Origin of the sequence: Dactylosporangium salmoneum (assembly GCF_039532525.1) — a bacterium.
Taxonomy (GTDB): domain Bacteria; phylum Actinomycetota; class Actinomycetes; order Mycobacteriales; family Micromonosporaceae; genus Dactylosporangium; species Dactylosporangium salmoneum.
This window is the reverse complement of sequence record NZ_BAAARV010000094.1, coordinates 1-56602: the sequence shown is the minus strand read 5'-3', so window position 1 is coordinate 56602 and position 56602 is coordinate 1. Positions and strand designations below refer to the sequence as shown.

Below are 56602 nucleotides of genomic sequence, written 5' to 3'. Positions count from 1 at the left end.
TCCCGATCCCATTTCGTACGGTCCTGCTCCTCCAGCAGCACCAGCCGCCCGTCGGGGTCGAGCCGGGTGGCGCGGCGGGCGTCGTGCAGCAGCAGCTGGGCCAGCAGGCCCTGGGCCTCGCGCTCGTCGGGCATCAGCGCGCACAGGGTGCGGGCCAGGTCCAGGGCGCGCCCCACGAGGTCCGGCCGGACCAGGTCATCCCCGGAGTAGCCGGCGTGACCGGCGGTGAAGACGAGGTGGACGACGGTCAGCACCGCGTCCAGGCGGTCCGGCAGTTCCTCGGGGGACGGGACGCGGTACGGAATGCGGGCCGCGGCGATCTTCTTCTTGGCCCTCGTGACCCTCGCGGCCATCGTGGGCTCGCTGACCAGGAAGGCGTGGGCGATCTCGGCCGTGGTGAGGCCGCAGACCAGGCGGAGGGTGAGGGCGAGCTGGGCCTCCCGGGCCAGCGCCGGATGGCAGCAGGTGAAGACCAGCCGCAGGCGGTCGTCCGGGAACCCATCGGGCGTTTCCGGAGCGTCGGGAACGATCAGCATGGGCAGCTTGGAGCGCAGGATGGCCGCGCGGCGGTGGGCGTTCAGGGCGCGGCGCTGCGCCGCCGTCGTCAGCCAGGCGCCGGGATTGGCGGGCACGCCCTGACGCAGCCACGCGTCCAGCGCCGATACGTACGCGTCCTGCACGCACTCCTCGGCCAGGTCGAGGTCGCGCGCGACGCGCACCGTCGCGGCGAGCACCCGGGCCCACTCGCGACGGTGCGCGTCGGCGATCGCCGCGCGGACGGGATCGGACAACCTACTCGAAGGCCCAGATCGGGCGGACCTCGACGCCGCCGAACATCGCCGGGCACAGCTTGGCGATCTCCAGGGCGTGGTCCAGGTCCTTGGCCTCGATCAGGTAGTAGCCGCCGAGCACCTCCTTGGTCTCCACGAACGGGCCGTCGGTGACCACGTCGCCGCGGATCGAGGTGGCGGTCGGGGTCGGCTGCAGGGCGTTGCCGCCCAGGAGCGTGCCGCCGAGCTCGCCGACCTGCTGGGCGAAGCGGTTGTGCGCCTCCATCACCTGCTGGGACACGGTCGGGTCGACGTTCTCGTAGGAGGTCTCGTCCTCGTAGATCAGGATCAGGTACTGGGCCATCGTGGGCTCCTCAGGACTGCGTCGGTGTCAACTGACACTCCTACGTCAATCGGGCCGGGACCGGATCGACAGTCCGGCCGAAGAATTTCTCCGAAAGCAGCGCGCCGGCCGCGATGACCACGGTGCCGAGCACGTACCAGCCGGTGACGACCAGCAGGGCCACGGCGGAGGCGAACGCCACGACGGCGCAGCGGCGGGCCCAGGTGCCCCGGGGCAACAGGCGGACGGCGGCGGCGGAGCCCACGAGGTACACCAGGACGAAGCAACCGCTGGTGAGCAGCACGAGCGCGCGGGTGCCGGTCCCGGTCGCGGCGACCACGACGAGCGATGCGGCGCCGAGGCAGGCCACGACGAGGAGGCTGCGGCGGGGCACCGCGCCGGGGGCGGACCCGCGGGCGAACCAGGCCGGCAGGGCGCCGTCGCGGCCGAGCGCGGCGCCGAGCTTGGCCGCGCCCGCGTAGTAGGCGTTCATGGTGCCCAGGGTGAGCAGCAGGGCGGCGCCGGCCGCGATCGGGCGCACCCGGCCGCCGGTGCCGACGGCGAGCAGCTCGGCCAGCGGCGCGTCGGACATCGCCGGGCCGAGGACGAGGACGCTGGCGGCGGCGATGGCCAGGTACAGCACCGCCACCACGACCAGCGCGATCGCCGTGGCCCGGGGCAGGTCGCGCCGCGGGCGGCGGAAGTCGGCGGCCAGCGACGTGACGGCCTCCCAGCCGGCGAAGCCCCAGACCAGCACGGCCGCGGCCGGCCCGATCGCCCACCAGCCGTGCGGGGCGAACGGGTGCAGGTTGGCCGTCCGGGCGTGCGGCAGCGCGGTCAGCGTCGCGGTGAGCAGCAGCGCGATGAGCAGCGCGGCCAGCCCGAGCTGCAGCCGGCCCGACACCCGCACGCCCCCGAGGTTGCCCACCGTCACGGCGAGCATCAGCCCGGCCGCGGTGAGCAACGCCGTGCGGGTGCCCCCACCGAGGGCCGCGGCCACGTACGCGCCGCCGAAGAGCGCGGCGGCCGGCGCCCCGACCGGCACCGCGAAGTAGAACGACCAGCCGACCACGGCCGCGGCCCGCCGCCCGAACGCGGTGCGCGCGTAGGTGGCGACCCCGCCCGCGTCCGGGTAGCGGGCGCCGAGCGCGGCGAAGGTCGCGGCCAGGGGCACGGACAGGGCGACCAGCGCGGCCCAGGCGATCAGCGAGGCGGGCCCGGCGGTCTGCGCGGCCAGCGCCGGCAGCGCGATCACGCCGGTGCCCAGCACGGCGCCGATGGACAGGGCGGCGCCCTGCGGAACAGTTATCACGAACAAGATCCTGCAGCGGTACGGCATGAGCTCGCGAGTGGCAGGAATGCCGTTCTGCGATAGATTTCTGCCATGGGCAGCCCACACGTCGTCGGCATCGCGGTCACCGGGCACCTGCCCGTGTTCGAGCTGGCCGTGCCGTGCGAGGTCTTCGGCATCGACCGGCCCGACCTGGCCGACCCCTGGTACGAGCTGCGCTTCGCGGCGGCCGAGCCCGGCCGGCACCCGGCCCGCTCGGGGCTGAGCGTCGAGGCGCCGCACCCGCTCGAGTCCCTCGTCGAGGCCGACACGGTGCTGCTGCCGGCGTTCCCGCGGGCCAAGCAGGTCGAGCCGCCGGACGAGCTCGTCGCCGTGGTGCGGGAGGCGCACGCGCGGGGCAAGCGGATCGTGGCCATCTGCACGGGCGCGTACGTGCTCGCCGCGGCCGGCCTGCTCGACGGGCGCCGGGCGACCACGCACTGGATGAACGCCTTCGACTTCGCGCAGCGGTACCCCCGCGTCACCTTCGACCCCGACGTGCTCTACACCGAGGACGGCAACCTGTTCACCTCGGCCGGCACCGGGGCCGCCATCGACCTGTGCCTGCACCTGGTCCGCCTCGACCACGGCGCCGCGGTCGCCAACGAGGTGGCCCGCCGGATGGTCGTGCCACCCCACCGCGACGGCGGCCAGTCCCAGTTCGCCACGCCGCCGCCCCGGCCGCGCCCGGCGGACACCTTCGGCGGCGCGCTGGACTGGGCCCGGCAGCGCCTCGACCAGCCGCTCACCGTCGCCGACCTGGCCCGGGAGGCCCGCCTGAGCCAGCGCACGTTCGCCCGGCGCTTCCGCGAGCACGTCGGCACCAGCCCCCTGCAGTGGCTGGTCGGGCAGCGGGTGCGGCTGGCCCAGGAGCTGCTGGAGACGACCGACGACTCGATCGAGCGGATCGCGCACCGCACGGGCTTCGGCACTCCGGCCAACCTGCGCGTGCACTTCGCCCGGCAGACCAGCGTGACCCCGACGACGTACCGCCAGGTCTTCCATCGTTGATTTTTTGAGATCCGAATTAAGTACTGCTTAGAGGCCTGTCTCTTTGCATTGCTCGCCCCTACGATTCCGTAATCGTGCGTCGACTTGGGCTTCTGTTGTGTTCCGCGCTCGTGGTCCTGGCCGGGTGCGGTGGTGGTGGGGACATCTCGCGCGTTGCCGCCAGCCCGGACATTTCGGACAAATCTGATAAAACTGACCCTTCGACCTCGGCGGGACTGGCCGGCGTCGCGGCCTCACCTTCCGCCGCCTCCTCGCCGAAGGCGGTCGCCGCCGCGGGCGGGTGGGTGCCGGTGGACAAGGCGGCGTGGAAGGCGCAGGCCGACGCGTACAAGGCGCTGGCCGCCGACCCGGTGCCGGCCGGCGTCGGGAACCTGGCCGAGTTCCGGGCCGACTGCCAGTACAGCCACTCCGCCGCCGACGACCCGATCGTCTTCCCCGGCCTCCCGGGCGCCTCGCACATGCACTCGTTCATCGGCAACAACGCCACCAAGGCGGATACGACGGCCGCGGACCTCACGAAGTACACCGCGACCACCTGCAAGCCCACCCAGGACCACTCCGCCTACTGGGTGCCGACGCTGTACGACAACGCGACCGGCAAGCCGGTGGAGACGACGGGCTTCCGGGTGTACTACCGCTCGCTCATGAACTCCTCGACCGGCCAGATGCCGATGCCCAACGGCCTGCGCATGATCGCCGGCGACGCCAAGAAGCAGCAGCCGACCCCGCGCGGCGCCCAGGGCCAGTTCTACTGCGCCTTCTACGGCCCCGGCGACCTCGACGGCGTCGCCCGCAGCACCAACGGCAACTGGCCCATCTGCGGCGGCACCGCCACGCTGCACTTCATCCTGCAGTTCCCGGACTGCTGGGACGGCGAGCACCTGGACAGCCCCAACCACAAGGACCACGTGGCCTTCGGCTCCGGCAACGCCTGCCCCGCGAGCCATCCGGTGAAGATCCCGGCCATCACCTTCGACATCCAGTACGGCGTGAAGGGCACCCCGGAGGGCTACTACCTCTCGTCGGACAAGGAGGGCAAGAGCGCCTCCTCGATGCACGGCGACGCCTTCGTCATGTGGGACCAGCCGACCATGAACCAGCGCACCAGGAACTGCATCGCCCAGCGGCGCACCTGCGACGACTTCGGCTATCAGAAGTAGCCCGGCGCCGGCCGGGCTCAGTGCTCCAGGGCGAGGGCGACCTCGCGGTACCGGGACACGGGCACCAGGTGCACGCCGGTGAAGGCGCCGCTCTCGCGGAGGGCGTCGACCTGGGCGCAGGCGGCGGCCACTCCCGCGCGCGGGTCGGCGGCGACCCGGTCGATCAGGTCGGCCGGGATGTCGATGTCCGGGATGGTGGCCGAGAGACGGCGGGCCATGCCGGCGCTGGCCAGGACGAGCACCCCGGCGTACACCGGCTGCTCCAGCGCTGTCTCGTCGCGCCAGCGCAGCAGGGCGTCCACGTCGAAGCTCATCTGGGCGAACACGAAGTCCGCCTCGCGCTTCCAGGCCGGCACGCGGCGCAGGGCGGCGGCCACGCCGATGCGCGGGCGGGTGAAGCCGGGGCGCTCGGCCATCGCGTGCGCCTCGGCGATCATCGTGCGGACGGTCAGCTCGCCGGTGCGGTCGCCGACGGTCGGCTTGTCGCCGTGGACGAAGAGAAACTCGCTCACGCCGTAGGCGGCGGCGGTCAGCATGTCACGCTGGAAGCCCAGCAGGTTGCGGTCGCGAGAGTTCAGGCAGGCGATGCTGCGCCCGCCCATGGCCGCCACCTCGTGCGCCACGGCGATGCTGGACACCGTGGCCCGGCCGATGTGGTTGTCCGGGATGAGGAACGCGTGCGCGACCGGGGCCAGGACCCCGATCTGGTGCCGCACGTGACGGATGTCGGGCCGCGTCGGCGGCTCGATCTCACAGACGATTTCGAAGGCGCTCCCCATCCCAGCCACCCTAGGACGGTATGAGTTGCGACCGGCGCACCCGCACGCGGGTCCCGTCGGTGAGCGTCACCTCGACCCGGCCCACCGAGTCGGTGTCGCCGAAGGCGTAGATCTCCTTGCCGTCGTGCTCGGCCAGCTCGTCGCGGCCGGTACGCAGAACCCACTTCAATTCGCGTGATTTGCCCAATTTGCCCACCCCCGCGAACCAAGGTACGGAATGCACCCCGGTTCGCGGGGAAGGCGCGCGGAAGGTCACTCCTCGCGGGCTCGCGCGGGCCCTTTCGTGGTGCCGCGGGGCCCTCGGACGGTCAGTCCTCGCGGGTCAGCTGCTCGCGCGGGCCCTTTCGTGGTGCTGCGGGGCCCTCGGACGGTCAGTCCTCGCGGGTCAGCTGCTCGCGCGGGCCCTTTCGTGGTGCTGCGGGGCCCTCGGACGGTCAGTCCTCGCGGGTCAGCTGCTCGCGCAGGGCGCGCAGGGCGCCGGCCAGCAGCCGGGACACGTGCATCTGGGAGATGCCCAGCTCAGCGGCGATCTGCGACTGGGTCAGGTTGCCGTGGAAGCGCATCGCGATGATCTTCTGCTCCCGCTCCGGCAGCTTGGCCAGCAGCGGCCGCAGCGCCTCGCGGTTCTCGACGTTGCACATGTCCGGGTCGTCGCCGCCCAGCAGGTCGCCGAGGCCGTTGGCCGTGCCGTCGCCGCCGTCGCCGACGGGGGCGTCCAGCGACAGCGCCCGGTACGCCTGCCCGCAGTCCAGGCCCTCGATGACCTCCTCCTCGCTCACCGCGAGACGGGTGGCGAGGTCCGCCACGGTCGGCGAGCGGCCAAGGTCCTGGGCGAGGTCGCCGGAGACCTTGCTGATCTCCAGCCGCAGCTCCTGCAGGCGGCGGGGCACCCGCACGTCCCAGCCCTTGTCCCGGAAGTGGCGCTTGAGCTCGCCGACGATCATCGGGATCGCGTAGCTGGTGAACGCGGCGCCGCGCGACGGGTCGAAGCCGTCGACGGACTTGATCAGGCCGAGGTTGGCCACCTGGACGAGGTCCTCGAACTGCTCGCCGCGGTTGCGGAAGCGGCGGGCGAGGTACTCGGCGAGCGGGATGTACAGCTCGATCAGCCGGGCCCGGACCCGCTCCCGGTCGGTGCCGGTGGGGAGGTCGGCCAGCAGCGACAGCAGCGCCTTAGCCTGCGCGTCGGTCTCGCGGGTGCCGCGCCCGTGCGGGGCCTGGGTGCTCTGCTGGTGCGTCTGGGTGTTCTGCACGTCGATGCTCATGGCAGGGTTCAGCCTTTCCATTTGGTACCGCGTGACCGGCGCCACAACGTGTCCCGGCCCGATTGGGGCGCGGGGTTTCGGTGGTTGGCGAGCGGGAAACCCTGCAGTTGGGCAGGGTCGTAGCAGTGCTCGCGGTCCGGTCGAATGACGCCGCGACGCCCGTGTCTTGAGCGCCGGCGCAGACCTCCGGTGTCGCCACGCTCCGGGTGAGCCGCCACTGTCTGGACAGGCCCGGCCGCACAGGGATACACGTCACCCGTGCGGGGTGGGACGCCTTCACCTTACAAGAACTTGCCGCAGGGCAACAGTCAGGGGCCGCGTTCGCACCTCGGCGAGCCGTAGGGTGACCACCATGACGATCGATGCCTCGGTCCCGAACGTCGCAAGGATGTACGACTACTACCTCGGCGGCTACCACAACTTCGCCGCCGACCGGGAGGCCGCGGAGAAGATCCTGGCCATCTTCCCCGACACGCCGGCCGCGGCCCGCACCAACCGGCGGTTCATGCAGCGGGCGGTGCGCCACCTGGGCCGGGAGGCGGGCATCCGGCAGTTCCTGGACATCGGCGCCGGCCTGCCGACGCAGGGCAACGTGCACGAGCACACCCGGGGCCGGGTGGCGTACGTCGACAACGACCCCGTCGCCGTGGCCCAGGCCCGCACGCTGGTCGACGGCGACGAGCGGGTCGCGGTGGCCCTGGCCGACCTGCGCGACCCGGAGGCCCTGCTGGCCGACCCGCACGTGGGCGGCCACCTCGACCTGACCGAGCCGATCGCGATCCTGCTGGTGTCGATGCTGCACTTCCTGCCCGACGACGCCGACCCGTGGGCCCTGGTCGCCCGCCTGCGCGACGCCACCGCTCCCGGCAGCTGCCTGGTCGTCTCACACCTGACCCTCGACGGCGTCGAGCAAGCACCCGCACACCAGGGCCAGCAGGTGTACCGCACCTCGAACGCCCCCATCGTCCCGCGCACCCGCGCCGACGTGCTGCGCTTCTTCGACGGCTACGAACTGCTCGACCCCGGCCTGAGCTGGATCGGCAAGTGGCGCCCGGAGCCCGGCGAGGACCAGGTGTCGCACGGCTACGGCGGCGTGGCCGTGCGCCGCTGACCGCACGGTTTGGGGCAAGCGGCGGACGGGGATGGGGCGGTACTCTGTCCTCGGGCAGCGCGCCTGCCCGAGCCTGACCCGGCCGCCCACGCCGACCGGGACCGAGGCCAAGAGGCTCCGACTCAGCGCACCGATCCGGGCTGCCCAGCCACGCCCGGCGGAGGTAGGTCTTGTCCGATCGGTGCGAGCGTGGGTCGACGCCGGAGGACTCTTATGGCCGAGGTACCGCAGCACCCCGCAACCCCATCCGATCGCCCGTTGCCGCCCGAGCGCGACGGTGCCGTACCGGATGATCGCGACTCCCAGCCCCACGGCTGCCCTGGGGAAGACCACGACGCGCCCTGCCACCGCGGCACTGCGGACGAGGGTGACGCCCCGCCCCACCGCGATCCCGGGGACACCCACAGCTCACCGGAGGACCGCGACTCCCCGCGCCTCCACGATCCCGGGGACGAGCACAGCTCACCGGAGGACCGCGACCCCCCGCGCCTCCACGATCCCGGGGACGAGCACAGCTCGCCGGAGCGCCTCCGCGACCGTCCGACCGACCGCGCCCACAGGGATGCGGCGGGTTCATCGATGGGCGACGCCACCGGCTCGACCCCGACCCGAGCGGCTGGGACACCACCCACGGCATCGCCACCCCAGCCGACGGACTCAATGCACGCGGGCCCGGCCTCGGCGCCCCCAACTGCCCCAGGCTCCCCCACGGCCACGCCCGGCCCGCGGGCGCGCTCCCGATCCACCCGCGACCGCGCCCGCCGGCGAGCCGTACGGGCCCACGCCGCCGAAACCGGCGTCGCCTACTCGGTCGCCGCCCGCCAACTGGCCGCCGCGGGCCTTGCCCCGGGCGAGTCGCTGGCCAACGCGGGCCGCACGGTGTACCCGGTCGCGTTGGCCCGCGGCCGCTGGACCATCGTCGCCCGCGAGGAGCGTCCCGCCGAGGAGAAGCTGACCACCACCCGCACGGCCGCCCGCCTCCCAGCCGGCCGGGCCCGTCACCTGGCCGACCGCTTCCCACCCGCCGACGCCAACGGCGTCCCCTTCTACGCCGGCTCGCTTCGCGCCGAACTCCTGGCCATGGTGTACCTGGTCGCGGCCCACGAGGCCCCCGGCCTGGTCCCGCCCCCGCTGGACCTGGCCTGGACCGCCGAACTGGGCGAGGAAACCGCCCTCGACACCGCCTGCGCCGACCTGGACCGAGCCGCCCGGCTCTTCCTGAACGACCGCCCCGCCGAGCGCTGGCACCGCATCGACGCCGCTCTGGCCGCCGCCCAGCACCACCCGGAGCCGGCCACCCGCTACGCCGCCGACCTCCTGACCCTCGCCCACCGCCGCCTCTGTACCCCGACCGAGGACGCCGCGGGCGAGCCCCAGGTCCCGCCGCCGGCCCCCTGGCAGGGCGTACGCCAGACCCTGGACGCCCTCCTCGTCGTGGCCGACGACGGCCACGCCCCGGGCACCCGAATCCGCCTGCCCGGCAAGGGCGCCCGCCGCGAGGGCACCATCCAGGGCGCCCGTTGGACCGCGTCGGGCTCCCCCACCGCGTACGACATCACCCTCGACGACGACCCGTCACCCCGCACCGTCCTCCCGCCCGAGCTGGTAGTCCTCCCAGCCCAGGAGTCCGACGCCCCCGTCCTGACCTACTGACCCAACCAGCCACCCACCCGAGAAGCAGACCAGCCGGCGCGGGAACAGGCCAGCCGGCGCGGGAACAGGCCAGGCGTAGCGAAGCCGCGCGGGTGGCCCGGCCGCCTGGGGTGGGCGGCCGGGGGGAGGGTGAAGGCGACGGCGCAGGGCTGGGTCGGCGCCGCGGCCACCGCGACAGTAGCGAGGGCGGGGCCGCGGCGGCGGAGGTGCGGCTGTTAGGCGGGTACCGGGCTGGGGAGCTGCGGAGGCGGGGTCGGTGTGGTGCTGGTTTGGGCGAAGGTCAGCCGGTCGTCCTCCGCATCGACCGTCAGGGTGGTGCCCACGGGGAGGGAGTCGGTCAGGAGGCGGGTGGAGAGTTCGGTCTCCAGCTCGCGTTGGATGGCTCGGCGCAGGGGCCGGGCGCCCAGCTTCGGGTCGGTGCCGGTCGTGGCCAAGTGGTGGCGGGCGGCCGCGGTCAGGGTCAGGGTGATGCCGCGGGCCGCGAGGGTGGTGGTCAGGCGTTGCAGGTGGTGGTCGACGATGATCAGCAGGTCCGGCTCGGTCAGCGGGTGGAAGACCACGATCTCGTCGATGCGGTTGAGGAACTCGGGGCGGAAGTGGCGGGACAGGTCCCTTGTGTACGCGGCTGCTGCCGCTCCGTCGGGCCGATAGGTGGGCGCGGACATCGGTGACGCCGAGGTTCCGGGCCCGCCCGGCACGTCCGAGCCAGGCACACCCGGCATGGGAACAGCAGGCACGCCCGGACCAGGAACACCCGGCACGCCGGGGCCGGGAACAGCAGGCACGCCCGGACCAGGAACACCCGGCACGCCGGGGCCGGGGACAGCAGGCGCGCCCCGACCGGGAACAGCAGGCACGCCCGGGGCGGGGACAGGCGGCACGCCCGGAGCGGGGGTGGCCGGATCGAGGGCTGCCGGCGGGCGCGGGGTGGGTGGAGGGGACGAGGGCAGGGTGAAGCCGGCCGCCGTGGTGGCGGTGCCCAGGTTGGTGGTCAGGATCAGGATGGTGTGGCGGAAGTCGGTGCGGCGGCCCTGGGCGTCGGTCAGGTGGCCGTCCTCCATGACCTGCAGCAACGCGTTGAAGACGTCCGGGTGGGCCTTCTCGATCTCGTCGAAGAGGATGACCGAGAAGGGGCGGCGGCGGACCTGCTCGGTCAGCTGGCCGCCGTCGTCGTGGCCCACGTAGCCGGGCGGGGCGCCGACCAGGCGGGCGACCGTGTGGTGGTCGTGGTACTCGGACATGTCGAGCTGGATCAGGGCCTCCTCCGTGCCGAAGAGGTGCTCGGCCAGGGCCTTGGCCAGGGAGGACTTTCCGACGCCGGACGGGCCGGCGAAGATGAACGAGGCGGTGGGGCGCCTCGGGTCGGACAGGCCGGCGCGGGCCCTGCGGATGGACTGGGCGACGGCGGCGACCGCGTGGTGCTGGGCGACGACCCGGCGGTGCAGGGCCTGCTCCATCGTGAGCAGGCGGGTGGTCTCCGATGTGGACACGGCGCCCACCGGGATGCCCGTCCAGGCGGCCAGCACCTCCGCGATCCGCGCGGCGTCGACCACCACCGGCGGGCCCAGGATGCTCGTGCGGGCGCCGGACTCGTCCAGCAGGTCGATGGCCTTGTCCGGAAGGTGGCGGTCGGGGATGTAGCGGTCGGCCAGGGTGACGGCGGCGGTCAGGGCCTCGTCCGTGTAGGTCACGCCGTGGTGGGACTCGTAGCCGGCGCGCAGGCCTCGCAGGATCGCGAGCGACTCGTCGGGGGTGGGGGCCGCCACCGGGACGGGCTGGAAGCGGCGGTCGAGGGCGCCGTCGCGGCTGATGTAGCGGCGGTACTCGTCCGTGGTCGTGGCGCCGATGGTCCGCAGCTCGCCGCGGGCCAGCAGGGGCTTCAGGAGGGACGCGGCGTCGATGGCGCCCTCGGCGGCGCCGGCGCCGACCAGGGTGTGCATCTCGTCGATGAAGAGGATGACGTCGCCGCGGGTGCGGATCTCCTTGATGACCTTGCGCAGGCGCTCCTCGAAGTCGCCGCGGTAGCGGGAGCCGGCGACGAGGGCGCCCAGGTCCAGGGCGTACAGCTGCCGGCCGAGCAGGGACCGGGGCACCTCACCGGCGGCGATGCGCTGGGCCAGGGCCTCCACCACGGCGGTCTTGCCGACGCCCGGGTCGCCGGTCAGGATCGGGTTGTTCTTGCGGCGGCAGGTGAGGATCTGCACGACCCGCTCCAGCTCCCGGTCGCGGCCGATGACGGGGTCCAGGGCGCCCTCGCGGGCCGCGGCCGTCAGGTTGTGGGCGAACTGGTCAAGGGTCGGGGACGCGGGTGGCGGGTCGACGAGGGGGACGTCGGCGAGCTGGGCGCGCACGGCCGTCGGGCTGACGCCCAGGCGGGTCAGGATCTGCACGGCGACGCCCTCGCCCTCGCGGAGCAGGGCCAGCAGGATGTGCTCGGTGCCGATGCACGAGTCGCCCAGGCGCAGCGACTCGCGCAGGGACAGCTCCAGGACCTTCTTGGCCCGCGGGGTGAAGGGGACGTGGCCGGTGGCGGCCTGGGCCCCGAGGCCGACGATCTCCTCGACCTGGCGCTGGACCGCCTCGAGCGTGACGCCCAGGGCGCGCAGGACGCTGGCCGCCAGGCCCTCGCCCTCGTGCAGCAGGCCGAGCAGCAGGTGCTCGGTGCCGATGTAGTGGTGGTTGAGGGTGCGGGCGGCCTCCTGGGCCAGCACGACAACCCTGCGGGAGCGGTCGGTGAAACGCTCGAACATCGCCATCAACGCCCTTCTCATACGCGGAACGGAGAAGGCGCTGAGTCGAAGCCTCTTGGCCGGCAGGAGCGGCTCGGGCGGGCGCGGCCGCCACGAGGTTGAAGATAACGCGCGATGAGGAGAATGCCATTCCGCCGAGAGCGAAGTGCGACCGGGGCGAAGTGAGGTGGTACAAGGGTTTCGTGACGGCAACGACGCTGTTCCAACGCACCACGGGCCCGCTCGGCGCGCCCTTCCTGCTGCTCGGCGGGTCGCTGGGCAGCAACCTGGACATGTGGCGGCCCCAGCTGCCGCGCTTCGGCGACCGCCTCCGGGTGGTGCGTTTCGACCACCGCGGGCACGGCGGGTCGCCGGTGCCGGCCGGGCCGTACCGCATCGAGGACCTCGGCCGCGACGTGATTGCCCTGCTCGACCGCCTGGGCATCGAGCGGACGTCGTACTGCGGCCTCTCCCTCGGCGGCATGGTCGGCATGTGGCTGGCCGCCCACGCCCCCGAGCGCATCGACCGGCTGGTGCTCATCTGCACCGCGGCCCACCTGCCGCCGGCCGACGGGTGGCTGGCCCGGGCCGAGCAGGTGCGGGCCGTCGGCATGGCGCCGGTGGCCGACGCGGTGCTCGGGCGCTGGTTCACGCCGCGCTTCCGGGCCGCGCTACCGGCCCGGGTGGCCCCCTACCGGGCGATGATCGCCGCCTGCCCGGCCGAGGGGTACGCGGGCGGGTGCGAGGCGATCGCCGCCATGGACCTGCGCGAGGACCTGCACCGCATCGGCGCCCCGACGCTCGTCATCGCCGGGGCGGACGACCCCGCCAGCCCGCCGGAGCACGGCGAACGCATCCACGAGGGCATTCGCGACAGCCGTCTGGTGGTGGTACCGAATGCGGCTCATCTTGCCAACGTCGAGCAGCCGGACACGATCGCCCAGCTGATCAGCGATCACGTCACCGACTGATAGACCGCCAGGGTCCGGTCGGCGATCGCCGCCCACGAGAAGTGGTCCACCGCCCGCTGCCGCCCGGCCCGCCCGAAGGCCGCCGCCCGGGCGGGATCCTCCAGCACGGCGATCATGGCGTCGGCGAGGTCGGCCACGAACCGCGACTCGTCCAGCGGCGTGCCGGAACCGTCGGACACCTGCTCGATCGGCACCAGCAGCCCGGTCTCCCGGTCGGCGACCACCTCGGGGATGCCGCCGGTCGCGGTGGCCACCACCGCGGTCTGGCAGGCCATCGCCTCGAGGTTGACGATGCCCATCGGCTCGTAGATCGACGGGCAGACGAAGAGCGTGGCGTGGGTGAGGACCTGGATGACCTCGCGCTTGGGCAGCATCTCCTGGACCCACACGACCCCGGATCGGGTCGCCTTGAGCTCGTCGGCCAGCGCGGTCACCTCGGCCGCGATCTCCGGCGTGTCGGGGGCGCCGGCCAGCAGGACGAGCTGCGTGTCGGGGGGCAGGCGGCGGGCCGCCCGCAGCAGGTACGGCAACCCCTTCTGCCGCGTGATCCGCCCGACGTAGACCACGCTGGGCCGGTCCGCGTCGATGCCGAGCCGCTCCAGCACGTCGGTGCCCTGGTCCGGCGCGTACTGCTCGGTGTCGATGCCATTGTAGACGACGTGCACCTTGTCGGGGTCGACCGCCGGGTACGCGCGCAGCACGTCGGCCTTCATCCCGGCCGACACGGCGATGACCGCGTCGGCGGCCTCGATGGCGGTCCGCTCGCACCACGAGGAGAGCGCGTAGCCGCCGCCGAGCTGCTCGGCCTTCCACGGCCGCAGCGGCTCCAGGCTGTGCGTGGTCACCACGTGCGGCACCCCGTGCAGCAGCTTGGCGACGTGGCCGGCGAGGTTGGCGTACCACGTGTGGCTGTGCACCACGTCGGTGCCCGCACAGCCCGCGGCCATCTCGAGGTCGACGCCCATCGTGCGCAGCGCCGGGTTGGCCCCGGACAGGCCGGCCGGGTCGGGGTAGCCGGTCACCCCCGCCTCGCTGCGCGGCGCCCCGAAACAGTGCACGCGCACGTCGAGAGCTGCGGATCGCAGGTTGCGCAGCTCGCGGGCAAGATACTCCAGATGGACGCCGGCGCCGCCGTAAACGTCCGGCGGGTACTCTCGAGTGAGCAGGTCTACTCGCACGCCCCAAACACTAATTGCTGTTCGTCTGGCGCAACACGCCGGACACGTTTAGCGTCTGCGCCATGGCTGCCAAGAACGTCCTCGCGATCGTCCTCGCCGGAGGCGAGGGCAAGCGGCTCATGCCCTTGACCACCGACCGGGCCAAGCCCGCGGTGCCGTTCGGCGGCATCTACCGCCTGATCGACTTCGTGCTGTCCAACCTCGCCAACGGCGGCTACCTCAAGATGGTCGTGCTGACGCAGTACAAGTCGCACTCGCTGGACCGGCACGTGACGAAGACCTGGCGGATGTCCACGCTCCTGGGCAACTACGTCACGCCGGTGCCCGCCCAGCAGCGCCTCGGCCCGCGCTGGTTCGCCGGCTCCGCCGACGCCATCTACCAGAGCCTGAACCTGATCAACGACGAGCGGCCGGACTACGTCATCGTCTTCGGCGCCGACCACATCTACCGGATGGACCCGGAGCAGATGGTGCGCCAGCACATCGAGTCCGGGGCCGCCGCGACCGTGGCCGGCATCCGCCAGCCACTGTCGACCGCCGACCAGTTCGGGGTGATCGAGGTGGGCGAGAGCGGGGGTCAGATCAGCGCCTTCCGCGAGAAGCCCAAGGACGCCAGGGGCCTGCCGGACTCCCCCGACGAGATCTACGCGTCGATGGGCAACTACGTGTTCACCACCGACGCGCTCATCGACGCCGTCACCCGCGACGCGAAGGACCCGTCCAGCAAGCACGACATGGGCGGCAACATCATCCCGTTCTTCGTCGACAGGAACGAGGCCGCGGTCTACGACTTCAGCCAGAACATCGTGCCGGGCAGCTCGGACCGCGACCGCGGCTACTGGCGCGACGTAGGGACCCTGGACTCGTACTACGAGGCCAACATGGACCTCATCTCGGTCCAGCCGGTCTTCAACCTGTACAACTTCGACTGGCCCATCTACACCGGCAACAGCCCGTGGCCGCCGGCGAAGTTCGTGCACGGCTGGGGCGAGCGGGTCGGCCGGGCGGTCGGCTCGATGATCTCTCCCGGCGCCGTCATCTCCGGCTCCCTGGTCGAGAACTCGGTGGTGTCGCCGAACGTGAAGGTGCACTCCTGGGCCCACGTCGAGGGATCGGTGCTCATGGAGGGCGTCGACATCGGGCGGCACGCCGTGGTGCGCAACGCCATCCTGGACAAGAACGTGGTCGTGCCCGAGGGCGCCGAGATCGGCGTGGACCTCGAGCGCGACCGCAGGCGCTACACGGTGTCGGAGGGCGGCATCGTGGTCATCGGCAAGGGGCAAAAGGTGGAGCCCTGAGACGGCGTCATCGTGCCCGACGGCTTCCGCTGCGGCCCCTGGGAAGATTCGATACGGTGAGGATCATGGGTGAGACCCCCGAGGCCCTGAAGACCGAGATCGCGACCACGGAAGCGACCGAGACGGAGATCGCGTTGTCCGCGGAACCGGTGCAGCCGCAGGAGACCGCCGAGTCACCTGCGGCGGCCTTCCACGCGCCACCGGTCGGCGTCGGGCAGCGCTTCCCGATCGAGAAGGTCACCCCGCAGATCGAGGGCGGCCGCTTCGCCGCCAAGGCCGTCGTCGGCGAGCTGGTGCCGGTCTCGGCCGTCTCCTACCGCGAGGGTCACGCGATGATGGGCACCAACGTGGTGCTCATCGCGCCGGACGGCACCGAGCGGCCGTTCAACCGGCTGCGCCCCGGCCCGCCCGGCTCCGACTCGTGGCTTGGCGAGATGCGACCCGACGCGGTCGGCGCGTGGACCTTCGCCGTCGAGGCGTTCAGCGATCCGTACCTCACCTGGCACAGCGCCGTCTCCAAGAAGATCGCCGCCGGGCAGGGCCTCGAGGATCTTGCCAACGACCTGGCCGAGGGCGCGGCGCTGCTGCGCGAGGCGGCCCCGGGCGTGCCCGCGGACGAGCGCGGCCGGGTCGAGGGTGCCGCCGGCGCGCTCGACGACGCCGGCATCCCGCTGTTCGCCAGGGTCTCGCCGGCGCTGGGCCTCGGCGACATTCTCTGGCGGCACCCGGTGCGCCAGCAGGTCACCCGCGGGCCGGCACTGCCGCTGTGGTGCGACCGGGAGCGGGCGCTGTTCTCGGCCTGGTACGAGTTCTTCCCGCGCTCCGAGGGCGCGGTCGTCGACGAGCGCGGCAAGCCGGTCAAGCACGGCACCTTCGCCTCGGCCACGCCACGCCTGGCCCAGGTGGCGGACATGGGCTTCGACGTGGTGTACCTGCCGCCGATCCACCCGATCGGCCGGGTCAACCGCAAGGGGCCGAACAACACGCTCGTCGCCGGGCCGGACGACGTCGGCTCGCCGTGGGCGATCGGCGCCGCGGAGGGCGGGCACGACGCCGTCCACCCGGACCTGGGCACCGCCGAGGACTTCCGCGCGTTCGTCGCCGAGGCCCGCCGGGTCGGCGTGGAGATCGCGATGGACCTGGCCCTGCAGTGCGCGCCGGACCACCCGTGGGTCACCACGCACCCGGAGTGGTTCACCACCCGCGCCGACGGCAGCATCGCCTACGCCGAGAATCCGCCGAAGAAGTACCAGGACATCTATCCCCTGAACTTCGACAACGACCCCGAGGGCATCCGCGCCGAGGTCCTGCGCGTGGTCCTGCACTGGGTGGCGCAGGACGTCAAGATCTTCCGGGTGGACAACCCGCACACCAAGCCGGTCGGGTTCTGGCACTGGCTGATCGGCGAGGTGAAGGCGGTCGACCCGGACGTGCTGTTCCTGGCCGAGGCGTTCACCAGGCCGGCCATGATGCACGGGCTGGGCAAGATCGGGTTCTCGCAGTCGTACACCTACTTCACCTGGCGCGTCGAGGGCTGGGAGCTTCGGGAGTACGTCGAGCAGCTGATCGCCGCCGCGGACTACATGCGCCCGAACTTCTGGCCCAACACGCCCGACATCCTGCCGGAGCACCTGCAGCACGGCGGCCCGCCGATGTTCAAGATCCGCGCGGTGCTGGCCTCGCTGCTCAGCCCGTCCTGGGGCATGTACGCGGGCTTCGAGCTCTTCGAGCACCTGCCCCGGCCGGGCGCCGAGGAGTACCTGGACAACGAGAAGTTCCAGCTGCGCCCGCGCGACTGGGAGATCGCCGAGCGCAACGGCGAGTCCCTGGCGCCGTACCTGCGCAGGCTCAACGCCGTGCGGCGCGAGCACAAGGCGCTGCAGCGGCTGCGCAACGTCGTGTTCCACGGCATCGACAACCAGCAGGTGCTCTGCTTCTCCAAGCGCGACCCGGAGACAGACGACACCGTCCTGGTCGTGGTATCGCTTGATTCGCACAACGTGCAGTGGGGTAACACGACCCTGGACATGCCCGCGCTGGGCTTCGACTGGCATGAGCGCTTCACGGTGCGCGACGAAGTGACCGGCGCGACGTTCGACTGGGGACAGCACAACGCGGTTCGGCTCGACCCCTACTACGAGCCGGCCCACGTGTTCACGGTGCATCGCCACCGCTAGAAAAGAGCAAGGCAGGTGGATACGACATGACCGACGCAGCCGAGCACGCCGCCGTCGAGCACCCGTCGTCCAGCGACTTCAACCAGGCGCGGGTGCTCCCGGCCGACGAGTCGTGGTTCCAGCGGGCCGTGTTCTACGAGGTCCTGGTGCGGGCCTTCGCGGACTCCAACGCGGACGGGTCGGGGGACCTCAAGGGGCTCATCGGCCAGCTCGACTATCTGCAGTGGCTCGGCGTCGACTGCCTATGGCTGCCGCCCTTCTACGACTCCCCGTTGCGCGACGGGGGGTACGACATCCGGGACTTCTACAAGGTCCTGCCGGACTTCGGCACCGTCGAGGACTTCGTCGAGCTGCTCGACGCGGCCCACAAGCGGGGCATCCGGGTGATCACGGACCTGGTCATGAACCACACGTCGGACTCCCACCAGTGGTTCCAGGAGTCCCGGCGCGACCCCCACGGGCCGTACGGCGACTTCTACGTCTGGTCCGACACAGACAAGGCCTACTCCGACGCCCGGGTCATCTTCGTCGACACCGAGGAGTCCAACTGGACGTTCGACCCGGTGCGGCGGCAGTTCTACTGGCACCGGTTCTTCTCCCACCAGCCGGACCTCAACTACGCCAACCCCGAGGTCCAGCGCGAGATGATCGACGTGCTGCGGTTCTGGCTCGACCTGGGCATCGACGGCTTCCGGCTCGACGCGGTGCCGTACCTCTTCGAGTCCGAGGGCACCAACTGCGAGAACCTGCCGGAGACCCACGAGTTCCTGCGCCGCTGCCGCAAGGTCATCGACGACGAGTTCCCGGGCCGGGTCCTGCTCGCCGAGGCCAACCAGTGGCCGGCCGACGTGGTGGAGTACTTCGGCGAGGGCGACGAGTGCCACATGGCCTTCCACTTCCCGCTGATGCCGCGCATCTTCATGGCCGTGCGCCGGGAGTCGCGCTTCCCGATCTCGGAGATCCTGGCCCACACCCCGCAGATCCCGTCCAACTGCCAGTGGGGCATCTTCCTGCGCAACCACGACGAGCTGACCCTGGAGATGGTCACCGACGAGGAGCGCGACTACATGTACGCGGAGTACGCCAAGGACCCGCGGATGCGCGCGAACGTGGGCATCCGCCGGCGGCTCGCCCCGCTGCTGGAGAACGACCGCAACCAGATCGAGCTGTTCACCGCGCTGCTGCTGTCGCTGCCGGGTTCGCCGGTGCTGTACTACGGCGACGAGATCGGCATGGGCGACAACATCTGGCTCGGCGACCGCGACGGCGTGCGCACCCCGATGCAGTGGACGCCGGACCGCAACGCCGGCTTCTCCCAGGCCAACCCGGGCCGGCTCTACCTGCCGGCGATCCAGGACCACGTTTACGGCTACCAGTCCGTCAACGTGGAGGCGCAGAAGGAGAGCTCCACCTCGGTGCTCAACTGGACGCGCACGATGCTGGCGGTCCGCCGCCGCCACGAGGCGTTCGCCGCCGGCGAGTTCCGCGAGCTGGGCGGCTCCAACCCGTCGATCCTGGCGTTCGTGCGGATGCACGGCGACGACGTCGTGCTGTGCGTGAACAACCTGTCCCGCTTCCCCCAGCCGATCGAGCTCAACCTGCAGCCGTGGGCCGGCTACACGCCGATCGAGCTCACCGGGCACGTGCAGTTCCCCAACATCGGCCAGCTGCCATACCTGCTCACCCTGCCCGGGCACGGCTTCTACTGGTTCCAGCTGAGCGCGCCGGCCGAGCAGAGCTAGAGGAGTGCCATGACGTCGTTGCCGTACACCGAGTGGCTGCCGCACCAGCGGTGGTACGCGGGCCGGACCCGCGAGCTGACCGGGGTCGAGCCCGCCGTCGTCACCCATTTGCCCGACAACCTCGACCACGTGCTGCTCGACGCCCACTACGCCGACGGCGGATCGGAGCGCTACCAGCTCGTCGTCGGCTGGGACCTCGACGTCGCCGCCGAGCTGTCCGCGGCCGCGCTGATCGGTGCCGACGGTGAACGGACCGCCTCGGATGCCCTCTACGACGAGCACTCGTCCCAGCGGCTGCTCGCCCTCATCGACACCGGCGCGGTCGTCGACGGCGTGCGCTTCGTCCCCGAGCCCGGGGTGGCGCTGCCGGTCGACGCACCGGCCCGCATCGGCGGGGCCGAGCAGAGCAACACCAGTGTGGTCTTCGACAGCGCCGCCATCCTCAAGGTCTTCCGCCGGATCAGCGCCGGGATCAACCCCGACCTCGAGCTCAACCGGGTCCTCGCCCGGGCCGGCTGCCCCAACGTCGCCCGGCTGCTCGGCGCGATCGAGAGCGACACGCCGGACGGCGAGCACCTGGCGCTGGCCATGGTGACCGAGTACGCCCAGAACTCCGCCGAGGGCTGGGCGATGGCCACCACCAGCGCGCGCGACCTGTTCGCCGAGCACGACCTCAACCCCGACGAGGTGGGCGGCGACTTCGCCAGCGAGTCGGCCCGGCTGGGCGAGGCGGTGGCGCACGTGCACCGTACCCTGGCCGAGCACCTCGGCACGCAGGCCGCGCCGGCGCCCGCGCCGGCGATGCTGCAGCGCCTCGAGGCCAACGTGCGGATCGTGCCCGAGCTGGCCGACATGGCCGACGACATCGCGGCCATGTTCCGCGCCGTCGGCGAGGAGTCGGTCACCACCCAGCGCATCCACGGCGACCTCCACCTCGGCCAGGTGCTGCGCACCCCGGAGTCGTGGCTGCTCATCGACTTCGAGGGCGAGCCCGGGATGCCGGTCGAGGAGCGCCGCAGGCCGGATTCGGTACTGCGGGACGTCGCCGCCATGCTGCGCTCGTACGAGTACGCCGCCCACCAGCTGCTGCTCGGCGCGGAGGACGACGAGGAGCTCGCCCGGCGGGCGCGGCAATGGGTGGACCGTAACCGGGACGCCTTCTGCGACGGCTATGCTGCCGCCGCCGGTTACGACCCGCGCGACGACCGGGCGCTGCTGCGGGCGTACGAGCTGGACAAGGCGGTCTACGAGGCCGCCTACGAGGCCCGTTACCGGCCGGGCTGGCTGCGGATCCCCCTGCAGTCGATCGAGCGCATGGTGAACGGCTCCGACCTCACGACAAGGTGATCACCCCTATGAATCTCGACGACCTCATCGCCGGGCGCGCCCACGATCCGCACGGCATCCTCGGCGCCCACGCCGGCACCGACACGACCACCGTGCGTGCCCTGCGCCGCGGCGCCTCCGACGTGGCCGTGGTCGTCGACGGCGAACGGCACCCGATGACCCAGATCCACGGCGAGGGCGTCTTCCAGGCCGAGATCCCCGGCGTCGTGAGCGACTACCGTATCGACGCCGACGGCCGGCTGACCGACGACCCGTACCGGCACCTGCCCACCCTCGGCGAGCTCGACCTGCACCTCATCCAGGAGGGCCGGCACGAGCGGCTGTGGAACGTCCTCGGCGCCCAGGTCCGCGAGGGCGGCGTCGCCTTCGCCGTGTGGGCGCCCAGCGCCCGCGGGGTGCGGGTCGTCGGCGACTTCACCGGCTGGGGCCCGCACGACGGCTGGCCGATGCGCTCGCTGGGCGGCAGCGGCGTGTGGGAGCTCTACGTGCCCGGGGCCAAGGCCGGGGACAAGTACAAGTTCCGGCTGCTCACCCCGGACAACGACTGGGTGGAGAAGGCCGACCCGCTGGCCCGGCACACCGAGCAGCCCCCGGCCACGGCCAGCGTCGTCTACGAGTCCGGCTACGACTGGAAGGACGCCGACTGGCTGGCCGCCCGGGCCGAGCGCCACCTGCACCAGAACCCGGTCAGCATCTACGAGGTCCACCTCGGCTCGTGGCGGCCCGGACTGTCCTACGTGGAGCTGGCCGACCAGCTCACCGAGTACGTCACCGAGCTCGGGTTCACGCACGTCGAGTTCCTGCCGGTGATGGAGCACCCGTTCGGCGGGTCGTGGGGGTACCAGGTCACCGGCTACTACGCGCCGACGGCCCGCTTCGGCTCCCCCGACGAGTTCCGCTACCTCGTCGACCGGCTGCACCAGGCCGACATCGGCGTGATCCTGGACTGGGTGCCGGCCCACTTCCCGAAGGACGCCTGGGCCCTGGCCCGCTTCGACGGCACCCCGCTCTACGAGCACGGCGACTGGCGCCGCGGCGAGCACCCCGACTGGGGCACCCTCATCTTCGACTTCGGCCGCAAGGAGGTGCGCAACTTCCTGGTGGCCAACGCCCTGTACTGGTGCGACGAGTTCCACGCCGACGCGCTGCGGGTCGACGCGGTCGCCTCGATGCTGTACCTCGACTACTCCCGCGAGCACGGGCAGTGGGCGCCGAACCAGTACGGCGGCCGGGAGAACCTCGACGCGATCTCCTTCCTGCAGGAGGCCAACGCCACCGTCTACAAGCACCACCCCGGCATCATGATGATCGCCGAGGAGTCGACGGCGTGGCTGGGCGTGACCCGCCCGACGGACTCCGGCGGCCTGGGCTTCGGCTTCAAGTGGAACATGGGCTGGATGCACGACACGCTCACCTACGTGGGCAAGGACCCCATCTACCGGCAGTACCACCACAACCAGATGACGTTCGCCACGGTGTACGCCTGGAGCGAGAACTACGTGCTGCCGATCAGCCACGACGAGGTCGTGCACGGCAAGGGCTCCCTGGTCGGCAAGATGCCCGGCGACCTGTGGAAGAAGGTGGCCAACGCCCGGGCGCTGCTGGCCTACATGTGGTCGTTCCCCGGCAAGCAGCTGCTGTTCATGGGCTGCGAGCTCGGCGACGAGCAGGAGTGGAGCGAGGAGCGCGGCCTGGACTGGGGCCTGCTGCAGGACCCGATGCGGGCCGGCCTGCAGCAGCTCGTCCGCGACCTCAACGCCACCTACCGGGCCCACCCGGCGCTGTGGAGCCAGGACATCACCCCGGACGGCTTCCGCTGGATCAACAACGAGGACTCCGGCGGCAACGCCTTCTCCTACCTGCGCTGGGGCGCCGACGGCTCGGTGATCGCGGTCGTGGTGAACTTCGCCGCGCACCCGCACGAGGGCTACCGGATCGGCCTGCCGTTCACCGGCCGCTGGTCGGAGATCCTCAACACCGACGCCGAGGTCTACGGCGGCTCCGGCGTCGGCAACATGGGCTCCGTCGAGGCGACCGGCGACCCGCACAACGGGCTGCCCGCATCGGCCGTCATCCGCATCCCACCGCTGGGTGCCCTCTGGCTGAAGCTGGGGTAGCCGGTCGTACGCTCCCCTTATGAGCGTGGACTTCCGCGACACCATCAACATCGCCGCTCCGGCCGCGGTGGCCGGGGACGTCATGAAAGCGGTCCAGGACTGGCCGTCCTGGACCGCTTCCGTGTCCAAGGTGGACCGCCCGGCCACCGGCCCCCTGGCCGCCGGCGAGACCGTCGTCGTGACCCAGCCCAAGCTGCGCCCGTCGACCTGGACCGTCACCCGCGTCGACGCGCACGGCTTCGAGTGGGCCTCGGCGTCGAGCCCCGGCATCCGCAACGTCGGCGGCCACTGGGCCATCGACAACGGCGACGGCACCTGCACGGCCGAGCTGACCCTGTCGTTCGCCGGGCCCCTCGCCCGGGTCGTGACGCTGCTCTATTCCGGGCTGATCCGGCGGTACATCAGGATGGAGGCCGAGGGTCTGCGCAAGGCCGCCGAGGAGCGCGCCGGCAGGCAGTAGCCGTCACGGCGCCGGGCGGTGCGGCACGGGCAGGTCGCGCAGAAGGTTGTGGTCGTAGACCAGGATCGTCCAGCGGCCCAGGTCCACCCGCTCCTTCGGCGGGCCGAACCGGATCACCGCACCGCTGACCGTGCCGTAGTGCTCCAGCGACGTGTCGATGATGACGAACCTGGCGTCATGGCGGGCCGCGTCGAACCACTCCGCCCGCGACTCCCAGTGGAAGGCCCGCGGGACCGGGTCGGTCACCGGCGCCACCCGCACCCTGCCGTGGGTGGCCAAGGTGACCGTGTTCGAGGCCCAGTAGGCGCCCACGCCGTAGCGCAGGTCGTGCGCCTCCAGCCAGGCCGCCGCCTCGGCCGCCTCGATCGGGGCCGGCCTGGCCACCGCCGCCTGCGCCCCGAACGCGGCCACCAGCACCGCGGCCAGCGCGCCCGCGGCGATCCGGCCGCGCACCCGGATCCTGGCCAGCCGGTCGCCGAAGACCCGGGCCGCCAGTACCGCGCCGAAGGGCAGCACCGCGACCACCTGGCGGGCGCTGGCCATGTCCCCGGCCTGGGTCGAGGCGACGTACGCGGCCAGGTTCACCGCGATGGCCACGGCCAGCCACTGGGCGACCCGGTCGCCGTGCCCGCGCCGGCTCAGCAGCCGCGCGACCGACACCACCGTGGCGAGCAGCGCGGCCGCCATGAGCAGCAGCTTCACGACGCCGGCGGTCTGGTACAGCAGGGTCAGCGCCGGATGGTGGCCGGTCAGGTGCGGGAAGTACGCCCCGTAGTCCAGGGCCGTCGTGCGGACCATCAGCATGACGTGGTCCGGCACCGCGTCCCAGGTGGTGAACTCGGCGATCGGCGTGTGCACGCGGTAGCCGCCGGCCAGGCCGATGAGGCGCACGGCGGCGTGGGACAGGGCCACCGAGGCGGCCGCGGCGACGAGGAGACGGGCGTCGGGGCCCTTCTCCGCGCGGGTCCAGATGGCCCGCAGCAGCCGCAGGGCGCTCACGGTGGCCAGCGGGAGGGCCCCGATGTACATGGCCAGGGGGTCGCCGACCTGGGCCAGCGTCAGCACGACGGTGACCGCCACCGGCCACCAGCGCCCCAGCCGCACCCGGTGCCCGAACAGCAGGGCCGCGAGCAGCAGGGGCACCGCAGTGCCGGTGTGGTCGGGCACGTTGAGCACGGTCGCGAAGCCCGACCCGGGCGAGGGCACGAGCAGTACCGCCACCACCACCCCGACCCGGGCCCACGCCGCGCGGCCGGTGGCCCCTTCGCGGGCGACCAGCGCGGCGAAGACGATGAGCAGCACGTAGGTGATGGCCGCGGCCACGTGGACCACGTTCTGGTCGAGCCCGTAGACCAGCTCGATCAGCGCGTACTGCACCAGCTCCGTCGGGTAGAACGAGACGTCGCTGAGCGTCCAGCCGGCCAGCCCGAGGTTGCCGTGCAGCAGGTCCCAGGCCTGCAGCGCGTTGGCCGCCCCGTCGGCGTTGGTGCCGTTGGTGCGGGCCATGCGCAGGTACCCCACCAGCAGTACCGCGATGCCGCAGATCAGCAGGCCGGCGGCCGCGAACCGGCGGCGGGCGGGCAGCCGCTCGCCGGCGGCCCGCTGCCTGGGTATGACCGGGGCGACGGTGGGCCCGGCGCTCGTCGTCGTGGGCGTGGGACTCACCCGCGCCATTCTGGGGCACGAAGGCTGTCGGCCATCAGTCAGGTCTGATCACTGACACTCGACCCGGCCCGACAACCTTGCCGAGGCATTACACTCCGTAGTGACATGATTGCCTTGCGTCTTGCCGGGGTGGTCGCCGCCGGAGCGGTCGGCGTCTCGGCGCTGCTGATGTCTTCGGGGGCCCGGGTGCTGCCCGCGGCCGCCCCGTCGCCCTCGATGGCGCCGCCGCCCGCCTATCCGTCCCCGGTGGTCACCGGCCCGGGCTCGCAGGCAGTCAACTGCGCCGCCATCCCCAACGCCACCACCGGCCAGCCGCTCAGCGACTCCCCCGGCGACCTGGTCCCGGCCGGCGTGGTCGCCGTCACGCGCTGCGACACCCCGCTCACCACGCCCCCGCCGACCGTGGCCCCGCCGGAGGTGCTCACGGAGCACGTGGACAGCTTCGTGCGGCTGCTCAACACCTTGCCGGCCGTCCCCGCCGGCCAGGCGTGCTTCCACATCGCCTTCCCGACCCAGCTGAGCTTCGTGTTCTCCTTCGACCCGTCGCTGCGGCGCCCGCCCCAGGTGCTGGTCGTCGACCGCGGATGCGCCGCCCTGGTCACCACGACCGCGGACGGCATCACCACCCGGGCCCGCTCCTACGCCCAGCTGGACCCCATGCCGATCTTCGACAAGCTCTGGGCGGCTCAGCCCCCGCCCTGACCGTCCTCGAGGTTCATCGCCTCCGGGATGTACTCCCCCGCCGCCTCGCTGTGCTCCGGCGCCGGCCGGTCCGCCCCGGGGGCGTGCGAGTGCACGCGGCCGCCCGACGGCCCGCGGCGCGAGATGACCGGGAACGCGACCAGCCGCACCGGTTCCGGCGGCGGGCTCATCCGGCCCGCGCCCCAGCGCACCCACAGCGCCACCCGCCCGGCCGCCGCCTCCGCGACGAGCTTGTCCAGCGTCCGCCGCCGGTCGGCGTGGTCCACCTCGACCACCACCGGGGCGGCGCCGGGCCGGGCGATGCCGACGTCGACGACCGAGAACTGCCGGTCGTACGGCGGCGGCAGCGGCACGACACTGGCCGCCCGTCGATAGGCCCGCCACCCCTGCTCCCGCGCCCACCCGGCGACCGCCTCGATCAGCAGCTCGGTGACCTCGTCCGTGCCCCGGTCGGCGAACGACAGCCGGTCGAGGTGCGCGCCCAACGCCGCCGCGAGGTCCATGCGAAGACCCTAGACTGCGCGAAATGAGCGTCATGCGCCTGCGCCGGGCCTACGAGCGGCAGCGCGCCCTGGCCGGCGGGGACTGGCACGCCCGGGTGTCGGTCGGGGGCAGCGTCGTGGTCGAGGACGACGACGAGCGGGTCATCAAGGGGTACAGCGTCCAGAAGCTCGCCGTCGCGGTGGCCCTGCTCGACAAGTCCGACCGCGGCGGGCTCGACCTGGCCGACCGGGTCCGCCTCGGCCCGGGCGACGTGCTGGGCGGCAGCGGCCTGTACCACCTCCAGCCCGTCTGGGGCGACGAGCTCACCGTGGCCGGCGTCCTCACCGCCCTGCTGCTCGTCTCGGACAACACCGCGGTACGCCTGTGCGGCCGCCTGGTCCCGCCGGCCGAGATCAACGAGATCCTGGCCGCCAAGGGCTTCGTCCACACCCGGGTCGAGCCGGTCGGCCCCTCGCGGTTCTTCCTCGGCGACACGACCGCCCGCGAGACCCACGACCTCCTCGCCCGCCTGGTCACCGGCGCCCTGCTCGCCCCGGCCAGCACCTCCTTCCTCCTGGGCGTGCTGCGCGGCGCCGCCGGCTACCACGACGGCGTGCGCCATAACATGTCCTCGGCCGAACGCGCCCGCGTGGCCACCAAGCACGGCGCCGACCGGGACGACCGCGGCGCGGCCCGCCACGAGGCCGGCATCGTGTTCACTCCCGGCGGCCACCCCGGCGCCGTCTATGCCCTCTTCGCCGACGGTCTGAGCGACGAGGACGACTACGGCCCCACTCACCCCGCCGCGGCCGCCCATGCCAGGCTTGGGCAGATCATGCTGGAATGTTGTTAGGTTCGATGCATGATGCAGCGGTACCGCGAGCAGACGCGCTTCAGCGACCCCGGCGAGTTCGGTGATCTCCTGGACGACCTGCCCGAGGACCTGCCGGCCCTGATGGCGGCCGTGCGCAACCTCGTCGTGCACTACCGCTGCGCCGGCCTCACCTTCACCGGGGACCGCCTGGCCGAGATCGACTCCCGCTGGGTGACCCGCATCCTGCAGCTCGACCAGTCCCGCTTCCCCGGCCCGCTGACGGCCCCCCGCCCCCAGGCCGAGCGCGTGGTCGGCTGCTGCCGCGACTACGCCATCCTGACCGTGTCGACCCTGCGCCGCCGCGGGGTGCCGGCCCGCACGAGGGTCGGCTTCGCCCCCTACTTCGCCGAGGACTGGAACTACGACCACGTCGTGGCCGAGTACTGGAACGGCACCCGCTGGGTGATGGCCGACGCCGAACTGGACCCCGCCGACGTCCCCTTTGACCCGGCCGACGTCCCCCAGTTCATCACCGCCGCCCAGGCCTGGACCGCCCACCGCCGCGGCCTCATCGACGCCGACCGCTACGGCGTGGACCCGCACCTGCCGTTCCGGGGGCACCAGTACCTCCTGGACGCCGTACTCCTGGAGGTCGCCCACCGCAACGGCGACGAGGTCCTGCTGTGGGACCAGTGGGGCGCCATCACCGACCGCACCGCCGACAGCCTGGCCGAACTCCTCTTGTCCGCCGACCGCGGCGACGCCGGCGCCGAGCGCGCCCTGACCGAGCGCTACCGCACCGACCCCAACCTGCAGCTGGACGGCCGGGTGCACTGCATGTCCCCGAGCGGCTTCGACGGCTGGGTCAAGGTCTGACCCCTTCCCGCGCCGACGCTCGCGGCCGATGTCATGCGGGCCACTCGGGATCACAAGGCCAGGGCAGCCGGCAGGGCCGCGGATCGGCTGCGAGCTTGGCGTGCGCCCTTGTCCGCGGCCGTGCCTCCCGTGCTGTCACGCCCAACGGCAGCCGGGGGTCCGCCACCGGCAGGCGTTGCCGGACCAGGGTCCGGGTGCCTTACCCGGCGCGGCCCGCAGTGCGACCGCCGGCTCGGCGGCGCTGGCCGCGGCGGGGGTGGCCGTTGCTGCCGCCATACAAGCGACGGCCACGATCCCGCCGAGAACGACTCGTCCTAGCTTGTTCATGCGTCTCCCTTCAACGTGCGTGTGGCGATGATGATCCACTCGAACCGGGAGCGGGCACGGTGCGGACGCTGTGCATTTCGGTGGTACGGCTCGGTTCACGTGTCCGAGGTTGCGACTCCGACGGTGATGGGCCGGATCTGCGGGTCGGTGATGCGTACTCGTCCGGCGGCCCCGGCGCCGCCGCCAGCACGCGATCTTGCGGTAGTCATTGACCCGAGGGCGGCATGGCCATGGTCACCGTCCGGTCGAAAGGTTGCTGATCCGGGATGCGGCCGAGTGCCCGCGCGGGCGTCCCGGCAGACTATGGGGGACGTTTCGCGGCTAAGGGGTGCGTGTTGACGACGGAACCGCTCGGCGAACCGGATCCGCAGCAGCGGTTCACCTGCGTGGTCGATCCGGTCGACTCCACCGACATGGTCGCGGTGGCGAAGGGGTTCTCCTGGACGGATCTGCCGGTCAACGGGCTGCGGCATCCGCGCACGGCGGCGCTGTCGGGCTGGTATGTGTGGTCGTCGGAGACGTTCCCGGAGGCCGATGACGCGTTCGAGGTCCACCACGTCTGGCATCTCACGCGGCAGCGCCCGGAGATCATGGCCTACCTCGCGCTGCCCGCCGGATGGCGTTTCCTGCTTGCTCCCGGCTATGCGGATGTGTGGCCGGACGACGGGTTACTCGACGTGTGACCAAGCCCGTGCAACCGGGGTTCGTCGAAGGCAGGTGTCATTCGGGCGCCGCGGCGGGCAGCGGCAGTGGCCGGACGGGTACGGGTGCGGAGACCACGATGGAGGTCGTGGTCTGCCCAAAGAGTAGGAACTGGTCGAGGACGGCTTGCCATTCACGGTCCGCGCTGCACTTTGGAACATACTCGGGTGAAGGAATCGGCAGGTCCGTCCGGCTCGGTGGCCCGGCTGGCGGCTCCGGCATGCATCGCGGTGGGCGCCCTCTTCCATTACCTCGGCCCGGCGTTCGCCGTGCTGCTGTTCGCGCGGATGCTGAGCATCCTGCCGGCCTCCGCCACCGTCATCGGCCTGGTCGTCCTCGCCCAGCTGCCGACGGTCCACGACCTGTTCGGCGTGGCGCTCGTGGCCGTCGCGGTCGCGATCCACCAGCAGCCGTCGTTGCACACCGATCGAGAGGAACCAAAATGCAGTACGTCCGGCTCGGCTCGTCCGGTCTGAAGGTGTCCCGGATCGGCCTGGGCATGATGAGCTACGGCGATCCCGCCGCGGAGGCCTGGTTTCTGTCCGAGGACGAGGCCGAGCCGATCGTCCGGCAGGCCGTGGACGGTGGTGTGACCTTCTTCGACACCGCCGACATGTACTCCGGCGGCGTGAGCGAGGAGGTCACCGGGCGGTTGCTCGGCAAGCTCTTCGCCCGGCGCGGTGACTACGTGCTCGCGACCAAGCTCTTCTACCCGATGGGGCCGGGCCCGAACGACCGCGGCCTGTCCCGCAAGCACATCATGGACTCCGTCGACGCCTCGCTGCGGCGGCTGGGCACCGACTACATCGACCTGTACCAGATCCACCGGTGGGACCCCGAGACACCGATCGAGGAGACCATGGCGGCGCTGCACGACGTCGTCCGGGCCGGCAAGGTGCGCTACCTCGGCGCATCGCTGATGCACGCGTGGCAGTTCGCGAAGGCCCAGTACACCGCAGAGGCGGGCCGATGGACCCGGTTCGTGTCGATGCAGACCCGCTACAACCTCGCCTACCGCGAGGAGGAGCGGGAGATGCTCCCGTGCTACACGGATCAGGGCGTCGGCGTCCTGCCGTACAGTCCGCTGGCCCGGGGGCTGCTCGCCGGCGGCCGACGCGACTCACCTCGCGCGATCGCCGAGCGGGCCGACGGGTCGCAGCGCACCGACGACAACGACGCCGACGTCGTCGACGCGCTGCGCGTGGTCGCCGCCGAGCACAACCGGCCACCCGCCCAGATCGCACTGGCCTGGCTGCTGGGCAAGGCACCGGTGAGCGCGCCCATCGTCGGCGTGACCAAGCCCCAGCAGCTCGACGACGCCCTCGCCGCCGTGGATCTGGCCCTCGGCGACGGGGACGTGGCCAAGCTGGAAGCCCCGTACCGCCCCCGCGCGCCCTACGGCTACCGCTGACGCCGAGCGCTCCAACGTCCGCACCCGCCGATGACCAGGTGCAGGAGCTTGGCTTGGGCCGGTTCACGTGTCCGGCGTTGCGACCGCGATGGTGATGGGCCGGATCTGCGGGTCGGTGATGCGGAGGTAGTCCTCGGTCCGCAGGGCCATCGAACGGTCCAGCCGGGCCGCGTTGAAGAAGATCTCGGCGTTGCGCAGCAGTCCCGGGTCGACCACGAGTTCGAGGTCGGGATGGAAGCTGAACGGCAGGATCGTGCCGCTGACGCTGCCGGCCAGGGCTTCGGCCTTCGGTGTGGAGGCGAACGACACGTACGTGCCCTGGACCGCGCTCTTCAATGCCTCGAGGTCGATCCGGGCGTCGCCGGGGACCACGGCCAGGAAGTATCTGCTCGTGCGCTTGCCGATCTTGACCATGACCACCATGCACTTGGCGGCGGACGCGACCGGGTGCCCGCGGTAGCCGCTGACGATCTCGGTGCGTCCCTCGGGGGCGTGGTCGATCATCCGATACTGCGCGCCCGCGGTGTCGAGCATCGACACCAGCCGCGCATAGGCGTCCTGCTGTTCCATCTGGCTCACCAATCTTCCGAGAGCATCTGTTTGACCTCGGCGATGCGCTGTTCGTCGCGGCGGTAGAAGGTCCACTGCTTGATGCGCCTGGCGCTGAGCAACCCGGTCGCGGTGAGGATTTTGAGGTGGTCGCTGGCCGTGGGCTGGCTGACGCCGAGCTTGTCGGCGATGAAGACCGAGCAGACGCCGTCGGTCACCAGGTCGCCGTCGCGCTGCGGCGGGAAGTGGCGGACCGGGTCGGCCAGCCAGGTGAGAATGGCGACCCGCTTGTCGTTGCTCAGGGCCTTGAGGACCTCGACATCAAGCACTTAGGGAGTTTGCCAACTCCCTAAGTGCCGTGTCAACGGCCGCCCGCCCGTGTCGGGTTGTCGGCAAACTCAGCCTGTGTCCCCACTTTTCCGCCAACCTGTCACGAGTATCCGAGAGAGGGGTGGGCGTGGGTCGCGTGTCCGGTGCGGCGGTCCTGACGGCTGGGGTCCGGGTCGCGGCGGTCGTCTTCGCGGTGTCGTGGCTGGTCTTTCCCGGCTTCGGCCTGATCGACCTGTCGGTGACGTGGGACCCCGAGTGGCTGGTGGCGCTGGAGGCCGGCTGGGGGCTGATGTTCACCGTGTTCGTCGCGGCGGCCTTCGTCCGGGTCGCCGTGCGGCCCCGGCGGTCGGCGCCCGCCGTCGCGCAGCTGTTGTGCGTCGCGGTGACCCTCGCGGTCTCCGCCGCCGCCTCGCTGGAATGGCCTCTGGTGCTCGTCGCGCTGGCCGTGGCCGCGGAGGCGCTCGCCGTCGCGTTCGCGCCCGGGCGGGAGCCGCTCAGGGCGGGCGGCTTCCGGGTGGACCGGCCGCTGGCGGTGCTGGCCGGGCTCGGGGCCCTGCCCTGGCTGGCGTACGCCAATGCGATGTACGCGGCGAACCGGGTGACCCTGCAGCCCTCGGACATCAGCATCGGGATCGACCACTACGCCGTGCAGGGCGCGGTGGGCCTCGCCCTCGTGGCGCTGAGCGCCATGGCGGCCTGCTGGGTGCGGGGCCGGCGGTTCGTCGGGATCGGGGTCGGGCTGGTGGCCGCCTATCTCGGTCTCGTCAGCCTCGCCTGGCCCGGCACGCCCGGCGGGTTCGGGCCGGTCTGGTCGGCGCTGAGCATGGCGTGGGGCGTCGCCTTCGGCGCGCTCGCCGCCCTGCGAGGAGCGGGTCCTGGCACCACCCGGGAAGCCGGCGCGGACGCCGCGCACACCGAGTCAATCAGTTCAGCGGTTGCTCCGCGGCCAGGCGGCTGAGCAGGGCGAGGGTGAACGCCGCTGCCGCGCCGGCGGCGTCCGCCCGCAGCACCGGGTCGGCGCCGGCATCGAGCGCGCCGAGCACGACGAGCGAGTAGCCGTCGGCCGGTTCGTCCGTGGCCCCGATCGCCTTCGATGACGTCGTCCGTCCCTCGATCCGGTCCAGCATGGGCCCGAGGTGCACGGCCGGGCTGTGGGCGAAGTGGTCCGGAATCCAGTCGTCGGGCTGCGTCCCCCGGGCCAGGGCGAACAGCCGGGCGTCGGGCCGGTACGCCGGCCGCCCGATGACGCCGGAGGGGACCAGGACGTCGCCGGGGCGCACCGGTGGGAAGCCGCGGGCCACGCCGGCGAACAGCCGGTGGCGCGCGTGCAGGACGCCGCCGGGCGGGGCCGGCGGCTCGATCGCGACGAGCAGCGGGCCGATGCGCACGACGACGGCGGTGCCGCCCGGGTGATGGACTGTCTCGCGCTCGGCCGGCAGCACTGCCAGGAGGGCGGGCGCCGCGCTCACCACCGCGACGTCGACGGCACGCACGGGATCACTCTGCCACGCCACCGCCGATCGCTACGTCTCGAACACGTGCACGAGCGCCGAGGCGACGAGGGCCACGGGCCGGTCATCGTCGTGGGCGAGCTGCCGCAGTACCGGCAGCGCAAGGGTTCCCGGCATCTCCGCGAGCGCCTGGGCCAGTCGCATCCGCACTGCCGAGTCCGCGGCGTGCGCGGCGAGCGCGTCGACCAGCGCGCCCATGATCCGGTCGGCCCATTCCGGGTCCCGCGCCAGCGTGCCCAGGAGCTCGGCGGCCTCGACGTCGTTCGAGCCCTCGACCACCATGCCGAGCAGCGTCGGCACGGCCCGGGTCACGCCGCGCGCGCCCAGCGCGAGCGCGGCGTGCCGGCGGATCGTCGGGTCCGTGTCGTCGAGCGCGTCGGTGAGTAGTGCGGTCGCCTCGGAGGAGGGCAGCTCGGCGAGCGCCAGGACCGCGCGCCGCCGGACGTCGGCGTCGCCGGAAGTGAGCCCGGATGCCAGGCCCGCCACGGCGTCACCGCCGGACCGCGCGAGGGCCCACCGCAGGGCCCCGGCAACGTTCGGATCGGCCTCGGTGAGGATGGCCCTGGCCAGCAGCTCTGCGGGGACCGACGCGGGCTCGGCCGGGGCCAGGACGGCCTGCTGCCGGCGCGCGGCGCTCGGCGAACCGAGGCCGTGCAGGAGCTCGACGGTGCGCGCGACGTCCTGCCAGCCGACGACCTCGGCCGCCTCGACCGTGCGGAGCCGCTCCAGGAGCTCGCGCTCCCGGTTCAGTCGCTCTTCGGTCTTGCGGATGAGGTCGCCGACCAGCGCGGACGGGGTGAACCCCGGATCGTCGAGCGTGCGGGCGATCTGGCGCAGCGACAGCCCCAGGGACCGCAGCCCCTCCACGTAGAAGATCCGCCGGACGTCGTCGGGGGTGTACTCCCGGTAACCGCCCACGGTGCGGCCCGTCGGCCGTACCAGCCCGAGCGAGTCGTAGTGCCTGAGCATCCGGGCGCTCACCCCCGAGCGCCGCGCCACCTCACCGATCAGCACGCGATCCATCCTGCCGGTCCTGGTCGGCCGCGAAGACGGGAAGGTCGATCCCGGCGTCCGGATCGCGCAGGAGCCGCTCGGTGGCGCTCGCATGCGCACGCACCTCCGGGTCGTGATGGGTCAGCGCCGCTCGCAGGACCGGCTCCACCACGTCGCCGAGCGCGGCGAGGGCCCGGCACAGGCTCAGGCGTACCTCCCGGTCACCACGCCCCAGCTGCGCGCCCAGCTCCGCGGCCAGCGCCTCCCGCTCCCCCTCGGGCACGAGCACGACGGCGGCGCGCCACGCGGCCCGCGCGACCTCGTCGTCGGCGTCGCGCAGCAGCGACCGCGTGATCGCCGGCCACGCGCTGCGGTCCCCGATCTTGGACAGGGAGTGCAGCGCCTGGCTGCGGGCCTGTGCGCGTTCGCAGCGCAGCTCTACGAGGAGCTTCGGCACCGTGACCTGCGACGGGAGACGGGTCAGTGCCCACGTGAGCATGTCGCGCACGAAGAAGTCCGGCTCGACCGCGCACCGTGCCACGAGCGCGTCGACGAAGCCGGGCTCGGGATGCGTGCCGGCCGCCAGGGCCGCCTTCAGCCGGGTCGAAGCGCTCTCGGCGGCCAGTGCGCCAAGGAGTGCCGAGTTCATGGGGACCACCTCCGGCACCCAGTCAAAGCCTTGTCACAGTGACAATGTCAAGCTCACCGGACAAAGGCGAACGAACCTGGAGGCGGAGCCGATGGCGGCGGGTAAAGGGCGCAAGCCGGTCGTGGTCGAAGGGCTGGCCTGCGAGGAGCCGACCGTCATGGCGTGGCAGGACGGGGAGCGGGACCTGTGGTGGTCGCGGGCCGCGGCGCTCGACCACGGGCTGGAACAGCCCGACTGGGTGAAGGCGGCGACCGGCGCGGACCGGCTGTCCAACCTGACCCTGCCGCAGGTCTCCTGGCTGGTCGCGAAGGGGCCGGAGGCGTCGGCGCGGGCGCTGCTCGCGGAGCCGACGACGCTGCGGCACCGGCAGCGCGTCGATGTGGGCCGGGTCGCGGTCGCGCGGTTCGAGCTGGACGCGCTGGCGCTCGCGCTCGGCGAGGCGGGCGTGGACGCCGACCAGTTGGGGCTGCTGATGCTGCCCTTCCAGGGACCGGAGGCGGCCGCACTCGTCGCGGGCTGGCTGCGCCGCCTCGGGTCCGGGCGGCTCTGGGCGCGGCTGTGGCTGCGCCGGCACGCCGAGACCGCGGCGCGGGCATTGATCCCGGCCGCGGTGGGGCGCCCGGGCAAGGCGCGACAGAACGCCGAGGACGCGCTGCGCTACCTGGCCTCGATCGACCACGGCCAGATCGTCGTCAAGACCGCCGACGAGTACGGGCCGGCCGCCCTCGCCGCGATCACCGCCCTGATCGAGCCGGCCCCCGGCGACGCGGTGCAGGAAGCGCGGAAAGGCAAGGCACCGGCGTGGACGCGACCCGAGGCGCTGCCCGCGATCCGGCTGGCCGGGGGCGGGACGATGCCGGAGGACGAGGTCGCCCGGCTGCTCGGCGCGCTGACCCGCGCACGCCTGGCGGAGGCGCCGGAACCGGCGCCCGGGGACCCCGCGCCGCCCGGCGGCGGCATGCCGCTGGTCGTCGAGTCGTCGGCGGCCGCGCAGCCCCTGGTGGCCGCAGCCGATCCGGAGCTGGCGGGGCTGGTCGCGGCCTGCGACGGCCAGAGCCTGGCGGAGTTCGGGCGGGCGCTGCTGGACGGGTGGCTGGCGGCCGACATGCCGGCGTCGGAGGCGTGGGCGCTGCTGGCGCAGGCGCACGTCGGCAACGACGCCACGATGGACAAGCTCGCGCCGCTGGTGCGGTCGTGGCCGGCGAAGAGCCGGTACGCCCGGGCGATCGACGGGCACGCGGTGCTCGCCACGGTGGGCACGGACGTGTCGCTGCGGCACCTGCTGGCCATCGAGGAGGGCATGTCGGGCGGCTCGACGAACGATCGGGTCCTGGTCTACCTCACGCAGGCCGCCACCCGGCGCGGGCTGTCCGTGCCGCAGCTGGCGGACCGCCTGGCGATCACGCACGGGCTGGACGCCGGCGTCACCGTGGACTACGGGCCGCGCGCGTTCGTGGTGGTCACGGACGAGCACCTCACCGCGTACGCCGTGGGCGCGGACGGCCGTCGCCTGGCGAGGCCGCCCAAGCCGGGCGTCAAGGACACCAATCCCGAGGCATACCAGCAGTTCCAGCGGTTCAAGAAGGACCTGCGGGCGACCGCGGCGGCGCACATCGCCCGCCTGGAGCGCGACATGCTCGCGCACCGGCTCCGCCCGGCGCGCGACCTGCGGGAGGTCCTGCTGCCGCACCCGATCCTGGGCCCGGTCGCGCGGCGGCTGCTGTGGGGCGAGTACCAACCCGGCCAGCACGCCCCGGACAACCGCCTGGTCCGGGCGCTGCGGATCGCGGAGGACGGCAGCTTCGCGGACATCCACGACGCGACCGCGACCGTCGGCGGGGACGTGCCGCTGGGCATCGTGCACCCGGCGGAGCTCGGCGGGGACCTCGCCGGCTGGGCGCAGCTCTTCGTCGACTACGAGATCCTGCAGCCGTTCCCGCAGGTGCACCGGCCGGCGGTGGCGCTCACCGAGGCGCAGCGCGCGGCGACGAGCCTGGCGGGATTCGGACCGGTGCCGACGGACCGGGTCCTGGGGCTGCTGAGCGGACGGTGGCAGGGCAACGCGTTCCACGCGTCGAGAGGCCTGCACACCCAGTTGGCGCGCAGGCTGCCCGGCGGGCTGACGTTGCTGGTCGAGCTGGACCCGGGCGTGTCGACGTCGACGTACAACACGGTCGACGAGCAGCGGATCACCGAGATCTGGGCCGACGACGCGTGGTCGGATCACTGGCAGGTCGCGCGGCGCACCCTCATGGGGCGCTGCGACGCGGCCGCCCTGTCGGAGTTGCTGGTCGAGCTCCACGCGCTCGAGAGCTGAGCTACGCGTGGGCGACGCGGCCCTTGCCGCCGGTCTTGGCGGCGTACATGGCCTGGTCCGCGTCGTGCATCAGGGCGTCTATGGGGATCTCGCCGTCCCACAGCGAAACGCCGATGCTCGCCCGCGGGGTCAGCAGGTTGCCGCGGAACTCCGTCGGCTGCTGCAGATCGGCGAGGAGCCGCTCGGCCACGGCGTGGACGTCCTCGGCCGTGTCGACGTCGTCGAGCAGGACGGCGAACTCGTCGCCGCCCAGCCGGGCGACCGTGTCGCCGCCGCGGACACCGGCCTGGAGGCGGGCGGCGACCACGGTCAGGAGGTGGTCGCCGGCGGCGTGGCCGTGGACGTCGTTGACCTGCTTGAAGCCGTCCAGGTCGATGAGCAGCATGGCGACCGGACGGCCACAGGCCGCGTTGGGCCGGGCGGCGCCGATGCGCTCGCGCAGCAGGGCGCGGTTGGCCAGGCCGGTCAGGCCGTCGTGGGAGGCCCGGTGGTGCACCTCCTCGAAGGCCTGGCGAAGCACGCCCAGGGTCTCGTTCAGGGACCGTCCCATCTGGCCGACCTCGTCGCCGCGGTCCAGCTCGACGCGGCGGCTCAGGTCGCCGCGGGCCACGCGGGCCAGCACGTCGACGACCTGGCGCAGCGGGCGGGAGATGGCCCGCGCGGTGACCGCGGACAGCAGCAGCGCGGTCAGGGTGCCGGCGACCAGCAGCCCGGTGGTGAGCTGGGCGTTGCGCTTGGCGTTGGCCTTGGCCCGCTTGGCGCCCTCGGCCACGGCGTCGACCAGCTGGGCCAGGAAGGAGCTGGCGCGGTCCTTCACGGCCCGGGCGATGGACTCCGAGCGGACCAGCACGACGGCGGCGGCCTTCTTCTGGTCCCCGGCCCGGGCCGCCTCGAGCGCGGCGTCGCGGGCGGTGCGCCACATGTCGACGGTGGCGGTGAAGCCGCGAAGGCCGGTGCGCTCGTTCTGCGGCAGGTCGATGGCGCGCAGGGTGGCGATGCGGGCGTCGATGTCGCGGTCGGACTGGGTGATGGCGTCGGCGTAGGTGTCCCGGTAGAAGCCCGGGTCCGAGAGGATGTACGCCAGGACGGCCTCCAGCTGGGAGCCGACGCTGGAGCGCACGTGGGTCATCTCGTCCAGGGCGCGGACGTTGACGTTGTACTCGCGGTCCTGCTCGTGGATCAGCCGGTTGAGGTTGACCAGGCCGAAGATGCCGGAGGCGGTGAAGATGACCGTCACGACGAGGGACACGCTGACGATCTTCGTGGCGATCCGCAGATCGGCCAGTCGTCGTCGCAACCCTCTCACGGGTCGATCATCGGCACGCGGCACGCCGGATCAAGCCGGCCAGCCGGTTTCGATGCGGTGCAGCACGGTAGTGGTGTCGGCGCCCTTGATCCAGTCGGTCATGCCGGTCCAGAACGTGCCGGCGCCGACGGCGGCGGGCATCTGGTCGGAGCCGTCGAAGCGGAAGGTGACGCCGGGGTCGGTGAGCAGCGTCGCCGACAGCTTCTCGATCGGGCTGCTCAGCACGGACTTGTCCAGCTCCTTGTTGGCGCTCACCACGCCGCCGGTGCGGGCCCGGTTGTCGGCGAAGTCGGGGGTGGACAGGTATGCGGAGACCGCCTGCACCTCGGGGCGGCCGGCGAACGCGCCGGCGAACACCCCGGCGCCCAGCACCGGGCGGCCGGCGGCCGGGTCGACCGGCGGCAGGTAGAACGCGTAGATGTCGCCGTCCTCGGCCACGGTGGCGTTGGCCGGCCACCAGTTGGCGTAGAACGATGCCTGCCGATGCATGGCGCAGGTGTTCTGCAGGATCGGCAGGCCGCCCTCCTGGAACGCCGTCGTGGCGATGCTCTCGACGCCGCCGTAGCCGCCGTTGACGTACTTCGGGTTGCGCAGGACCCCGCCGACCCGGTCGAGCGCGGCCACCACCCGCGGGTCGTCGAAGGCGATGCGGTGCCCGACCCAGTCGTCGTAGACGGAGGGCCCGGCGGTGCGCAGCAGCGTGTCCTCCAGCCAGTCGGTGACCGGCCAGCCCGTCGAGCCGCCCGACTCGATGCCGGCGCACCAGGGCTTGGTCCCGGTGGCGGCGATGCGGTCGCTCAGCGCGAGCAGTTCGTCCCAGGTCTGCGGGACGGCGTACCCGTGCGCGGCGAAGAACTTCGGGGAGTACCACACGAAGGACTTCACGTTGGCGTCGATCGGCGCGCCGTACAGCACCCCGTCCACGGTCCCGTAGCGCTTCCAGTCGGCGGAGTAGTACTTGTCGACGTTCTCGGCGGTCCCCTTGCCGGCCGGCTTGAGCTTGCCGGTGCGGGCCATCGCGGCGAGCAGCCCCGGCTGCGGGAAGAACGCCAGGTCCGGCTGCTTCCCGGCGGCCACGTCCTTGGGCAGCTGGGCCTCGAAGTCGGCGCTGCCGGAGTAGTCGATCGTGATGCCGGTGCAGGTCTGGAACGTCTCCCAGGCCTTGACGAGCTTGTCCGCCTCCACGTCGCGGATCGACGACCGGACGGTGACCGTGGTGCCGCGGTGGCCCTGGTACGCCGCGAACCCCGCACACCCCGCATCGGCGGCCGGCCCGTCGGCGTTGGAGCCAGCGCACGCCCCCAGCAACGCGACGGTCGCGGCGAGCGTCGCGATCCGCGGTACCGCTGCAAAAACCATGAAAGCAGCATAAGCACAGAAAATTGCGCGAAACGGACCACCGAAAAAGGCGCAACCAAGACGTCTTAACGGCCGGAAAAGGTTGTCCAGAACGGTCGGACATTTCGGTCGATACCCGCACAGGTGTGGGTGAGATAGGTGGTGAGGAATGTCACGACTCTCCACACAGGCCACGAGTAGCTCGTAGCGTCGCCGACGGCCCCCTGGGGTCGAACCGAGGGAATGTCCGTTTAGCCCGGTACTTCGGGTCAGCGCCGACACCACCGTGGCGCTCCACCCGAGACACGCGCGAGTGCACTGGGCCGATCCGGGAGTCGAACTGAACGCTCGCCAGCCGCTGCACCGCATCGCAGCAGGCACCGCAGCCCTTGCCCTGTACACCGTCTGGCTCGGCCCCTCCGCGGCCGCCGCCAACCCGAAACCCGCGCCGGCCGCGGTAAACGCCGACAGCGGTTCACCCGCACTGACGATCGCCGAGCAGGAGATCGTGCTCACGGCCTACGAGAAGGCCGACCGAGCCCACCGTCTGCGCCTCGAGCCCGTCGCACCCGTCCGGCCCGATGCGCCGGTCCCTCCCCCGGCGCCCGCCCCGCCGAAGCCGCCCACCGCGACGGCGACGAAGAAGACGACGACCTCGACGAGCAAGTCGACGTCGCCCACCAGGTCCGGGAGGTCGACGACCGCGAGCAAGTCGTCGTCGACCGCGGGCATCACTCCCCCGTCCGGGGCAGCCGGAACCGTCGTGTCGTTCGCACTGGCGCAGGTCGGCAAGCGGTACGTGTACGCCACCGCGGGGCCGAACACGTACGACTGCAGCGGCCTCGTGATGGCCGCCTACGCCAAGGTCGGCATCAAGCTGCCGCACCAGAGCGAGCAGATCGCGGCCCGCGGGCGGCAGGTGCCGTCCGGGCAGTGGATGCCCGGCGACGTGATCCACATGCCGGGGCACGTGGCCATCTACATCGGCAACGGCAAGATGGTCGAGGCGGCCAACCCGTCCGCCGGTGTCCGGGTCGCCCCGGTGCGCGGCGGCACGGCGTACCGCTTCCTGTAAACCCATTCCCTGACCGGTCTTCGGGCGGGCACCCTTTTTCTCACCTTGTGCCCGCCCGGACCGATCAGCCCGATATGAGTGGATCTCGCCGGCCCGCGCTGCTCGTGCCGGTCCTGTGGTTGTCCGACCGGGTGCGCACGAGCACGCGGTTGGCGGTGCTGGTGGTGGTACTGCTGGTGCCCGGTCTGGGCACGACGTGGGCGTACACCGGCTCCGTCGGCGGCCGGATCGGCCTCGCCGTCGCCGAGCACGACGGCAGCGAGGTGGTGCTGCCCGCGCTGTCGGCGATGACCGACCTCGCGGCCGGCCGCACCCCCGACCTGGCCACGCTGCGCAGCCTCGTCGCCGAGCACTCGTCGCTGGGGCTGGGCGAGCGGATGGCCGCGGTGCCGACGTCGGGCGGGCCGGCCGCCGCCGTGGCTCTCGGGGCGCTCATCACCGCGGCCGGCGACAACTCCAACCTGATCCTCGACCCCGACCTCGACTCCTTCTACGTGATGGACGCGCTCGTCGTCGAGCTGCCCAAGGCCCTCACCGCCGCCACGGCGGCCGCCTCCGCGGACACCACGGCCGCGCTGGACGACCGGATGGCCGCCCAGGCCGTGCACGCCGGCGTGCTGGACTCGGCGGCCACGGCGATCCGCACCGGGGTGAAGACCGCGACCGGCCACACCTCCGACTCGGGCCTCGGCGGCGACCTGGCCCCGCTGAGCGCGGCCGCCGACGCGCTGTCCACCCTGTCGGGCACGCTCACCGACGGCCTCGCCACGCCCGGCCCGGCCGACGCGAGCGCCGCCGCGACCAAGGTGCGCCAGGCGCTGGAGCCGGCCACAGGGGCGCTGCAGCGGCTGCTCGACACGCGCGTCGCCCACCTCTCCCGGGACCGCAAGGTCAACCTCACCGTCACCGCGGTCACCGCCGTCATGGCGATCTGGTTCGCCGCCTCGGTCTGGTGGCGCACCCGGCACGACGTCCACCTCGCCGTCTCCGCCGTGACCGCGACCGCCGAGGGCGACCTCGCCCCCCGTGAGGTGCCGTCCGGCCGCGACGAGCTCGGCGACATCGGCCGCGCCCTGGAGCGCTCCCGGCTGCGCCTGGTCGACCAGGACGAGCAGCTGCGCGGCGCCCAGCGGGTGCGCGAGGAGCAGCTGCACGCGAGCTTCGAACAGCAGCGGGAGAGCCAGCGGCAGCTGCGCGAGCGGGCCCAGAGCGTGGTCGACGAGTCCGTCGGCGCCATCTCGGGCGAGCTGCAGGACGTCGTGGGCCAGGTCGGCGAGGTGCGCACGGCCGCCCGCACGATCGAGGAGCGGGTCACCGAGGCCGACCGGGCCACCGTCTCGGTCGTCGAGCGGGCCTCGGAGGCTGAGCGGGTCGTCACGGCGCTGGGCGACAGCCTGCGCCAGGTCGACGGGACCACGCAGCTCATCGCCGGCATCGCCGCGCAGACCCGGCTGCTGGCCCTCAACGCCACCATCGAGGCGGCCCGGGCCGGCGAGGCCGGGCGCGGCTTCACCGTCGTGGCCAACGAGGTCAAGGACCTGGCCGGCACCACCGCCGAGTCGACCGAGCGGATCGCGGCCACCATCGCCGAACTGGAGCGCACCGCGGCCCAGATGGCCGGCACGATCCGGGACATGGTCGCCGGGGTCGCCGGCATCGGCGAGGCGACCGGGGTGCTGCACAGCGTGGCCCAGGACCAGTACGCCACCGTGGAGCGGCTCACCGGCCGGGTCGGCCAGACGATGGAGCGCATCAACGGCATGTCGGCGCTGGCCGAACGGCTGGAGCGGCGCCACGCCGAGCGGATCGCCGCCTCCGGCCCGGTCCGCTTCGGCGTCGACGGCGGCGCCGAGTTCGTCGCGGCCCGGCTGATGGACCTGAGCACCGGCGGCCTGCGCTGCCAGGCCGACGCCGACGTGCCGGTGCGCACCGGTGACGCGGTCTCGGTCGAGCTGGCCCTGGAGGGCAACCCGGTGCGGCTGCACGCCCAGGTCGTGCACTGCGTCAGGCAGGGCGCGCAGACCGAGCTCGGCCTGCAGTTCCTGGCCCCGGAGGCCACCACCGTGGACCGGATCCGGCGGTTCGTCAACGCCACCAGCTGAACCGTCGCCGCAACCGGGGCCGGCTCTTCGCCTCCGGCGACGCCCGGGCGGTCGATACCCCCAGCGGCTCCGTGCTCGCCGCCTACGGGTTCACCACCGGCACGACCTTCGCATCGCCGCCACGCCCGACGGGCCGCGCCCTCATCGCGACTTGCCTGTCGCGGTCGGTGGTCACCGCACGCTGTTCCGCGCAAGGTTCGGGGGCTGGCAGGACGGGCCGGCGGAGCCGGCGCTTCCTCGCGGGCAACCAGGTATTGCTGGTCAGGACGTTTCTGACGGCGCATAGTGGCGGGCAAGGTCGGTGGCGAGGGCGCGGAGGTGAGCCCTGGCTTCGGTGGGGCCGTGCACCGTGATGGCGCTCCCGAACGGCAGCAATGCTCGTACGTCCTCAAGATGCATGAAGCGAATCGTCACCTTGTGGCCGGTGGCGGATTCTTCATGGTTGTCCCGGACGAGTCGTAGGCCGAAAATCCGTTGCGCTCGCTCGATCTGGGTCTGGTCGATGGTGGCGCTGACCTCTATCGCGTGGTTGTGTTCCCACTGATCAATGAGCGCAGCAGCGACGGTGGCCAGGGTCTGGTTCTCGCGGATCCGTCGTGGCTGGTCGACTTCTTTCCACGTCGTGATCCGTTCGAGTCGGTACATCCGTGGCACTCGGGCACAGTCGGCGACGAGATACCAGATGCCGGCCTTGGCGAGCAGCCCGTAGGGATCCACGACCACGTCACGTGGGCATGGCTCGCGTGGACTGTCGTACACGATCCGTAGCCGGCGACCTCGTCGCACCGATCCGATCAGCGAAGCCGGAGTCGTACCGGAAGCTCGCGACTGGAGCCAGGGACGGCTGTCCACGTGCACGACATCGGTGAGCGGCAGGAGCTCATGAACTCGACGTGACTGTGTAGCAGCGATCTTGGCGAGCGCGCGCCGGCTCTCGACCGATGCGTTGAGCTCCGTGCGCTGCTTCTCATCCAGCCCGATGAGCGAGAGATGATCACGCTCGCCAGGCGTGAGACGCGCGAGGTCGAGCCCGGACCCGGGCAGCATGGCCACGCCACCGAGTCGGCCCCGGTGCGCGGTCACCGGCAGACCGGCGTCACGGAGCCAGTTCAGGTCCCGGGTGATGGTTCGGAGGGAAACCCCGAGCGCCGAGGCAAGTTCCTGTGTGGTCGCGCCATCCCTCGATTCGAGGAGCAGCATCAGGGCGAAGAAACGGTCCGGGGTCACCCACCAAGTTTCTCAAGGAATTGCGACATGATGCGGCGTATATTCCGGCCAGGCTGGTGGATGCGTACCTACGACCTGTGAGAAGGAACAACCATGACCACATCCGTCGTGTCCATCGTCTACGTGAACGACGCTCCCGCCGCAGCTCGTTTCTACGGCGACCTCCTCGGCATCAGCCCCTCGTTCGAGACTTCGGGATACATCACCTTCGACCTCGGGCCAGGCGCTGACCTCGCTCTGTGGTCCGGCCAGTTCGAGGATCTGTCGCCCGACGTCCCGCGTACCAGTGAGGTTTGCCTGGCCATCGAAGGTGGACGACCCGACGAGATCAACGCGATCTTCAAGCAGTGGCAGTCCAAGGGCGTCACGATCCTGCAGGAGCCGCACGATGCGGGGTTCGGGCTGACCTTCCTCGCAGCCGATCCTGACGGGAACCGTATCCGGGTCGCACCGAAGGACTGAAAGGCCACAATGCGGCAGGCGCGCACGTCAGGTGTCGCGCCTGCCGTTGTCCGCCTTCGAGAGGACGACGAGTGCCCCACGTCGACGGTGCACTTCTCGGAGGTGTACACCTGCGGGCTACCGCGATCTTCTCGGAGGTCATCTTGCCGGGCCAGCCACCTCGGCGCGTAACTGACATCCGGTGAGTGACATCCGCGCTGCCAGTCAGGCGAGAAGGCGACTACTCGGGTTTGTGTGGGCGCTGGACGCCCTCAGAGGTTCCTGTGACGTTCGGTCATGTCTGGCGCTGTTCGGCGATAGTTGGCACTGTTGCTAGCACATGTCGGCAGCTACCTCATCAGCAAGGAGCCCACGCCGATGTCGTCCACAGCAGGCGAGCTCGTTACCGAGGTGTTGGAGTACGACGGTGGACGTCAGGTCACCGCCTACGTCCCGGCGGCCGCGCCCGAGGCAATCGTCTTTGCCGGAGACGGCCAGTTGATCACGTCGTGGGGAGCAACTCTTGAGACCGCCGATCTACCGCCCACGATGATCATCGGCGCGCACCGGCTGGAGGACGAGACGCTGCGGCTGCACGAGTACTCACCGGGCCGCAGCACGGACGCGTTCACCTTCGACCCGCAACGGTTCGCGGCACACGAGAAATTCTTCGTCGAGGACGTACGCCGATGGGCGGCGACCCGCCTGGGCGCCAAGCTGCCGGCCGACCGAACGGCGGCGTTCGGTGTCTCCGCCAGTGCAGAACTCGCACTGGCCATGGGGCTTGGGCATCCCGACATCTACGGCGCGGTCTTCTGCGCCTCGCCCGGTGCGGGGTACCGGCCACCCGCCGTGCTGTCCGGCAGGTTCCCACGCACCTATCTCGTCGCCGGCACCGAAGAACCGTTCTTCCGCGACAACGCGACCCGGTGGGCGAACGCGCTGCGCGATGCGGGTGGCGACGTTGTCCTGACCGAACGGGCCGGCTCGCACGGCGACGCATTCTGGGAACAAGAGTTTCCGCTGATGGTGGCGTGGGCGTTCGGACACTGACCTGCCCCGACGCCCGCCGAGGGCCCAACGATGATCACGTTACCGTCGTTCGTTGATCAACTCGTGCGACTCACCACAGCATTCAACCGGATCCTTCGGCTGTCCGGGGCCACAGTGCAGTCGGCGGCGTTCACCGAGCGCGGCCGAGGAGCCGGCCCGGCAACGCACCGAACGCCGGGAGGCTGAGATCGCTTAATCGCTGGACGGGCGGCGGGCGGCGGCGGTAGCGTTCCGGCGACCGTGGTCCGGCCTGAGGGGGTGAGCACCGTGAACGTTGTAGCGATGTGGGTGCTCCCCATTCCCGTCACGGTCGGGCGACTGCGGTAGGTGCCGCCCGGGAGCGTCCCTTTGGGATCTCCCGAAAGGTGACACCGATGAACACACTCGTCATCACGCGCGTCGCCGAGCGGCAGTGGCATGCCCTCGACGACGACCTCGTGGTCGGCCGCGGCGACGCCTCGCCCCGCCCGGACGGCCGCCTCTTCCTGAGCATCGACGCCTGGAACGACGACGTCTTCGCCCGCCTCGCCGAGGCGATGCTGGCCGCCCTGCCGCGGCCGCTGTACACCGTCGTGGACGAATCCGACCTCGACCTGCGAACCCGGTGGGTGCAGGCCGGCCTGACCACCCGCCGCCGCGAGTGGGAGTACGTCATGCCGAGTGGCGGCGATGGTGCGGTACCGCGGCCGGGTTTGACGCTCTTGCCCATCGGCACCGCCGAGCTGGACCCGCTGCGCCACCTGGATCGCACGATCCGCGCCGAGATCGAGGCCACGATCGGCTGGGATCAGATGCCGGCGGCGGTACTGTCCCGGCCGCTCGACCCCACGCACTACGCGGTCGCCGCCGAGTCCGGCGCCTACGTGGGCCTGGCGCGAGTGGCGCTGCTGCCGAGGCACACGAGGATCGGCCTCATCGCGGTCCGGTCCGGCCACCGCCGCCGCGGCATCGCCCGCGCCCTGCTCGCGGAGATCCTGGCGGCCACCCACGCCCGCGGCGTCGAGACGGTCTCCGCGGACGTGCACGAGGCCAACACCGCGGCTGTCGCGCTCTTCGAGGCCGCCGGCGCGCGCCGCACCGGCAGCAACCTCGAGCTGGTGATCCACTGATGCCCAGGGCAACTGACGGCATCCAGCTCGAGGGCACCGTGCTGGAGTGCCTGCGCGATGCCAAGTTCCGCGTCGAGCTCGCCAACGGCCACATCGTCCTGGCCCACATCAGCGGCAAGATCCGCAAGAACTACATCAAGATCCTGCCGTTCGACCGCGTGCTGGTCGAGCTCAGCCAGTACGACCTGACGAGAGGCCGGATCCTCTTCCGGTACCGCAACTAGCTCCCGGAACCGAAGGACGGCGCCGATCTCCCGGCGCCGTCCTTCGTCACAATCACCGTGACATTGCGCGACTTGGCGGAGCGTGGGTCGTGCTCACGTCAGTGCCCGCGTAGACGGCGTAGTAGTGCCGCCCCTTGGGAATCGGATGACCACAGCGAGGTTCGCAGGTCAGATAGATGCCATACGGCTGCGATGGTCTCGTCCAGCGCGCTGGCACCGACGGCGGATATCCACCAGTCACACTGCCCGGGGCTGTCCCAGAGCATGATCTTCGCATCGCGGCATTGGAAGCGGTGGACCGTGTGACCCGGCCACCCCACCGTCACCGGACCCTGCTCGTACCGCTCACGCAGATACTCCAGCGATCCGGCGTCGAGTTCCGCCGCCTGTGCCTGGATCAACGGTTCCTGCGACAGACACGCCGCGTCCCACCGACGGGACGCCACGAACGCCGCTACATCGGGGCAGTACTGGGTCGTCCCGTGCGACCACCCCGTGCGGCTGACGATCTGACCGCCGACCAGAACCGGTGGGTTTTGGCCGGCTAGTGGGACACCCCAGGCACAGACGCCCTGGTTCTCTACGGATATCAGCAAGACGGGCGATGGCCAGTCCGGAAATTCCCGATCACCGCTCGCTGACCAGTCCACCACGACCCTATCGGGGTAGATCACCCGGTCCGTGTACGGCACGGCTATCGCCCGCGCCACGTCAGACGTGAGCCAGGAGCGAACGCTCGCGGGAACGGCAGGCTGGGCCACGAACGGTTTTAGCACAACGTGGTTGGCCTGGCACAGCGTCCGCGCCTTCCAGGCCGCCGGCTACCGCCCGGTGGGGGCCGAGGTCCTGCCGTTGCCGCTACGGTGAGGCCATGCCGACCGGTCTGCCGCTGACCGAGTTCGACCCGGACCGCGCCGCCCTGATCGCGCCACGCCCGCCCGCTCTGGCCGAGCCGCTGCCCGAGCGCGTCGTGCTCTGCTACTTCGCCGAGGTCCTGGCCACGCTGGGGGCCCGCCGCATCGGCGCGTTCTCCGCCGAGCTGGGCGCGCACGAGATCTACGTCGTGGAGGACGGCGACGGCCCGCCCGTCGCCGCCTTCCACCCGGGCGTTGGTGCCCCGCTGGCCGCGCACCACCTGGAGCAGGCGATCGCGGCCGGCGGCCGCTCGTTCGTCGCCTGCGGCGGCGCGGGCGCCGTGCGGCCCGGCCTGGCCCTCGGGCACGTCGTCGTGGTCGAGGCGGCGGTGCGGGACGAGGGCACGTCGTACCACTACGCGCCCCCGGCCCGCACGATCCGCGCCGGCGCCGAGGCCGTGGCGGCGTGCGTGGGGGTGCTGCGGGAGCGCGGGGTGCCGTACACCGTGGGCACGACGTGGACGACGGACGCCCCTTTCCGCGAGACCCCGGCCCGGATCCGGGCCCGGCGCGACGAGGGCTGCGTGACCGTCGAGATGGAGGCCGCCGCCTTCCTGGCCGTGGCGGCCTTCCGCGGCGTGCGCCTGGGCCAGCTGCTCTACGCGGGCGACGACGTCGGTGGCGAAGCCTGGGACCACCGCCGCTGGACCACCTCGAGCGTCCGCACCGACCTGCTGCACCTGGCCCTGGCCGCCGCCCGCCGCCTGTGAGGCGTGCCGCGAAGGCGATCGGGACGACGGAGAACGCGCTAGCATGCGTCGGCATGGCGACGCGGCTCGTGCAGATCAACGTGAAGGCTCAGGACGACTCGGCGCTGGGCGGCTTCTGGGCGGAGGCGCTCGGCTGGGGAGTCTCCAGTGAGGGACCCGGCGTGACCAACCTCGAACCCGAGGGCTTCGTCTACCCCGACCCCGTCGCCGTCTGCATCGACCTCACCGCATCCGCGGAACCCAAGACGGTGAAGAACCGCGTGCACGTCGACCTCGCCACCACCTCGGCGGCCCATCAGGCGGCGGTGGTCACGCGCCTGCGGGATCTCGGCGCGACACTCGCCGACGTAGGCCAGGGCGACGTCCCGTGGACGGTCATGGCCGACCCGGAGGGCAACGAGTTCTGCGTGCTGGACCCGCGGCCGCTCTTCCGGGACACCGGACCGATCGCCGTGGTGGTGGTCGACTGCGCGGATCCGCGAGCCATGGCCCGCTTCTGGGGCAGCGCCACCGACTGGACCGTGCACGAGGTGACCGACCACGACGCGATGCTGCGCTCCGCCAAGGGCGTCGGCCCATATCTGCGGTTCGTCCGCGTGCCCGACGTGAAGACCGGGTGGAACCGCGTCCATCTCGACGTGCGCCCGTACCCGGGTGACGATCAGGAGGCCGAGGCGGCCAGGCTGCGGACACTCGGCGCCACCGCGATCGACCTGGACGTCCCGTGGACGGTCCTCGCCGACCCGGAAGGCAACGAGTTCTGCCTCCTCGCCCCGGGCTGATGCAAACGAGCCCGGGGCTGATGCAAACGAGCCCAGGGCTGATCCAAACGAGCCCAGGGCTGATCCAAACGAGCCCGGGGCGAGGAGACGCGCCCCGGTCGCGCCACCGGCTGCCGAAGAGGGCCCACAGGCGGGGTGTAGCGGGGCAGGTCGGTGGGCTTCAGGCGGAACCAGCCCACGTCGTCCGGGTCGGGATCGGAGCGGACCCGGGACGCCGCGCTCCTCGCACAGGGCAGTTGATACCACGGGCGGGGCGCGGTTCGCCGCCCCGCCCGTGCACCCCCGCTCCCCCGGCGTCGCGGTCTCGCAAAGGGACAGTCTCCGCGGCGGGGACGGGTCAGGACTTGTACGAATGCGTCAGCAGGGTGCTGGTGATCTGGCCGGGCACGAAGTCGGCGGCGTCGCGCGGGTCGCTGCGGCGGCGCGCGGAGTGGAACTCGCGCGGGGAGCGGCCGACCATCGCCCGGAAGACGCGGTTGAACTGGGGCTGGTCGTAGAAGCCGGCGTCGGCTGCGGCGCGGGTCCAGGATGCGCCGTCGGCCTGCAGGCGCAGGGTCCGCTGCAGGCGGAAGACGGCGGCGGCCGCGCGCGGGGGCAGGCCGGTGTGTGCGGCGAAGCGGCGCTGCAGGCGGCGCACGCTCCAGCCGGTGGCGGCGGCGAGGTCGCGGGTGGCGATCCGCCCGGCCCGGGCGCGCAGCAGCGACCAGGCGGCGGCCACCTCCGGGGCGACCTCGAAGCGGTCGAGGCGGGCGGCGAAGGCCTCGTCGAGCAGGGCGAAGCGGGCCTCCCAGCCGGCCCCGGCCAGACGGTCGACGAGTTGGCCGACGCCGGGCAGCAGATCGGGCAGGGCGGCCGGGGACTGGGCCAGGTCGGCCAGGACCGGGCCGAAGACCCGGTAGGCGGCGAGCGGGTCCAGCAGCACCGTGAGGCCCTCGACGCGGCCGGTGTGCTCCCCGACGGTGGCGGTGGCGCGCAGCGGGTTGAGCAGCGACGCCGCGGCGAACGCCGGCGCGCCGCCCACGGCCGGGAGCACCTTCACCGGCTCGGCGAGGCCGATCATCAGCTTGGCGGTGCCGTCGGGCAGCAGCAGGCGGCGGCGGGTGGGCTGCTCGGGCAGCCGGAAGCCGCGGTAGCCGAGGACGGCGCCGCGCAACGCCGGGGCCGCCGGGCGAGCGATCTGCACCCGCGCATTCCTATCGCCCCCGGCAGCCGAGGGCAACGCGAGACCGCGCCCGGCAGCGAGGGCAGCGCGAGACCGCGCCCGGCGCCTGGAGGAGGTCGCGGCCGGCGGCTGGCAACGCGAGACCGCGCCCGGCGCCTGGAGGAGGTCGCGGCCGGCGGCTGGCAACGCGAGACCGCGCCCGGCAGCAGAGGGCAACGCGAGATCGCGCCCGGCGGCATCGGGCAGCGTGAGAGGGTGGCGGGCATGGCGATGCGGTTCGGCGAGGTGGCGGACATCTACGAGGACGCCCGGCCCGGGTACGACGCGCCGGCGCTGGCCCGCGCGATCGCCGGCTACCACGGCGCCCCGCCCGGGCGGGTGCTGGAGGTCGGGGCCGGGACCGGCAAGGGCACCGAGGTGCTGGCCCGCCTCGGCGGGGAGCTGACCTGCGTCGAGCCGGACGAGCGGATGGCGTCGGTGCTGCGCTCGCGGTTCCCGGCCGTGGAGGTGGTGGTCGCGCCGTTCGAGGAGGCCCGGGTCGAGCCGGCCGACGTGCTCGGCTGCGCGCTGGCGTGGCACTGGCTAGATCCGCGGCGGCGGTGCCGGCTGGCGGCCGAGGCCCTGCGGCCGGGCGGCACCCTCGCGGTCTTCGGGCACCGGTACGCCTATGCCGACCCGGCGCACGCCGCGGCCATCGACGCCGCGTTCCTCGCGGTGGAGGGGCGGGCTTCCGCGGTACGGCCGGAAACCGAGGCCTTCGACGACATTCGCGCGTCGGGGTGCTTCGCCGACGTGCGGCTCGAGCGGTCCAGCCGGCACCTGCCGATGGAGCCCGGGCAGTACCTCCGCCTGCTGCGGACCTTCGGGCCGTTCCGCGCCAAGAGCCCGGCCGACCAGGAACAGACCGTCGAGGCCCTGGCGGCGGCCCTCGACCGGATCGGCGGGGAGATCGTGCTGGACCTGCGGGGCACCCTGACGCTGGCTCGGAAGGCGTGACTGGACCGGTGGGCCGACAATCGGAGGCATGTATGTCATCCAGGAGCGCTTCTTCGACATCGGGGACGACTTCGATGTGACCGACGGCCACGGGCGCAAGGTGCTGCACGTGGACGGGAAGGTGCTGAGCCTGCGCGACCGGCTCGTCGTGGAGGACCCGGCCGGGCACGAGGTGGCGACCGTGCACCGCAAGCTGATCTCGCTCCGCCCGACGTACACCATCGAGATCGACGGCGAAGAGGCAGCCGAGGTGCGCAAGAAGCTGTTCACGCCGTTCCGCGACAAGTTCACCATCGACGTGCCGGGCCCGGACGACCTGGAGATGTCCGGGAACCTCTTCGACCGGGAGTTCACCGTCGAGCGGGGCGGGCGCGAGGTGGCCACGGTCTCCAGGCGCTGGCTGAGCATCCGCGACAGCTACGCGGTGAACATCGCCGAGGGCGAGAACCACCTGATCATCCTGTGCGCGGTGCTGGCGCTGGAGCTGGCGCTGCAGCGGGAGAAGGGCGAGAACGGCTGACGTTCAGCGCGCGCGCAGGCCGTCGACCAGCAGGTCCAGGAGGCGGCCGGCCTGCTCGCGCCGCTCCGGCCCGCCGGCCGCGAGGGTGACGCCGCTGAGCGCCGTGAGCACGTCCAGCGGGTCCACGTCGGTGCGAAGACCGTCTCCCATCAGGCCCGAGACCGCGCCGACGAGCAGGTCCCGGCTGTGCGCGAAGGGCTGGCCGCCGGCCGCGATGACCGCGCGCAGCGCCTCGGCGAGGCCCTGCTTGGCCGTCATGTAGTCGATGTAGCCGTCCATCCAGGCGCGCAGGGCCTCCACGGGCGGCAGCTGCGCGCGCAGGCGCGGGGCGGCGTCGCACAGTCGGGCCAGCTCCGTGCGGTACACCTCCTCGATCAGCGCCTCCCGGGTCGGAAAGTGCCGGTAGAGCGTGCCGATGCCGACCCCGGCGTCGCGGGCCACCCGCTCCAGGCTCACATCCGCCGCCGACTCCGCGCCGGAGAACGCCTTCAGCGCGGCCTCCAGCAGGCGCTCACGGTTGCGCCGGGCGTCCGCGCGCAGGGGACGGCCGGTCTCGGGGTGGGTCACGTCACACTCCAGGGGGAATCAATCGGAGGGTCCTCCGGTTACTGTTGAGGCATCTGGAGGATCCTCCGCTTCATATCGTACCGCTGATGCCTCAAGGGGAAAGATCATGACCTTCGGATTCGACACGACCGCCGCCGAGGTGCTCGACGGGGTCGACCTCACCGGCCGGCGGGCCGTCGTCACCGGCGGCGCCTCGGGAATCGGCGTCGAGACCGCGCGGGCCCTCGCCGGGGCGGGCGCCGAGGTGACCCTGGCCGTGCGTGACCTCACCGCGGGTGAGCGCACCGCCGCGGACATCGTCGGCACCACCGCCAACAAGGGGGTGCGGGTCGCCCCGCTCGACCTCGCCGACCGCGCATCCGTGCGCGCGTTCGTCAGCGGCTGGGACGGCCCGCTGCACATCCTCGTCGGCAACGCGGGCGTCATGGCCTGCCCGCTCGGGCGCACGCCGGAGGGCTGGGAGCTGCAGTTCGCCACCAACCACGTCGGCCACTTCACACTCGCCACCGGGCTGCTGCCGGCGCTGCGGGCCGCGAACGGCGCACGGGTGGTCGCGGTCAGCTCCAGCGCCCACCACTACTCCCCCGTCGTCTTCGACGACATCCAGTACGAGCGGCGCGAGTACGCCCCGTGGCCGGCCTACGGCCAGTCGAAGACGGCGAACATCCTCTTCGCCGTGGAGGCCGACCGGCGCTGGTCCGGCGACGGCATCCGGGTCAACGCGCTGCACCCCGGCTCGATCCGGACCAACCTGCAGCGGCACGTGCCACGGGAGGAACTGGACCGGATGGCCAAGGCGGCCCTCGGCGGCCGGCCGCGCCGGTTCAAGACCACCGAGCAGGGCGCGGCCACCTCGGTCCTGCTGGCCACCGTGGACGGCGGCGGCGGCCGCTACTTCGAGGACTGCGCCGAGGCGCCCGTCACCGAACCCGGCGCCTTCAGCGGCGTCGCCCCCTACGCACTCGACCCCGAGGCCGCCGAGCGCCTCTGGGATGTCACCACGTCTCTGGTCAAGGAGTAATCGTGAACTTCGGAGCACAGACCACCGCCGCCGAGGTGCTCGACGGCGTCGACCTCACCGGGCGCCGGGCCGTCGTCACCGGCGGCGCCTCCGGCATCGGCGTGGAGACCGCGCGGGCCCTGGCCGCCGCGGGCGCCGAGGTGACCATCGCCGTGCGCAACGCCGAGGCCGGCGAGCGCACCGCGGCCGACCTCGTGGCCGCCACCGGCAACAAGCAGATCCACGTCGCCCCGCTCGACCTGGCCGACCAGGCCTCCGTGCGGGCGTTCGCGGCCGGCTGGGAGGGGCCGCTGCACATCCTCGTCAACAACGCGGGCGTCATGGCCTCGCCGCTGAGCCGCACGCCGCAGGGCTGGGAGATGCAGTTCGCCACCAACCACCTCGGCCACTTCGCCCTCGCCACCGGCCTGCTGCCGGCCCTGCGGGCGGCGGACGGCGCCCGGGTCGTGGCCGTCGCCTCCAGCGCGCACCTGCGCTCGGGCGTGGTGTTCGAGGACATCCACTTCGAGCGGCGCGAGTACGAGCCGTGGCTGGCCTACGGGCAGTCGAAGACGGCGAACATCCTCTTCGCCGTGGAGGCCGACCGGCGCTGGTCCGGCGACGGTATCCGGGTCAACGCGCTGCACCCCGGCGGGATCCGGACGAACCTGCAGCGGTACATCGACGTCGACGAACTGGCCCGCAGCATCAGGGCCAGCAGCGGGCAGGAGGTCCGCTGGAAGAGCACGGAGCAGGGCGCGGCGACGTCGGTGCTGCTGGCCGCCTCCCCGGCTGTGGCTGGCGTCGGCGGGAAGTACTTCGAGGACTGCCAGGAGGCCAGGCCCAACGTGCCGGGCGAGCGCACCGGGGTCGCGCCCTACGCGCTGGACCCGGAGGCGGCCGCCCGGCTGTGGGCCGTGTCCGCGGAGACGATTCAGAGCACGTTGTAGCGGCTCAGCGGCTCGATCAGCTCGCGCTCCTCGTACGCCAGGTGCGACAGGAGCGTGTCGGTGAGCAGGTCGACCGCCTCCCGCACCTTGGCGATGGCCTCCGGGTCGGCGACCATCGCCACCAGCGCCGCGTCGACGCGCTCGAGGACCTCGGCGATGACGTGGTGCTCCGCCTCGAGGCGGTCGACCACCGGCACGAGCCGGGGGTCGGCCGCCCGCAGGCGCGGGAACAGGCTGACGTCCTCGATGGTGTGGTGCGTGGTGACGACCCGGCAGTAGCTCTCGCAGTACGTGCCGAGCGTCCAGTTGTTCTGCCGCATCGCCATCGTGTTGATCATCGAGCGGGCCCGGCCGAGGTCGAGCGCGCCGGCCGCGACCTGGTCGACGAGGTCGCGCACCTGCGCCAGCTCCTGGCGGAGGTGGTTGTGCACGTCGACGAGGTGCTGGCCGGAGGCGCGCTGGCGGGCGTTGTACGTGACGCTCAGGTCGCTGGCCGGGCCGGCCGGGCGCTCGGCCTCGTCCCACAGCCGCTCGCCCGACAGCCGGACCCCGTCGTCGGGCGTGGGCGTCGCGAGCGTGTCGTTGCGCGCCTGGACAACGACGGGCGCCGACTCTTCCGATATGAGCGACATGACCGATGTATCGGATTTGTCGTCATGCGATCGCTCGGCGGCCACCAGCTCGCGGACCGCGGGGGCGACCTCCAGGGCGAAGCGCTCCAGGTCGGCGTCGCCGCCCGCGGAGACCATCAGGATGAAGGCGCTCATCCCCTCGGTCACCGCCAGCTCGGCCAGCTGCTCGACCCACACCTTCGGCGGCCCCTGCAGGAACTCCCGTCCGTCGCCGCGGAACGCCCCGGCGATGTTGTACAGCCGCCGCACGTCCTCCGGCCGCCGCCCCGCCGCCACCGCGGCCTCGTCGATGCGCCGGTTGGCCTCGCCGAGCTGCTCCGGCGGCAGGTACGGCGCGCTGGGCAGCCACCCGTCGGCCGCCCGCCCGACCAGCGCGAGCATCCGCGGCTTGTAGCCGCCGACCCAGATGCCGATGTCGTGGGCGGCGCCGGGCCCGGGGTGGGCGCCGTCGAGGGCGTAGAACTCCCCGCCGACCCGGGCCGAGCGCTCGTCGCTCCACAGCGCGCGGATGACGGCGATCGCCTCCTCCAGGGCCTTGAGCGACTCGGCCGGGCTGCGCCGGGGGCCGCCCATGCCGGCCACCGCGTCCCAGAACGCGCCCGCGCCCAGGCCCAGCTCCACCCGGCCGTCGCTGAGCAGGTCGAGGCTGGCCGCGGCCCGCGCGAGCACGGCCGGCGGGCGCAGCGGCAGGTTGGCCACGTTGGGGAAGACGGAGATGCGCTCGGTCTGCGCCGCGATCGCGGTCAGCAGGGTCCAAGCGTCGAGGAAGCGCGCCTGGTACGGGTGGTCCTGCACGCTGGTCATGTCCAGCCCGAGCTCCTCGGTGCGCGCGGCGAGCCGCAGCGTCTCCGCGGCGCCGGCGGCATCGGGCGGCAGGAAGGTCCCGAAGCTCAGGTCGTGGCCATAGTCGGTCATGCAGATAATATGTCACGCAGAACGTTCCGGGTGCAAAGTGGCTCGCCTCACGGTACCGGCAACCGGGCACGCGGGTGGTTCCGTCTTCTACGGCATGAGGACATCGGACGAGGCCGAGTTCCGCGACTTCGCAACCGCGCGCATGGCGGGCTGGCGGCGCACCGCCTACCTGCTGGGCCGCGACTGGGACCTGGCCGAGGACCTCGTCGCCACCGTGCTGGGCAAGCTGTACCGCCAGTGGTCACGCCGGGCGGGGATCGCCAGCCTGGACGCGTACGTCAACACGATGCTCGTCCGGGCCCTGCTGGACGAGCGGCGGCGGCCGTGGCGGCGCGAGCACCCGGCAGACCTCGACGCCGAGCGGGCCGGCCCGGACCGCCCGGCGACGCCCGAGGAGGGCACGGTCGACCGGCTGACCCTGGACGCGTACCTCGGGCAGCTCGGCGCCCGCCGCCGGGCCGTGCTGGTGCTGCGCTTCTACTGCGACCTGTCCGTGGAGGAGACCGCCGAGGCGCTGGGCATCTCGGTCGGGACCGCGAAGAGCCAGACGGCGCGCGGGCTGGAGACCCTGCGCGCCCTCGTACCGGTGAGGGAGTCATGACGTACCGCAGCCTGTTCGACGAGACCATCGGGCACGACCCGGCGCCGCGGCACTCCGTCGAGGAGCTGATCGTGCGGTACCGCCGCCGGGTCCTGATGCGGCGAGTGGCCGGCGCCGGCGCCGCGGCCGCGACCCTCGCGGTGGAGGCCGCGATGACGGCCGCACTGTCCGCGCCCCCGCCGCCCGGGCCGGCGCCCGGCGCGAGGAC

At 72.4% G+C, this 56602-nt stretch carries 53 protein-coding genes and 1 pseudogene (1 of these 54 cut by a window edge); 33 read left to right on the top strand and 21 right to left on the bottom strand.

Annotated features, from left to right (window positions below; translation table 11 throughout):
- The 3 genes in view from ABD352_RS46930 to ABD352_RS46920 are tightly spaced (at most 58 nt apart) and all read right to left on the bottom strand, a layout consistent with a single transcriptional unit that may run on beyond the window.
- Window positions 1-734: the 5' portion of an RNA polymerase sigma factor gene (locus tag ABD352_RS46930; protein WP_344619142.1), read on the bottom strand. Its footprint begins 478 nt before the window's first position; the window shows 734 of its 1212 coding nt (coding positions 1-734); it begins with the start codon at window positions 732-734; its stop codon lies beyond the left edge, outside the window.
- A 58-nt stretch (window positions 735-792) separates the two neighbouring features.
- Window positions 793-1134: a YciI family protein gene (locus ABD352_RS46925; protein ID WP_344619125.1), complete on the bottom strand. Its 342-nt coding sequence runs from the start codon at window positions 1132-1134 to the stop codon at window positions 793-795.
- A gap of 40 nt (window positions 1135-1174) precedes the next feature.
- Window positions 1175-2425, bottom strand: coding sequence for an APC family permease (locus ABD352_RS46920; protein ID WP_425553930.1), 1251 nt, complete (start codon window positions 2423-2425; stop codon window positions 1175-1177).
- Window positions 2426-2497: 72 nt separating this feature from the next.
- On the opposite strand from ABD352_RS46920, the gene ABD352_RS46915 reads away from it, so the two are divergent.
- Window positions 2498-3454, top strand: coding sequence for a GlxA family transcriptional regulator (locus ABD352_RS46915; protein WP_344619123.1), 957 nt, complete (start codon window positions 2498-2500; stop codon window positions 3452-3454).
- Between the two features lie 290 nt (window positions 3455-3744).
- On the top strand, window positions 3745-4614 hold the full coding sequence (locus ABD352_RS46910; protein ID WP_344619122.1) for a DUF1996 domain-containing protein: 870 nt from the start codon (window positions 3745-3747) through the stop codon (window positions 4612-4614).
- Between the two features lie 17 nt (window positions 4615-4631).
- Here ABD352_RS46910 and ABD352_RS46905 read toward each other — a convergent pair whose 3' ends face one another.
- From ABD352_RS46905 to ABD352_RS46895, 3 genes are all read right to left on the bottom strand, one after another.
- Window positions 4632-5393: a methylenetetrahydrofolate reductase gene (locus ABD352_RS46905; protein ID WP_344619141.1), complete on the bottom strand. Its 762-nt coding sequence runs from the start codon at window positions 5391-5393 to the stop codon at window positions 4632-4634.
- Window positions 5394-5403: 10 nt separating this feature from the next.
- Complete coding sequence (locus ABD352_RS46900; protein ID WP_344619121.1) at window positions 5404-5562, bottom strand: hypothetical protein; 159 nt, start codon at window positions 5560-5562, stop codon at window positions 5404-5406.
- A 265-nt stretch (window positions 5563-5827) separates the two neighbouring features.
- Entirely contained in the window at window positions 5828-6658 is an 831-nt protein-coding gene (locus ABD352_RS46895; protein WP_344619120.1) for an RNA polymerase sigma factor SigF, read from the bottom strand.
- A 352-nt stretch (window positions 6659-7010) separates the two neighbouring features.
- On the opposite strand from ABD352_RS46895, the gene ABD352_RS46890 reads away from it, so the two are divergent.
- Both ABD352_RS46890 and ABD352_RS46885 read left to right on the top strand, forming a co-directional pair.
- Window positions 7011-7769, top strand: a complete 759-nt coding sequence (locus ABD352_RS46890; RefSeq protein ID WP_344619119.1) for an SAM-dependent methyltransferase — start codon at window positions 7011-7013, stop codon at window positions 7767-7769.
- 660 nt (window positions 7770-8429) lie between these two features.
- Window positions 8430-9422: a hypothetical protein gene (locus ABD352_RS46885; RefSeq protein WP_344619118.1), complete on the top strand. Its 993-nt coding sequence runs from the start codon at window positions 8430-8432 to the stop codon at window positions 9420-9422.
- 314 nt (window positions 9423-9736) lie between these two features.
- On the opposite strand, the pseudogene ABD352_RS46880 reads toward ABD352_RS46885, so the two are convergent.
- A pseudogene (locus ABD352_RS46880) lies at window positions 9737-12172 on the bottom strand (ATP-dependent Clp protease ATP-binding subunit); the annotation flags it as partial.
- A 182-nt stretch (window positions 12173-12354) separates the two neighbouring features.
- Here ABD352_RS46880 and pcaD point away from each other — a divergent pair.
- Entirely contained in the window at window positions 12355-13122 is a 768-nt protein-coding gene (pcaD, locus tag ABD352_RS46875; RefSeq protein ID WP_344619117.1) for a 3-oxoadipate enol-lactonase, read from the top strand.
- Here the strand turns inward: pcaD and glgA are convergent.
- Entirely contained in the window at window positions 13107-14300 is a 1194-nt protein-coding gene (glgA, locus tag ABD352_RS46870) for a glycogen synthase (RefSeq protein WP_344619116.1), read from the bottom strand. The genes pcaD and glgA overlap by 16 nt on opposite strands.
- 62 nt (window positions 14301-14362) lie before the next feature.
- On the opposite strand from glgA, the gene glgC reads away from it, so the two are divergent.
- The 6 genes from glgC (at window position 14363) to ABD352_RS46840 (ending at window position 23441) form a co-directional block, all read left to right on the top strand.
- Window positions 14363-15598, top strand: coding sequence for a glucose-1-phosphate adenylyltransferase (gene glgC / locus ABD352_RS46865; protein WP_344619115.1), 1236 nt, complete (start codon window positions 14363-14365; stop codon window positions 15596-15598).
- Window positions 15599-15663: 65 nt separating this feature from the next.
- Window positions 15664-17775 (top strand): alpha-1,4-glucan--maltose-1-phosphate maltosyltransferase, encoded by a 2112-nt coding sequence (locus ABD352_RS46860; RefSeq protein WP_344619114.1) that lies wholly within the window; start codon window positions 15664-15666, stop codon window positions 17773-17775.
- Between the two features lie 26 nt (window positions 17776-17801).
- Window positions 17802-19517, top strand: coding sequence for a maltose alpha-D-glucosyltransferase (treS, locus tag ABD352_RS46855; RefSeq protein WP_344619113.1), 1716 nt, complete (start codon window positions 17802-17804; stop codon window positions 19515-19517).
- 9 nt (window positions 19518-19526) lie between these two features.
- Window positions 19527-20864 carry a maltokinase N-terminal cap-like domain-containing protein gene (locus ABD352_RS46850; protein ID WP_344619112.1) on the top strand — a complete coding sequence of 446 codons (1338 nt, stop codon included), beginning with the start codon at window positions 19527-19529 and terminating at the stop codon, window positions 20862-20864.
- 8 nt (window positions 20865-20872) lie between these two features.
- Window positions 20873-22981 carry a 1,4-alpha-glucan branching protein GlgB gene (gene glgB, locus ABD352_RS46845; RefSeq protein ID WP_344619111.1) on the top strand — a complete coding sequence of 703 codons (2109 nt, stop codon included), beginning with the start codon at window positions 20873-20875 and terminating at the stop codon, window positions 22979-22981.
- A 19-nt stretch (window positions 22982-23000) separates the two neighbouring features.
- Complete coding sequence (locus tag ABD352_RS46840) at window positions 23001-23441, top strand: SRPBCC family protein (protein WP_344619110.1); 441 nt, start codon at window positions 23001-23003, stop codon at window positions 23439-23441.
- Between the two features lie 3 nt (window positions 23442-23444).
- Here ABD352_RS46840 and ABD352_RS46835 read toward each other — a convergent pair whose 3' ends face one another.
- A complete protein-coding gene (locus tag ABD352_RS46835) occupies window positions 23445-25106 on the bottom strand; it encodes a hypothetical protein (protein ID WP_344619109.1) in 1662 nt (553 codons plus the stop codon).
- A gap of 105 nt (window positions 25107-25211) precedes the next feature.
- Between ABD352_RS46835 and ABD352_RS46830 the strand changes: the two genes are divergently transcribed.
- On the top strand, window positions 25212-25808 hold the full coding sequence (locus tag ABD352_RS46830) for a hypothetical protein (RefSeq protein ID WP_344619108.1): 597 nt from the start codon (window positions 25212-25214) through the stop codon (window positions 25806-25808).
- On the opposite strand, the gene ABD352_RS46825 is transcribed toward ABD352_RS46830, so the two are convergent.
- The gene (locus ABD352_RS46825) at window positions 25793-26311 is read right to left on the bottom strand and encodes a hypothetical protein (protein WP_344619107.1); all 519 of its coding nucleotides are present in this window, start codon (window positions 26309-26311) and stop codon (window positions 25793-25795) included. The genes ABD352_RS46830 and ABD352_RS46825 overlap by 16 nt on opposite strands.
- 23 nt (window positions 26312-26334) lie before the next feature.
- Between ABD352_RS46825 and ABD352_RS46820 the strand changes: the two genes are divergently transcribed.
- The 5 genes from ABD352_RS46820 to ABD352_RS46800 all read left to right on the top strand — a co-directional run bounded on the left by ABD352_RS46820 (window position 26335) and on the right by ABD352_RS46800 (window position 30421).
- Window positions 26335-27144, top strand: coding sequence for a serine hydrolase (locus ABD352_RS46820; RefSeq protein ID WP_344619106.1), 810 nt, complete (start codon window positions 26335-26337; stop codon window positions 27142-27144).
- 9 nt (window positions 27145-27153) lie between these two features.
- Window positions 27154-27981: a transglutaminase-like domain-containing protein gene (locus ABD352_RS46815; RefSeq protein ID WP_344619105.1), complete on the top strand. Its 828-nt coding sequence runs from the start codon at window positions 27154-27156 to the stop codon at window positions 27979-27981.
- A 713-nt stretch (window positions 27982-28694) separates the two neighbouring features.
- Entirely contained in the window at window positions 28695-28991 is a 297-nt protein-coding gene (locus ABD352_RS46810) for an immunity protein Imm33 domain-containing protein (protein WP_344619104.1), read from the top strand.
- Between the two features lie 186 nt (window positions 28992-29177).
- Complete coding sequence (locus ABD352_RS46805; protein WP_344619103.1) at window positions 29178-29486, top strand: hypothetical protein; 309 nt, start codon at window positions 29178-29180, stop codon at window positions 29484-29486.
- 23 nt (window positions 29487-29509) lie between these two features.
- Window positions 29510-30421: an aldo/keto reductase gene (locus tag ABD352_RS46800; protein WP_425553932.1), complete on the top strand. Its 912-nt coding sequence runs from the start codon at window positions 29510-29512 to the stop codon at window positions 30419-30421.
- 63 nt (window positions 30422-30484) lie between these two features.
- On the opposite strand, the gene ABD352_RS46795 is transcribed toward ABD352_RS46800, so the two are convergent.
- Both ABD352_RS46795 and ABD352_RS46790 read right to left on the bottom strand, forming a co-directional pair.
- A complete protein-coding gene (locus ABD352_RS46795; RefSeq protein ID WP_344619101.1) occupies window positions 30485-30991 on the bottom strand; it encodes a YbaK/EbsC family protein in 507 nt (168 codons plus the stop codon).
- 5 nt (window positions 30992-30996) lie between these two features.
- The gene (locus ABD352_RS46790) at window positions 30997-31299 is read right to left on the bottom strand and encodes an ArsR/SmtB family transcription factor (protein ID WP_344619100.1); all 303 of its coding nucleotides are present in this window, start codon (window positions 31297-31299) and stop codon (window positions 30997-30999) included.
- A gap of 128 nt (window positions 31300-31427) precedes the next feature.
- Between ABD352_RS46790 and ABD352_RS46785 the strand changes: the two genes are divergently transcribed.
- Window positions 31428-32258 carry a hypothetical protein gene (locus ABD352_RS46785; RefSeq protein ID WP_344619099.1) on the top strand — a complete coding sequence of 277 codons (831 nt, stop codon included), beginning with the start codon at window positions 31428-31430 and terminating at the stop codon, window positions 32256-32258.
- Here the strand turns inward: ABD352_RS46785 and ABD352_RS46780 are convergent.
- The 3 genes from ABD352_RS46780 to ABD352_RS46770 are packed head-to-tail and all read right to left on the bottom strand — an operon-like array spanning window position 32224 to window position 34453.
- Window positions 32224-32793: a hypothetical protein gene (locus ABD352_RS46780; protein WP_344619098.1), complete on the bottom strand. Its 570-nt coding sequence runs from the start codon at window positions 32791-32793 to the stop codon at window positions 32224-32226. The two genes, ABD352_RS46785 and ABD352_RS46780, sit on opposite strands and share 35 nt — an antisense overlap.
- Before the next feature lie 30 nt (window positions 32794-32823).
- Window positions 32824-33825 carry a HEAT repeat domain-containing protein gene (locus tag ABD352_RS46775; RefSeq protein ID WP_344619097.1) on the bottom strand — a complete coding sequence of 334 codons (1002 nt, stop codon included), beginning with the start codon at window positions 33823-33825 and terminating at the stop codon, window positions 32824-32826.
- Entirely contained in the window at window positions 33812-34453 is a 642-nt protein-coding gene (locus tag ABD352_RS46770) for a HEAT repeat domain-containing protein (RefSeq protein ID WP_344619096.1), read from the bottom strand. The genes ABD352_RS46775 and ABD352_RS46770 overlap by 14 nt, the downstream gene beginning before the upstream one ends.
- Window positions 34454-34544: 91 nt before the next feature.
- Here ABD352_RS46770 and ABD352_RS46765 point away from each other — a divergent pair, with 91 nt between their 5' ends.
- Window positions 34545-36770, top strand: coding sequence for a DUF4132 domain-containing protein (locus tag ABD352_RS46765; protein WP_344619095.1), 2226 nt, complete (start codon window positions 34545-34547; stop codon window positions 36768-36770).
- 1 nt (window position 36771) lies between these two features.
- Here the strand turns inward: ABD352_RS46765 and ABD352_RS46760 are convergent, their stop codons facing one another.
- Together ABD352_RS46760 and ABD352_RS46755 are read right to left on the bottom strand one after the other, a co-directional pair.
- Window positions 36772-38076, bottom strand: a complete 1305-nt coding sequence (locus ABD352_RS46760; RefSeq protein ID WP_344619094.1) for a diguanylate cyclase domain-containing protein — start codon at window positions 38074-38076, stop codon at window positions 36772-36774.
- A gap of 30 nt (window positions 38077-38106) precedes the next feature.
- Complete coding sequence (locus ABD352_RS46755; RefSeq protein ID WP_344619093.1) at window positions 38107-39435, bottom strand: ABC transporter substrate-binding protein; 1329 nt, start codon at window positions 39433-39435, stop codon at window positions 38107-38109.
- Between the two features lie 292 nt (window positions 39436-39727).
- Here ABD352_RS46755 and ABD352_RS46750 point away from each other — a divergent pair, with 292 nt between their 5' ends.
- Complete coding sequence (locus ABD352_RS46750; protein ID WP_344619092.1) at window positions 39728-40489, top strand: C40 family peptidase; 762 nt, start codon at window positions 39728-39730, stop codon at window positions 40487-40489.
- A 74-nt stretch (window positions 40490-40563) separates the two neighbouring features.
- Window positions 40564-42591, top strand: coding sequence for a methyl-accepting chemotaxis protein (locus ABD352_RS46745; RefSeq protein WP_344619091.1), 2028 nt, complete (start codon window positions 40564-40566; stop codon window positions 42589-42591).
- 261 nt (window positions 42592-42852) lie between these two features.
- On the opposite strand, the gene ABD352_RS46740 is transcribed toward ABD352_RS46745, so the two are convergent.
- The gene (locus tag ABD352_RS46740; RefSeq protein ID WP_344619090.1) at window positions 42853-43818 is read right to left on the bottom strand and encodes a helix-turn-helix transcriptional regulator; all 966 of its coding nucleotides are present in this window, start codon (window positions 43816-43818) and stop codon (window positions 42853-42855) included.
- Between the two features lie 93 nt (window positions 43819-43911).
- Between ABD352_RS46740 and ABD352_RS46735 the strand changes: the two genes are divergently transcribed.
- From ABD352_RS46735 to ABD352_RS46710, 6 genes are all read left to right on the top strand, one after another.
- Window positions 43912-44280, top strand: a complete 369-nt coding sequence (locus ABD352_RS46735) for a VOC family protein (protein ID WP_344619089.1) — start codon at window positions 43912-43914, stop codon at window positions 44278-44280.
- Window positions 44281-44580: 300 nt separating this feature from the next.
- The gene (locus ABD352_RS46730) at window positions 44581-45312 is read left to right on the top strand and encodes an alpha/beta hydrolase (RefSeq protein WP_344619088.1); all 732 of its coding nucleotides are present in this window, start codon (window positions 44581-44583) and stop codon (window positions 45310-45312) included.
- A gap of 374 nt (window positions 45313-45686) precedes the next feature.
- Window positions 45687-46421 carry a GNAT family N-acetyltransferase gene (locus ABD352_RS46725; protein ID WP_344619087.1) on the top strand — a complete coding sequence of 245 codons (735 nt, stop codon included), beginning with the start codon at window positions 45687-45689 and terminating at the stop codon, window positions 46419-46421.
- The gene (gene infA, locus ABD352_RS46720; RefSeq protein ID WP_344619086.1) at window positions 46421-46645 is read left to right on the top strand and encodes a translation initiation factor IF-1; all 225 of its coding nucleotides are present in this window, start codon (window positions 46421-46423) and stop codon (window positions 46643-46645) included. The genes ABD352_RS46725 and infA overlap by 1 nt, the downstream gene beginning before the upstream one ends.
- A gap of 871 nt (window positions 46646-47516) precedes the next feature.
- Window positions 47517-48269: a nucleoside phosphorylase gene (locus ABD352_RS46715; RefSeq protein WP_344619085.1), complete on the top strand. Its 753-nt coding sequence runs from the start codon at window positions 47517-47519 to the stop codon at window positions 48267-48269.
- A gap of 53 nt (window positions 48270-48322) precedes the next feature.
- The gene (locus ABD352_RS46710; protein ID WP_344619084.1) at window positions 48323-49051 is read left to right on the top strand and encodes a VOC family protein; all 729 of its coding nucleotides are present in this window, start codon (window positions 48323-48325) and stop codon (window positions 49049-49051) included.
- A 337-nt stretch (window positions 49052-49388) separates the two neighbouring features.
- On the opposite strand, the gene ABD352_RS46705 is transcribed toward ABD352_RS46710, so the two are convergent.
- A complete protein-coding gene (locus tag ABD352_RS46705) occupies window positions 49389-50234 on the bottom strand; it encodes a helix-turn-helix domain-containing protein (RefSeq protein WP_344619083.1) in 846 nt (281 codons plus the stop codon).
- A gap of 243 nt (window positions 50235-50477) precedes the next feature.
- Here ABD352_RS46705 and ABD352_RS46700 point away from each other — a divergent pair, with 243 nt between their 5' ends.
- Both ABD352_RS46700 and ABD352_RS46695 read left to right on the top strand, forming a co-directional pair.
- Entirely contained in the window at window positions 50478-51209 is a 732-nt protein-coding gene (locus ABD352_RS46700; RefSeq protein WP_344619082.1) for a class I SAM-dependent methyltransferase, read from the top strand.
- A 28-nt stretch (window positions 51210-51237) separates the two neighbouring features.
- Complete coding sequence (locus ABD352_RS46695) at window positions 51238-51729, top strand: LURP-one-related/scramblase family protein (protein ID WP_344619081.1); 492 nt, start codon at window positions 51238-51240, stop codon at window positions 51727-51729.
- Window positions 51730-51732: 3 nt separating this feature from the next.
- Here the strand turns inward: ABD352_RS46695 and ABD352_RS46690 are convergent, their stop codons facing one another.
- Entirely contained in the window at window positions 51733-52296 is a 564-nt protein-coding gene (locus tag ABD352_RS46690; protein ID WP_344619080.1) for a TetR/AcrR family transcriptional regulator, read from the bottom strand.
- Window positions 52297-52402: 106 nt separating this feature from the next.
- On the opposite strand from ABD352_RS46690, the gene ABD352_RS46685 reads away from it, so the two are divergent.
- Window positions 52403-53317, top strand: coding sequence for an SDR family NAD(P)-dependent oxidoreductase (locus tag ABD352_RS46685; protein ID WP_344619079.1), 915 nt, complete (start codon window positions 52403-52405; stop codon window positions 53315-53317).
- 2 nt (window positions 53318-53319) lie between these two features.
- Window positions 53320-54246, top strand: coding sequence for an SDR family NAD(P)-dependent oxidoreductase (locus tag ABD352_RS46680; RefSeq protein ID WP_344619078.1), 927 nt, complete (start codon window positions 53320-53322; stop codon window positions 54244-54246).
- On the opposite strand, the gene ABD352_RS46675 is transcribed toward ABD352_RS46680, so the two are convergent.
- Window positions 54231-55793, bottom strand: a complete 1563-nt coding sequence (locus tag ABD352_RS46675; RefSeq protein ID WP_344619077.1) for an LLM class flavin-dependent oxidoreductase — start codon at window positions 55791-55793, stop codon at window positions 54231-54233. The genes ABD352_RS46680 and ABD352_RS46675 overlap by 16 nt on opposite strands.
- A 94-nt stretch (window positions 55794-55887) precedes the next feature.
- Here ABD352_RS46675 and ABD352_RS46670 point away from each other — a divergent pair, with 94 nt between their 5' ends.
- Window positions 55888-56394, top strand: a complete 507-nt coding sequence (locus ABD352_RS46670) for a SigE family RNA polymerase sigma factor (protein WP_344619076.1) — start codon at window positions 55888-55890, stop codon at window positions 56392-56394.
- A partial coding sequence (locus tag ABD352_RS46665) for a hypothetical protein (RefSeq protein WP_344619075.1) occupies window positions 56391-56602 on the top strand: 212 nt, incomplete at its 3' end. The genes ABD352_RS46670 and ABD352_RS46665, both read left to right, overlap by 4 nt.

What these genes read in the sequence shown, in the direction of transcription:
- ABD352_RS46670 (WP_344619076.1), top strand. Translation starts at nt 55,888, where the DNA reads ATGAGGACATCGGACGAGGCCGAGTTCCGCGACTTCGCAACCGCGCGC.
- ABD352_RS46825 (WP_344619107.1), bottom strand. Translation starts at nt 26,311, where the DNA reads ATGGACCTCGCGGCGGCGTTGGGCGCGCACCTCGACCGGCTGTCGTTC.
- ABD352_RS46895 (WP_344619120.1), bottom strand. Translation starts at nt 6,658, where the DNA reads ATGAGCATCGACGTGCAGAACACCCAGACGCACCAGCAGAGCACCCAG.
- ABD352_RS46735 (WP_344619089.1), top strand. Translation starts at nt 43,912, where the DNA reads ATGACCACATCCGTCGTGTCCATCGTCTACGTGAACGACGCTCCCGCC.
- ABD352_RS46795 (WP_344619101.1), bottom strand. Translation starts at nt 30,991, where the DNA reads ATGGAACAGCAGGACGCCTATGCGCGGCTGGTGTCGATGCTCGACACC.
- ABD352_RS46675 (WP_344619077.1), bottom strand. Translation starts at nt 55,793, where the DNA reads ATGACCGACTATGGCCACGACCTGAGCTTCGGGACCTTCCTGCCGCCC.
- ABD352_RS46770 (WP_344619096.1), bottom strand. Translation starts at nt 34,453, where the DNA reads ATGAACTCGGCACTCCTTGGCGCACTGGCCGCCGAGAGCGCTTCGACC.
- ABD352_RS46925 (WP_344619125.1), bottom strand. Translation starts at nt 1,134, where the DNA reads ATGGCCCAGTACCTGATCCTGATCTACGAGGACGAGACCTCCTACGAG.
- ABD352_RS46725 (WP_344619087.1), top strand. Translation starts at nt 45,687, where the DNA reads ATGAACACACTCGTCATCACGCGCGTCGCCGAGCGGCAGTGGCATGCC.
- ABD352_RS46685 (WP_344619079.1), top strand. Translation starts at nt 52,403, where the DNA reads ATGACCTTCGGATTCGACACGACCGCCGCCGAGGTGCTCGACGGGGTC.
- ABD352_RS46815 (WP_344619105.1), top strand. Translation starts at nt 27,154, where the DNA reads ATGATGCAGCGGTACCGCGAGCAGACGCGCTTCAGCGACCCCGGCGAG.
- ABD352_RS46860 (WP_344619114.1), top strand. Translation starts at nt 15,664, where the DNA reads ATGGGTGAGACCCCCGAGGCCCTGAAGACCGAGATCGCGACCACGGAA.
- ABD352_RS46915 (WP_344619123.1), top strand. Translation starts at nt 2,498, where the DNA reads ATGGGCAGCCCACACGTCGTCGGCATCGCGGTCACCGGGCACCTGCCC.
- glgC (WP_344619115.1), top strand. Translation starts at nt 14,363, where the DNA reads ATGGCTGCCAAGAACGTCCTCGCGATCGTCCTCGCCGGAGGCGAGGGC.
- glgB (WP_344619111.1), top strand. Translation starts at nt 20,873, where the DNA reads ATGAATCTCGACGACCTCATCGCCGGGCGCGCCCACGATCCGCACGGC.
- ABD352_RS46850 (WP_344619112.1), top strand. Translation starts at nt 19,527, where the DNA reads ATGACGTCGTTGCCGTACACCGAGTGGCTGCCGCACCAGCGGTGGTAC.
- infA (WP_344619086.1), top strand. Translation starts at nt 46,421, where the DNA reads ATGCCCAGGGCAACTGACGGCATCCAGCTCGAGGGCACCGTGCTGGAG.
- ABD352_RS46905 (WP_344619141.1), bottom strand. Translation starts at nt 5,393, where the DNA reads ATGGGGAGCGCCTTCGAAATCGTCTGTGAGATCGAGCCGCCGACGCGG.
- ABD352_RS46700 (WP_344619082.1), top strand. Translation starts at nt 50,478, where the DNA reads ATGGCGATGCGGTTCGGCGAGGTGGCGGACATCTACGAGGACGCCCGG.
- ABD352_RS46830 (WP_344619108.1), top strand. Translation starts at nt 25,212, where the DNA reads ATGATTGCCTTGCGTCTTGCCGGGGTGGTCGCCGCCGGAGCGGTCGGC.
- ABD352_RS46715 (WP_344619085.1), top strand. Translation starts at nt 47,517, where the DNA reads ATGCCGACCGGTCTGCCGCTGACCGAGTTCGACCCGGACCGCGCCGCC.
- ABD352_RS46885 (WP_344619118.1), top strand. Translation starts at nt 8,430, where the DNA reads ATGCACGCGGGCCCGGCCTCGGCGCCCCCAACTGCCCCAGGCTCCCCC.
- ABD352_RS46840 (WP_344619110.1), top strand. Translation starts at nt 23,001, where the DNA reads ATGAGCGTGGACTTCCGCGACACCATCAACATCGCCGCTCCGGCCGCG.
- ABD352_RS46710 (WP_344619084.1), top strand. Translation starts at nt 48,323, where the DNA reads ATGGCGACGCGGCTCGTGCAGATCAACGTGAAGGCTCAGGACGACTCG.
- ABD352_RS46800 (WP_425553932.1), top strand. Translation starts at nt 29,510, where the DNA reads ATGATGAGCTACGGCGATCCCGCCGCGGAGGCCTGGTTTCTGTCCGAG.
- ABD352_RS46820 (WP_344619106.1), top strand. Translation starts at nt 26,335, where the DNA reads ATGAGCGTCATGCGCCTGCGCCGGGCCTACGAGCGGCAGCGCGCCCTG.
- ABD352_RS46765 (WP_344619095.1), top strand. Translation starts at nt 34,545, where the DNA reads ATGGCGGCGGGTAAAGGGCGCAAGCCGGTCGTGGTCGAAGGGCTGGCC.
- ABD352_RS46745 (WP_344619091.1), top strand. Translation starts at nt 40,564, where the DNA reads ATGAGTGGATCTCGCCGGCCCGCGCTGCTCGTGCCGGTCCTGTGGTTG.
- ABD352_RS46890 (WP_344619119.1), top strand. Translation starts at nt 7,011, where the DNA reads ATGACGATCGATGCCTCGGTCCCGAACGTCGCAAGGATGTACGACTAC.
- treS (WP_344619113.1), top strand. Translation starts at nt 17,802, where the DNA reads ATGACCGACGCAGCCGAGCACGCCGCCGTCGAGCACCCGTCGTCCAGC.
- ABD352_RS46755 (WP_344619093.1), bottom strand. Translation starts at nt 39,435, where the DNA reads ATGGTTTTTGCAGCGGTACCGCGGATCGCGACGCTCGCCGCGACCGTC.
- ABD352_RS46695 (WP_344619081.1), top strand. Translation starts at nt 51,238, where the DNA reads ATGTATGTCATCCAGGAGCGCTTCTTCGACATCGGGGACGACTTCGAT.